Below are 57,671 nucleotides of genomic sequence, written 5' to 3'. Positions count from 1 at the left end.
CATCCTTATTACAAAAATCAATTGAATAGTTTCTGTACGCAATGCGGAAAGTCGCCAATTGAAGTTCAGTTTCAACTTAGCCCATTAATTTCTAAAAATGTAATTGACCAAAAGGAAAGATCAATGTGGCGCTATGCTAAATTGTTGCCTTTGTTGCACACAAGCAATCGAGTGTCGTTAGGCGAGGGTTACACACCAATCTTAAATATGGATCGAATGGCTGATCGTTTAGGATTGGACCAACTGTTGATCAAAGACGAATCGTTTAATCCTACAGGTTCTTTTAAAGCAAGAGGTTTGAGCATGGCCGTATCAAAAGCGAAGGAATTAGGGGTTGAGGCATGTATTGTACCTACCGCTGGTAATGCAGGTGGGGCGCTAAGTGCCTATTGTGCAAAAGCAGGGATGAAATCCATCGTAGTGATGCCCACACATACGCCAGAAGCCTTTAAAAAAGAATGCAAAGCCTTTGGTGCTGAGCTGATTTTGGTTGATGGTTTAATTAACGATTGTGCCAATGTAGTGGCCAATATTAAAAAAGACAACAACTACTTTGATATTTCTACCATGAAGGAGCCTTATCGCTTAGAAGGCAAAAAAACGTTGGGTTATGAAATTGCTGAACAACTGAATTGGGAACTACCAGACGTAATTCTTTATCCTGCTGGTGGTGGCACTGGGCTGATCGGAATTTGGAAAGCCTTTAAAGAAATGCAGCAAATGGGTTGGGTTAAAGAGATTCCTACCAAAATGATTGCCGTACAAGCAGAAAACTGCAGACCATTGGTTGATACCTTTAATGGACTACAGGAAAATTGCACTACCTACCAAGGGGCTCCAAGTATAGCTAATGGTTTAGCAGTTCCACAACCTTTTGCCGAAAAGATGATGTTAGAAGTGCTGGCTCAATCTAATGGACTAGCCTTGGCAATTTCAGAAACAGAAATTAGCGCTTGTGTAAAAGAAATTGCAGCAACAGAAGGAATGCTGGTTGCACCAGAAGGTGCGGCGTTACTGGCAGCTCTAAAATTGTTATTGAAAAATGGACAGATTAACAGTTCGCAAAAGATCCTTTTGCTCAATACGGGCTCTTGTTATAAGTACTTAGACAGTTTCGATTTTTAACAAATCCTGCTAAGTTAGTAGATTGTAAAAAAGAAAGATAGCCCAATAATAAAAGATTGCTTTGTTTACTTTTGTTACAAAGTAGCTCATATGACCTCATTAAACTTATTTAGAAAAGTAGCCGTTGCAGAAGGAATTTCCTATCTTTTATTATTGTTTATTGCCATGCCGCTAAAATATTTGGCAGATATGCCATTGGCAGTAAAATATACCGGTTGGGCTCATGGATTGTTGTTTGTACTGTATGCAGCTTGTTTGGTAATGGCCTGGCAAGAAACAAAATGGAAATTTGGTAAAGCGGTGCTGATCTTTTTAGCTTCTTTATTGCCATTTGCTCCTTTTATTGTCGACAAAAGACTCAAAGCAGAAGAGCCTGCTTAATTGCTATTGAATTAAAATAACCTTTTGCCTAACTCAATTCTGGTCTTTGACTATATTTGATGGCTATGGCTATTTTTCCTACTCAATACTCTACACTTTCTTCTGTTGCTTTAAAAGATTTTTTATCCCTAAAATATGGCTTAAAAGGTACTAATTGTAGGTTGCTCATCCACAATGTGAGTGATACCTATATCTTAGAAAGTGAACAGGAGAAATACATCTTTAAAATTTATCGAGATGCCCACCGTAAACTAGCGGAGATTGAGGCTGAAGTAGAATTGCTGACCATTCTAAATGCCAAGGGAGCAAAAGTTTCTTATCCTATTACAGCGCTAGATGGAGCTCAAATCCAATCGTTTAATGCGGCCGAAGGAACCAGGTATGGTGTATTGTTTACTTTTGCCAAGGGAGAAGTAGTACATGACTTAACTGACGAGCACCTTAAAACCTTAGGTAAGGAAATGGCTCTTGTTCATCAGATCAGCTCCTCAATTGAACTCAAAAACCCTCGAAAAGCATACAACGTTGATACGCTATTGTTGCAACCATTGGCTGTGTTTAAACCTGCATTTGAAGATTTGGAAGAAGAATACGCTTACCTCACAACAGTCATAACAAAAGTAGTGGCCGAAATGGAGCAGCTAGATCTCACCAAGTTTAGCTATGGCTATTGTCACTATGATTTTTTACCAAAGAATTTTCATTTCGAAAGTGCAAATGCACTTACTTTTTTTGATTTCGATTTTGCGGGGCAAGGGCATTTGGTGAACGATATTGCTTCATTCTATGTCCATTATTTTATGGAAGTGATGAATGGTAAAATGACACAACAAGAAGCAGATAGGGCCTTTGCTGTATTTGTAGAAAGCTACAGAACCATCAGGCCGTTGAGTGATGAAGAGCTAAAAGCCATTCCATATTTTGGTTTTGCTTTTTGGATATTCTACCTCGGTTTCCAGTACGAGAACTTTGACGATTGGTCTAGCCTGTTTTTTGGTCCGAAATTTTTGAAACAGCGAGTAGGGGTCATCAAACAATGGATGGATTGGTATATAAATTAGAAGCTAACTTCTCCAATTAAGCCTTTATAGCTGCTATTTAAGCCTATTTTTTATTGATTATTAAATTACAACTAAATTTTTAGTGTTTTATTATTCTACATTTGTAGAATATGTTCTATGTTTGTGTTTATTGAATCAAACAAGAATGAAAACAATTCAACTGATCACACTATTTGGGCTATGTTTAGCCTTTCAATTTTGCAGTAATGCTGCTTACAGCCAAAGCAAAGATTTTTTGATGGGGAAGTATGATTACACCAAAGACACCTCATTTGTTAAAGTGCCAACCCAATTTGCAAGGAGCAATGTTTACCTCAAAAAAGAAACCTATCAAGCATTTCTGCGCATGAGGGCAGCAGCCTTTCAGTCGGGCATTGATCTAAATATTATTTCAGGAACCAGATCATTTAACGACCAAAGGTCTAAATGGGAAAGCAAATGGTTTGCAAGTGAATTTGCTCCTATTAAAGATTCCCAGCAAAAGGTATTGAAACTATTGAGATGGTGGTCTATGCCGGGCACTTCAAGGCACCATTGGGGAACAGACCTTGATCTGAATAACATGAAGCCTGCTTACTATCAAACCACAGCTGGAAAAAAACTCTATAACTGGTTACTAAACAATGCTCCAAAATTTGGCTTTCAACAACCTTTTTGTGCCAATAGAACTAGTGGTTATCAAGAAGAAAAATGGCATTGGAGTTATGTACCCTTATCCAGAAACTATTTAAAAGCTTACATCAAGCAGGTCAGTTATGCCGATATCAATGGTTTTAAAGGTGCCCAAAATGCAAAAGATCTAGCGCTGATCAGCAATTGGGTATTAGGGGTTAATCCACGCTGTAAATAATAAAATAATTTGTAGTTAATTTAGTCTACCTTCACCAGTAGGCGATTTGCCAAATTAATCCATTTGATTGGAAGAAACCTTTAATACCCTCATCGATAGTTTCATTGAAAATAAAGTTGGGATAGCAAATGACTTTTTAAGCGTACAGCTTGCTGCACATTTAAAAAATAACCTCACTAATTTATATCAAGACAAGTTGATGCTTAGTGGCGGAACAGGCAATAAAAACACAATTGTACATGATCAGTTGGTGAGAAATGATGTGATCTATTGGTTAGATCGTAAGCATAACGACCCATACGAAAACACATTTTTCGATTTGATGGATCGTTTCGTTGCCTATTTAAATTTGAGCTGTTATACCGGGATTACAGGTTACGAATTTCATTACACCTTATACGAAAAGGGAAGTTTTTATACCAAGCACATCGATCAGTTTCAGCAAAATGGGAGTAGGGCCTACTCGATGGTGATGTATCTGAATGCAGATTGGAAATTGGCCGATGGTGGTGAGTTATGTATCCACCATGCAAATGGTGAACAACATATTGCTCCAGAAAATGGGAGATCGGTATTTTTTAAAAGTACAGATCTATTGCACGAAGTATTGTTAACCCATGTAACAAGAATGAGCATTACAGGTTGGTTAAAGGTGGGGAATAATTAGTTGGATTTATAGATTTTACCATCCTTCATTACAAATACAACTGCATTCACTTTTTTAATATCAGTTGATGGATCTCCCTTTACCGCAACAAGATCGGCCAATAGGCCTTGGCGTACACTACCTATTTTATCTCCATAACCAAAGGCTATTGCATTAACTGAGGTAGCAGAACGCAATACATCTATAGGTTTCATGCCATAAGCTACCATTAATTCCATTTCGCGGGCATTGGTTCCATGTGTAAACACACCAACATCGCCACCCATTAAAATGGTTACGCCGTTGCGTATGGCGGCTTCAAAGCTTTTCTTTTTGGCTGTTATTCTTGCAGGTTCAGGATCAATACCTTTTTTCCAACCATCGTATTGTAAAATGGCATCGCTTGCAGCCAATGTTGGGCAAAATGCTACGCCTTTTTCTTTCATCAACTTAAAAATTTCATCATCTCCTGCATCACCATGTTCAATAGTAGATACGCCACCCATTATGGCTCTGCGCATGCCTTCTTTGGTAGCTGCATGGGCTACGGTTTGTCTGCCACTACTTTTAGCTATGCTAGTGGCTAAGGTAATGGCCTCCGTATTAAAAGTGGGGGCAGCTACACCACCTAATCCCCAACGGTAATCTGCATAAATTTTAATCAGGTCAGCCCCTTTACCAATCTGGCTATAAACTTCGGTACTCATTTCTTCCAAATTACCCACTTCGGCAGCTCCTTGTGGCAAATCGAGGTCTGCATTTTTATAATTCGGTCCATAACTTCCTTTGGCTACAATTCCTTTGGTGGCGATGATCATTCTTGGTCCTTTAATAATCCCTTTCTCTATGGCTTGTTTTAAGCCCACGTCATCGTATTCCGAACCTTCGGTGCCTAAATCTCTTACAGTAGTAAAGCCTGCCAATAATGTGGCTTGGGCATGCATTACGGCGCCTGCAGTTCGTTCAGCTCTACTTTCTTTTAAAACTTGATCGTTCCACGGTGTTTCGTTATAAGGATGTAAGAATAAGTGCGAATGGCCTTCTATCAAACCAGGTAATAAAGTAGTGCCAGGCATTTCGATCACCTTTGTTTTGGCTGGTAGTTTAAAGGTCATGGCGCCCACTGCCTCAATCTTGTTCCCTTTTATTAAAACAACCCAATTTCGGTGTATATTTTCTCCATCAAAAACCTGATCTGGTTTTAACAAGTACAACGAATCTTGTTGTGCAAAAGCTGTGCTGCCTAACAAGAACAAAAAGAGAGACATTAAAAGTTTCATTCAGGTAAGATAAGAAAAATGAATAAAATCCAATCAAGGTCTGCCCTCTGTTAGGCTGTAACATCTATAATACCATAAACCACCTTTATATTAATTTATAGCTAACATAAAATTTAACGGCCGTCAGGATATTTGACTTCAAAAATAAGTAGGTCTTTTTAGCAATAGGTTAACCAATTAAATACAAACAATGGATTCGAGAAGAGAGTTTTTAAAGAAAGCAGCGTTGTTGTCTGGTAGTGCAGCCATGATGAACATGTTACCCCCAGTTATTCAAAGAGCGTTGGCTATTGATCCGGCTCTGGGTAGCACTTTTTACGATGCAGAGCACATTGTTTTTTTAATGCAGGAAAACCGCTCATTCGACCATCAATTGGGAACTTTACAAGGTGTACGTGGATTTAATGATCCAAGAGCTATTAATCTGCCAGACCAAAATAAGGTTTGGTTGCAGACCAATAAAGAAGGAGATACTTTTGGCCCTTTCCATCTAGATGTAAAGGATACCAAAGTGGCTTGGATGGGTTCTTTGCCACATGGATGGAGCGACCAAACCGATGCCATGAACAATGGCAAATATGATAAATGGCTCGATACCAAAAAAGCACGCAATAAGGCTTATGCCAATATGCCTTTAACCATGGGGTATTGCGACCGTTCGGATTTTCCATTTTACTATTCGCTAGCAGATGCATTTACGGTTTGCGACCATAATTTTTGTTCGAGCATAACGGGTACACACCCAAACCGTCATTATTGGATGACAGGTACCGTACGAGACCGGAATGAAGTTGCCGCAATGGCACACCTTTGGAACGTAACCAATTACGATTATCCAGAATTGGATTGGACTACATACCCAGAGCGCTTAGAAGAAAATGGCGTTTCTTGGAAGGTTTATCAAAACGAGTTGACCATGGGTTATGGTTTAAAAGGAGATGAAAGTGCCTGGTTAAGTAATTTTGGGACCAACATCTTAGAGTATTTTAAACAGTATAATGTGCGTTTGCACGAAGGTGGCATTGCCAATTTGCAAACCAAAAGAGAAAGCATTATTAAACAAATTGCAGATCTTGAAAAACAACCTGTTGACGATAAAACAACACAAAGATTGGCTGCTGCCAAAAAAGTGCTGGCCAATATCGAAACTGCACAAAGCAAATACACTACAGAAAGCTTTGAAAAACTATCAAAAAAAGGGAAAGCATTAAATGACAAGGCATTTGCAACCAATGTGAATGATCCGGCCTACCATGAACTAGATAGTTTGAAATATAATGACAACGGAACAGAGAGAGAATTAAAAGTACCAAAGGGAGATGTATTTCATCAATTTAGAACTGATGTAAAAAATGGAACCTTACCAATGGTTTCGTGGCTAATGCCGCCTGCACACTTTTCAGATCACCCTGGGCAACCTTGGTTTGGCCCTTGGTATGTAAGCGAAGCCATGGAAATTTTATTGCAGAACCCAGAAGTATGGAAAAAGACCATTTTCATTATTACTTACGATGAAAACGATGGCTATTTTGACCATATGCCACCTTATGTAGTACCTAATCCTTATAAAGAAAATACAGGTAAGGTATCTGCCGGAATTGATCCGAAGCTTGATTTTGTAACTAAAGCTCAACAGCACAATCCATCGGCAAACGAAAGCAACATTAGAGAAAGTGCAATCGGTTTAGGTTATCGTGTACCGATGATCATTGCTTCACCTTGGACACGTGGTGGTTTTGTTTGCTCAGAAATATTCGATCATACTTCATCTTTGCAGTTTTTAGAGAACTTTTTAGAAAAGAAACTGAACAAAAAAATTAAGGAAGAAAACATTACGCAATGGCGTCGCACCATTTGTGGCGATTTGAGTTCTGCATTTAGACCCTATAATGGCGAAAAGATAGAAAGTCCTGTGTTTTTGGATAGAAAGGCCTTTATCGAGGAAATCCATCAGGCTCAATTTAAACAAGCCCCTTCAAATTTTAAAAAATTAACAGCAACAGAAGTTGAACAGATCAACAATGACCATACCGCGTCTCCTTATTTTCCACAACAAGAAAAAGGAGTTCGTCCGGCATGTGCCTTACCTTACGAAATGTATGTAAATTCCAGTTTCAATAAAGAAAAGAAACAGGTTGAATTGGCATTTAGAGCCGGAAAGATCGTTTTTGGAGACAAAGCTGCTGGGTCGCCATTTAGAGTGTATGCAACTCGCCCTTATCAAAATGAAAAGCTAAGGGCATGGGATTACAGTGTGGCTGCAGGCGATACGCTTGTAGACAACTGGAACATCAACGACTTCGAAAATGGTCAATACCATTTGAAAGTTTATGGTCCCAATGGTTTCTTTAGAGAATTTAAAGGCAATAGTAATAATCCTTTACTACAAATTACCTGCGATTTAGAAAGAAATAAACTCAACGCAACCAAACCAACAGGAAATGTATTGGTAAGCATTGTAAACAAAGATAAAAGGGCACATGCCATTAGCATTAACGATAACAGTTATCAAACAGGTAGTCAGACAAAAATTATTGCTGCAGGCACAAAAATGAGCGTTGTACTTAATTTGAGTAAAAGCCACAACTGGTACGATTTCAGTGTGAAATTAAAAGACTACAATGATTTTGAAGAAAGATTTGCCGGACATGTTGAAACAGGTGCCATAACCAAAACCGACCCTTTAATGGGAAGAATGGTTTAATTTTTAATCTTAATCACTTTGGTTAGTAAGAACACTAACCAAAGCATTAGTGGACATTAAAACTATGTGGACTATGTTTCTATGTGGTCAAAATAATGAATGAGATACCAACTCATTCCTCCATATCCAATAATTGTTTAATAATTGGTTTGTAGTTTTTGCCAATAGGAACTTGTTGTCCATTCTTCAAAAAAATCATATTGCCTTCTAGGTAATGGACATATTTTTTGTTTAGGATAAAAGACTTATGAATGCGGACAAAAATATCTGGTGGCAGTTGTTCTTCAAAGCTGCTCAGGGTTCGTGGAGTTAGCAAAAATTCATTATCGCCCCAAACCTTTACATAATTACCCAAACTTTCTAGGTACTGTAGGTCATTGAGCTTAACCAGTATATGTTTTTTATCAGCTTTGATAGAAATTTGGTCGCCATCATTGGCCGGAGTAGGAGTGCTATGATTTGCCTTATTTTTGAGATCATAGTTTTCAAGCGCCCTATTTACTGCCTTTAAAAACCGATCAAACCTAAATGGTTTCAATAAATAATCGCAAACCGCTAGGTCAAAACTTTCCAATGCATATTCTTCGTAAGCAGAGGTGATGATGATTAATGGTTTACGTTGTAGGGTTCTTAGAAAATCTAAACCCGAAAGTTTGGGCATTCTGATGTCTAAAAATATCAGATCGATTTCGGTGCTACTTAAAAACTCAAATGCTTCGGTAGCCCTGTAGCACTGCCCACAAATTTGCAAAAAAGGGATGTCCTTACTGTATTCTAAAATTACCTCATGTGCCAAAGGTTCATCATCAATAATTAAACAACGTAAGCTCATGATAATTTGATATGGAGTGTTGCCTTAAAAATAGTGTTATTTGTACTGATATCCAATGTATGGACCTTTGGATATAAGAGATTTAATCTCTTTCTCAGATTGTCGAGTCCAATTCCAGGCTTTTGATTTTTTTCTTCAGGTTCTATCGAATTTTCGCAAATAAAGGTCACTTCGTGGTTTGTACAACTTAAAGATAGCTTTAAAAATGCAGCCTCTTCAGCCGGTTCAATGCCATGCTTAAATGCATTTTCAATTAATACGATAAATAATAAGGGTGCTATTTGTACCTGTTCGTTATCAATATGTTTTTCAAAACTAAGCTGCAATGGTCTTTTTAAACGGATTTGTTGCAGATCGATATAATCTTCTAGGTATTTAAGCTCTTGGGCAATTGTTACCCTTTCTTCTTGCCCCTTATAAATGGTATAACGCATCAATTCCGATAATTGCAAAATGCTTTCTGAAGTCTTTGCAGACTTTTGTAAACTCAAGGCATATAAATTATTCAAGGTATTAAAAAAGAAATGTGGGTTGAGCTGTTGTTTCAATAAATCGAGTTCAGTCTGCGATTTTTCTTTCTCTAAACTCAAGATATGTGTATTCTGTTTGCCCCATTGCAAGGCCAATACAATAGGTAAGCTTAGTGCGATAATGACCATGGCCCCAAAACCATTTTCCAATAAAAAGGGATTGAGTGAAAAGATATCGCGACCAAAAATTTGGTTAATGGGTAATAAGATTAACAATTGTCCGGCAATTGGATACAAGATGGCAATGCTAGCAAATGCACTTAAAATGTACAATACCAATCCTTTTTGTTTCAATATTTTAGATACCAATAACCTGCTGTTCAACAAAAAAAACAAATAGCCCAATAAGTACATCAATAAAAATTGGAAGGTAAACCCTAAAAAAGTCCAAAAATGGGTAACCAATTTAACTGGTGTAAATACAAAACCAATCAAGAGCCTTTCTTTGGTGTCGTACGCCGGATTACCAATACTAGACACAGCCATTGCCGATATAATGATGGAAAGTAGAACAATGCTCACCAACACGGCATTTTCTAAGCCAATTTTTTTAATCCATTTGATATGTTGTACCTTTTTTACATAAAAATAATTGGTTAATAAAAGTAGTTCAAGGAAAAAACTTCCAATGGCGGCTCCTATAAAAAGGCTAGAATCATGGCTAGAAAGGATAAAGATGCTTGCAACAGTAAATAGGGGTAAGCAGATCAGAAATGTACCAATCCATACTACTAAACGTTTATTGCTATTCAAATTGGCTAATTGATTTGGTTTGAACCATGAAAAAATAAGCCCTGAGAGTTGAGTAGGGAGAAGTACAGCCAAAGTAGTTAAATAAGTAATCCAAGAAACTGCACTCTTTTCCTGTACCTGAAAAATAGCTAGCCAGAGCCATAAGCCAACAAAAGCTAAAAAATCAATATACTTAAGTACATACTTGGCTAAACTAAAAGAAGTATTCATGATGTTAAAATAATAAAAGAACAACAAATATGCGAAGTCCTAAAATCTAAATGATGAAAGTAAGCTTATTCGTGATGAAGGGCTCATAAGTAAAAAGTATGAAGTAAAAAGTATAAAGACACAACGTTCATTAGTCATTAGTCAGAAAGTCTGTTGTCCGAAGTTAACGGACTTGAACTTTTAACACACAACCCACAACTTTTAACTTACTTCATTGGTTCATTGTCTTCGACAGGCTCAGACTGTCAAATTTATTTGTTCATTAATGTCATAGGTTCATTAGTTCAATTGTTCATTAAGCTATTTCCATCTTCCATCTTACGCCCTCCATCTATTTATTAGTATAGTAAAATATCCCAATTTTGTGAATACATTCAATCATCATCACATTTTGTGAACATTCATTACTTACAACTTATTACTTATAACGTACAACCCTTAACTTTCAACACCCGCTACCTCTTCCATCTTACCTTTTCCGTCTTCCATCCAATTACAATCTATTCCCTATTTCCCATTCCCCCAAACTTTCAACCTTTAACTTTCAACTTTTAACTCCGAGCCCCTTTCGTCACCATTTTCCTTTCCTTCATCACTTAAATTTATTCAGCTAAAAGCTACAGTCTAATTTGCGCCATTATAATAAAATAGACATGGAAAGACTAATTATACAAAACTTGAGTAAGAGTTATAGCAACGGTGTAAAGGCATTAGATAATGTTTCTTTAACTATTACTAACGGAATGTTTGGCCTACTTGGACCAAATGGAGCAGGTAAATCATCACTGATGCGTACATTGGCCACCCTGCAATTACCAGATACGGGTAAAATACTTTTTGATGGAAACGATATTGTTCAAAACCCACAGTTGATGCGGAGCCAATTGGGTTATTTGCCACAAGACTTTGGCGTGTATCCTAAAATATCAGCAACAGATTTGCTCAACCATATGGCAATTTTAAAAGGATTGCAAAATAAAAACGAACGCAATGAACAAGTAAAAGCGCTGTTGCAACAAACCAATCTTTTTGAAGTAAGAAAAAGATCGGTTAGCACTTTTTCTGGCGGAATGAGGCAACGATTTGGCATAGCACAAGCGCTATTGGGTAACCCGCAACTTATTATTGTGGATGAGCCAACCGCTGGATTAGACCCATTAGAGCGCAATCGCTTTCACGATCTGCTCAACGAAATTGGCGAACAAAGAGTGGTGATGCTCTCTACGCATATTGTAGAAGATGTAAATGATCTTTGTCCAGAAACAGCCATTTTAGCCAACGGAAAATTAATTCTACAAGGTAAACCCGCAGATTTAACCGAAAAATTAAAAGGACAGGTTTGGTGTAAAGAAATAGAAAAAGCTGTACTGAGCAATTACCAATCATCGTTTAATGTCATTTCAACCAGAATAGTAGCGGGTAAGATCCAAGTTTATGTACTGGCAGAAACTGCTCCAGGCGAAGGTTTTAAACCATTTTATCCAGGTTTAGAAGAAGTTTATTTTGCTGCCTTATTTGGTATGCAACAGAGAACGAAGGAGGGAGTGTCATGTTAATCTCTATGTTAAAGTTTGAACTGAAATATCATTTCGATCAGCTTTCTTTTATCATAGCTGGATTGTTGTTTTTGGTATTGGGCTGCTTCTCTGCCGTTCAGGGTGGCTTTGGCGGAAGTGAAATCCATAGAAATGCACCTTATGTAATTACCAACATTGTAGCGCTTTTTTCCTTACTCTCTATTTTTGCAGGTACCTTGTTTGGCGCAAACGTGGTTTTAAGAGATGTCATCTACAAAATGGATTCGGTAATATTTACAACTGCCGTTAAACGTTTCCCATATTTTGTGGTTAGGTTTTTAGGATTGTTGATTGCCGTTTTCTCACTATTGGTATTTGCGGTAATTGGCATTTGGTTTGGAACATTTTTTGTAGACAGTAGCCTGTTAGGTCCATTTGATATCGTTAATTATGTCTATCCATTGCTTGTTTTTGGTTTGCCTAACGTGTTGTTTGCTACAAGTTTGATTTTTTGTACAGCTATTGTCACCAAAAATGTGCGTGCCATTTATGCTGCGGGTGTACTATTATATATTCTCTATATGGTAGCCTCTATTTTGGGTAACTCGCCATTGTTGGCTACTTCAGCAAAAACTAACGACCCTAGTCTCTTGCCCTTTTTAATAGATCCATTTGGGTTAGCTTCTTTCTTTAGCGATACCAGAAGTTGGTCAGATTTACAACGAAACCAGCAGTTGTTTCCAATAAAAGAAGTGTTTTTGGCCAATCGCTTGTTATGGTTGTCTTTTAGTGGCTTGGTGATTACCATCAGCTACAGACTTTTTAACTTTAGGTTGCAGAGCCAAAAACAGCGCAAACAAAAAAACAAGGTTCAGCAACCAATTCAACTTGTGGCGTTTAAACACTTTAATGTTTTTCCATCGGGCTGGAGCTATAATTGTGCAGCCTTTAGGTCTCAATTTAAGTTAGAGGTAATTTCCCTATTTAAGCATATTCCTTTTATGGTAATGCTCTTGTTATGGATTTTCATTTTTACCGTAGAATTAAAAGACTCGATATTGCATGGACCATATGGCATTAAATATTACCCTACAACGGCTGCAATTATAGAAGAAATTCGCTCATTGAAATTTGGGCTGGTATTGCTCATCTTTTATGCTGCAGAATTGATTGCCAGAGAAAGAACAGCAAATATACAGGGCTTGATCTACAGTACCCCAGTAAGAAACACGGTATTGTGGGGCGCTAAATGTTTAACCTTGGGTGTATTGGTGCTTATTTTGGTAACTGCAAATATCGGAATTGGTGTTGCCGTGCAGGTATTTAATGGGTATTTCGATCTCGAGATGCCCAAATACCTCTCTCTTTACTATTACAGTGCATTCCCACTCTTTCTGTTTATCATTTTGATTGTTTTTATACAGAACCTCACCACAAACAAATATGTGGGCATGATGTTAAGCATAATCGTGGTGTTTTTGTTTTTATTTGCACCCAGATTGGGGATAGAGCATTTTCTTTTAAGGTTTGCTGCGGTGCCAGACCTCCAATTTTCGTTCTTTAATAATTTCGGGCATTATACAAAAGCATTTAACTGGTACATGTTATATTGGACAGGTTTTGCAGCTATTCTTTCGGTATTAACCATCGGGATGTGGCAAAGTAGCGTTCAAAGAACATTTTTAGATCGCCTAAAATCAGTGCCAAAATCAATTTGGAAATCGAAATTTGTAGTGCTAATTGGAGCCACTGTTTGGATTGCCTGTGGTGCATTCATTTACCAGCAGACCAATGTAATTGGCAAATATCAGAATAAAAAGACTGCACTAAATTGGAGAATTGATTACGAAAAGAAATACAAACCCTTTGCTGAACTGCCGCAACCCATTGTAAAAACCATTAAAACCCAAGTAGATTTGTTTACAGACGAGGGTAAATACCAGGTAAAAGGAACCTATCAGCTCAAAAATGAAAGTGGAAAACCCATTACCAAATTGTGGATTAGCCTAAACCCAACCGTTACCCATTTTGATATTACCATTGCCAATGCCGAAAAACAGGCAATTGACCAAACCTATAACCAACAATTTATCAATCTGAAAACACCATTGCAACCTGGTGCAGAATTGAAGATGGACTTTTCTTTTGAAGTGGTAAGATCGGGTTTTGTGCCTTTCGATAGCGAAAATTCGGTAGTATCTAATGGTTCCTATATCGAAATGGAGAAATTTGTTCCGCGTTTTGGTTACAACTATGGCTTAGAAATAGATGATGAAAGGGTAAGGAAAATGGCCGGATTGCCTCCATTTACCATCGCAGAGTCGTCAGATCGTGATTACCATTTAATTAATTTAGAGACCACCATTTCTACAGCTCCAGATCAGCAAGTGGTTACTGTTGGTACATTACAAAAATCGTGGACAGCCAATAACCGTCGTTATTTTACCTATCAAACAGCAGAACCGATCAGGTTTATGTTTGCACTGAGCTCGGCACGTTACCAGGTTAAAACCGAAGTTGCTAATGGGGTAACACTGCGGGTTTATTACCTAAAAGGACACGAATATAATGTAAATACCATGTTTAAGGCCATTAAAGATGCCTTGGCCTATGGCAGTGCCAATTTTAGTCCTTATCCATTAAAACAATTCGCCCTTGCAGAAATTCCACAATATAAAGGAGCTGCAACGGCCTATATGGGAGCTGTTTTTAATGCAGAAAAAATCAATTACCTCACCGATTATAGCAATGAAAACTTGGTGAACCAGAGTTACGCAATTACCGCACATGAGGTAGGGCACCAATGGTGGGCAAACAAAATAATGCCAGTTGACGGATCTGGAGCAGGTATGTTGACAGAATCTTTGGCCAAGTATACAGAAGCCATATTGGTAGAAAAGAATTTTGGCAAAATGTATTTGAGCAATTACCTAAAAGACGACAATAATCTTTATTTCGTAAACCGTGATCCTAATCAAAAAGAACTTCCGTTGGCAACAACCTACCAACAAAATCATGTGCATTACCAAAAGGGTGGACTGGCCCTGTATGCAACTAAAGAAATTTTGGGAGAAGCCGCCATGAACCAAACTTTGCGCAATTTGATAGCCCAACATGCAAGCCCACATCAAAAACCCAAAACAGAAGATTTAATCGGAGCGTTTTCTCAATTGGCACCAGCAGATCAGAAAAGTTTTATAGACGATAGCTTTAACAAAGTAGTAACCTACCAAATGAAAGTATTGGTTTTGGACTGCAAAGCAATTGAAAATGGCAAGTTTAAGGTAGATCTACAAGTGAATGTAGGTAAATATCAACAGGGTGTAGACAAACTATTGCCACCAGATATGGATGTTGATCTTGCTTTTTTTGATCAGGTAGCACTAGAATGGAACAAGAATACCAAACCCATCTATTTCAAAAAGATCAGATTTAACCAATTGGAAACCAAGCTGAGCATGGTGTTAGATAAAAAGCCAAAAGCTGTAGCAATTGATCCCTATGGTTATTTGTTAGATGGAAACTTAGCAGACCATATCCAAACCATTAAATAATTTCTTTATCAACTACCTATGAAAAAACAAGCCCTAACATCTTCGCGATGCTAGGGCTTGTTTATTTGTGGTTGATCTATTAGAACCTAAAGATTGGTTTCTGTATATTTTTTAAAATTATTCAAGATCGATTGCCAGCCACCTTGCTGCATTTCAATTGGATTTGTCTCTTCGGCATCAAAAGTTTCTACAATGGCCGTGGTATCACCATTGTCGGTAAAAGAAATTTTTACGGTTCTACCATCAGCCATTACATAGGCAATGAATTGGTGTGTTTCAACAGCGGTATAAACTCCTTCAAAATCAAAACTCATACTCCCATCTTTAGCGGCCATGGTGGTTTTAAATTTCCCATCTTGGCGCAGGTCGTTGTCGGCATAAGGCGCATGCCAATCATCAGATGCGTTTGTCCATTTGGTAATGTGTTCAGGCTTTGTCCAAGCTTCCCAAACTTTTGCTACTGGTGCATTTACAGTGGTCTGTACTGTAATTGCGGTTCTATTTTTTGTTTCCATATTTCAATGTTTAAATGAATAAACTAAAGGTAAGGCAACTTTTTTTAAATATTGAGGGTTAAATGCGTCATTTATCGGGGGCATATTGGAGTTAAATAAATAATTTGAAAATAAATTTGATGAAGATGTCCGGAAAAGATGAACTTTAGCTACTATACCAAAAACAATGATCATGAAAAAATTTTTATTACTGATCCGTGAGGATATTGCCCGTTTACAACAAATGTCTGAAGAAGAAATAGGACAGGACATTGCAGAGATGACCAGTTGGGTAGAAGAGTTGGCCCAACAAGACCTTTTTGTTGCCGGAGAACCGTTAGAAAACGAATCTAAACTGGTAGGCCAAGTAGCAACCGACGGGCCATTTGTAGAAGCTCGTGAAGGCATTAGTGGTTATTTGATGATTATGGCAACAGATTTAGCGCATGCTGCACAATTGGCTAGCCAATGCCCACATGTGCTGCAACAAAAAATAAGTATTGAAGTTCGTCAGATTATGGAAATTGAAAACTAGATGATCATGAAATCTTTGTATCGTTTGAGTTGGGTAGTAGCATTAACTTTGGTATTGGGTTGTGCCGAAAAAAAGAACCCACAAGCAGAAATTGCAGCACAGAATTTAAATAGTGCAAAAGCCTTGTTTGCTGCCTTTAACCAGCACGATTGGAATAAAATGGCCGATTTTTATGCAAAAGACGCCCTGTTTCTAGACCCTGCCTACGGAAAGACTTGGGTAAAGAAAAACCACGAAGAGTTCATGGACAATTATAAGTGGATGCAAAAAAGTGCTCCAGACATTAAAGATGAACTTACAGCAATATTTGCTGCAGATGATAAAGTGAGCATTCAATTTACATCTACCGGAACAACCGAAGGCCAGCAATGGTCAATTCCAATTAGCACCATTTTAACATTTAAAGATGGAAAGATCATCAAGGATGCTACATATTATGATAAGTAAGCTATTTGTGGCTAATGACTGATGAACCTACGTTGATATTGGCCAAGCTGTACCGAAGCTATTTCGGTAAAATGTTAAGTGCCTTAATTTACCATACTGGCATTAAAGACATTGCCGTATGTGAAGATATTGTGCAAGAAGCATTTGTAATAGCCGCCGAAAAGTGGAGCCAAAATTTACCAGACCAGCCAGAAGCTTGGTTGTATAAAACCATTCGTAACATCGCCTATAACACACTAAAAAAAGCAAACAAAAAACAATTGTTTGAAGAAGATTACCAGATACCCATTCAATGTGCAGACAACGAACTACAATTGCTCAAAGTATTGTATGTATGTGCGCAATCAGCGTTTTCGCCAAAAATACAATTGATTGTTGCCCTAAGGTATATCAATGGTCTTCAGGTTAAACGCATAGCTGCCTTGTTGGGTACAGACGAAGACAGTATCTCTAAAGTACTTTACCGTTGGCGTGCAGAAAGCAAAAACCACCAATGGGATTTTGAACAAGAAGTAGATTTTAATAGAGAACCACAACTCAAACGGGTACTCAAAATTGTGTATGTGATGTTTACAGAAGGCTTTAAACTTTCTGTAAAAGGTACATTAACCGATCAAGTCTTGTGCGAAGACGCCTTGAGTATATTGCAAACCCTCATTAAAATGGGAGTAAGTGCAGCCAGAGAAGTTAAAGCCCTGTATGCACTTTTGCTCTACCATTTGGCCAGAAGCTGCTCTAGGTTAAATGCGATAGACGAATTGGTAGAGCTGGCCGAACAAGACCGTTCTTGTTGGAACAAAGAAATGATTGCCGTAGCCAATGGTTATTTATTAGAGTCGAAACGAGAATCTAAAAAGAACAGCAGCTATCAGCTAGAGGCGGCCATTGCTTACTTACACACCTCTGCACTAACATTTAATGCCATTAATTGGCCACAGATTGCCCATCTATATACCAAACTTCAGCAATTGAATCCTTCGCCATTTATTACGCTTAACCATGCGGTGGCTTTATATCTTGGCGGAGCGTACGAAGCAGCTGTGCAGTTGCTTAATGGATTAAGTACCAACAATTTTTTTAAAAACCATCATTTATTGCATTGCTTTTGGGCAAAAATATATCAAGACCAGCAACAATTGATCAAAGCCTTAAGCCATTATCAAGAGGCCCTTCTTTGTCCCATCAATGCCTTAGAAGAGCAGTTTATCAAAAAGAAGATGGCAGCCATCCAGTTGTTAAATTAGTTCAATGGCTTATTTCATCTTGGCTTTAGGCTTTTCACAATCCTATCTACCCATTCATAATCTGGATATAAACTTAAATCTATATCTGGCTGTATTCCCTTTTTGTCAATTGGATTTTCATCTACCCAAAAAGATTTTGTAGTAGGGCGTAGGTATCCATAACCCTTACATGTTAGTTTCTCTGGGCCATATAATTCGCTATAATCTAAAGTGCCGGCGGTATGGCGTCCGTATACTTTAACCTTGCTGCTTGGTTTAACCAACATTAAAAGATATTCTGTACTACTGGCACAGTTTTCATTGGTAATGATACTTACCGTTTCGGGATAGGTATAACTTTCTTTTAATTTTAACCTTAGTGAATCTCTTTGTACAAATCCTCCAGGTTGAGCCATGAGTTTAGGCAATAACGTTTGATGAAGCGTTGAACCTTCTTGGGCAGACTGCTGGTACCTTTTAATCATTTGAGGGCTAGCATACACATAATCTCCAGGTAAGGTGAGGGGTTTGTTGTAGGTAAACCTTGTTAAAAAACCAAAGGAGCTATTTCCACCTTGATTATTCCTCAGGTCGATAATTAAATGTTTGGTTTTGTTGGCCTTAAGTTCTGGTAAAATCTGATGAACGATGAGTGAATCGAATTTTGCTGCTACCATATTAAACTCAGGAATGCCAATGTAATAAATGTCTGAAGAAATAGCTTTGTGTTTAAACTTGTTATTGTAGGCGTACTCAGAAAGTACCAGTGGTTTGTTTTGCTGTTTAGCAATTACTTTTTGCCAAACCCCATTGGGTTCAATGAACAGGTTTTTTAACCTGCGGCCATGAAGCAGATCTGTTGTTAATGCCCCAGTATATTTTCTGATCCTGAATTCGTTGGTATTGCCATACAAATCGAAATAGATATTCCCATTTTGAAGGGTGGTGTCTTTAGTTTGAAAAATATAGGCTCTGTAAATAGGGGTTTTGTTTACTGTTGATGCAATGATTTGAACCGTAAGCGAATCGCTAACTCTACGCCAAGTACCTATCAATTGATCTTGGTTAGGAAGAGATTCTTTACGTTTTAGTAAACCTAAATTGGGGATTTGTTGCGGTTGCGATTTCCAGTCGGTAAAAATAAGGTGGTTATCCTTAAAAAAATCTAAATAGCTTTCTATGATATAAAAACATTTTACCCGATCTGTTGTAGCCAATGCTTTGGTTAAGGTAGCTTGCTTAAGGGCTGTATAGCTGGCCAAGTTTTTACCCTTTACCTTCAGTTGATAACCGGGGTAATTGGTTGCTACATCTGTAATTACCTCTTTCAGTGTGGTAGCGCAATTGCAATCATTCTTTTCTTGCGCAAGTGTGGGCAAATAAAAACTCAACAAAAGAAGTATACAGGTTAATATTTTAGTCATGCGCAATTGGTTTATCACAAGACGATCGAAACCTGAAAATAGTTGCTTTTAAGTAATAAAATGATCACAGGTTTAATGCAATTTGTACCTTAGCAATTATTCAAAATTGTAAACCATGCAGATCCAAAGCCATCACATCAACAACATCGAAATTGCAGAAATAATTTCAGATAAGATCATCATCGAAAATGCCGAAGATGCTCTAGATTTGTTAGGTAATATCTACTATCAAGGTTTCGATAGGATGATTGTTCATGAAAAAAACATTACACCTAATTTTTTTGATTTAAAGAATAAAATGGCTGGAGAAATTCTTCAAAAATTTTCTAATTATCGGGTTCGTTTGGCCATCATTGGCGATTTCTCGAAATTCACCAGCAAAAGCTTGCATGATTTTATTTACGAAAGCAATAACGGAAAACAAGTTAATTTTTTGAGTTCTGTTAATGATGCATTGGCTGCTTTAAAATAGAAAGCCTTAACAGCCCAATTTATAACCCAATTAAACTAAATAGTATGGCCTCCGACCAAAAATTTGTAGATTTTGTTTTAGAACAGATTGAAAATGCAGGAGAAATAACTGCTAAGAAAATGTTTGGCGAATATGGCATTTATGCAGAGGGAAAAATATTTGGCCTAGTTTGCGATAATCAACTATTTATTAAACCCACCACAGCAGGCCGAGCATTTATTGGCAATGTTGTTGAAGCCCCACCATACCCAAGTGCCAAACCAAGTTTTTTAATTGAAGACAAAATTGAAGATAGGCAATGGTTAAGTGAGTTGGTAAGGGTCACTGTAAAAGAGCTGCCAGAGGCTAAAGTGAAGAAGAAGAAGAAAGGGTGATCGGGTGGGGTCTTTTCATAATTAAAATGTTGGTTGTCAATTCAAATCATTTTTTAGACGATTTGAATAGGTTTAGCAAACCTCCTGTTAATTTTGTTAAACCACTGTTAGCAGCTGGCGGGCTTTGTAAAAGATTATATTTCTCCATGCTGTAACTTTTAATTTGTTCAATTACATTGGTTCTGTTTTCAGCACTTTGAATAGTATAAGCACCAGCATTAATCAAAGCCATTGAAACTCTTCTCAATTGGTTAATGATGGCTTCATTTTCATTAAAATTTGGATGATGGATCATTTGCCTAGCATCAAGACACCATCTGTTTAAACAATTATTGCCATAACTGTCTGTAGCATTTGGGTTAGCCCCATTTTTTAACAGAAGTATCAACAGTTCAAATGCCTGCTCAAATTTGTTTTGATCTGCCTGTATGGTTAAGCAATTAAAAACAACGGCTCTTATACAATCATGAAGCATTGGTGCCGTCCATTCGTTAATTACTGAGCTTTCTTTAAAATTAACATCAGCTCCCTTTTTAATTAGAAATTCGCATATCTCGAACTGGCCAGCTCTAAAGGCCACTTGCAATGCCGATTGCCCATCGTCCATTTTTGGAGGAGCAAAATTGGTAACAGCTAAATAAGCATGATCTAGTGCTATGCTTTGCTCAATAGTTTTAAAATCTCCGGCACGTATCGCTTTAAAAAATGCTTTAATGTCTTTTTTAAGCATGGTAATTAAAATGGTTTAAACAAATAAGTAACATGTATTGGCTAAGGTGCAGATGCGCCACTAACACTCAAATATATTAAAGAGATATTAATATAAAAACGATTATTGATGAAGCTTTAGTTACCTTAAATAATCTATAAACCGTAGGAATTAAAGAATGAACAAACTCAATCAACTTTCATTGAGTTAGAAATATTTCATAAAATTTTAACATTAAAAAGCTGAAACACCAAATCGGTTTATTGTATTTTAGCAGTAAATTTAGTCGCCGATTTAGCTATTTATATTGGTAGGTAATGAAGTGTTTACATGAATTATTTTCAATTTAAAATTAACATGCGTTGCCTATCCATTTTTATTATTCTTCTTGGCTGCACTAAGATTGCCGTTGCTCAGTTCTCGATTACAAATTGGGCTGCAGGTGCTTATTATGATACGAAAGGAATTAAACATGCTGGATTGCTGACATGGAAAGCCCCTGACCAAGATACAGAGGTTCCAGAAAGTGCTATTTATTTTAAGGCAAGGGCACAATCAAACGAAATTAAAATTCCTGCCATTGAGGTGTCTCGTTTTGTAGTTGAGCGAGACAAGTTTGATGATCTTGATAGTTTCATTGTATCTAAAAACCTATTGTTTAGCCGTAAACCTATAATAGAAGTAATTGTTTGCCGAAATGCTATAAAGCTTTATAGAAGCATTGTTTTTGTGATGAGTAAAGCCGTAAGATGGTCGGATGGGAGGATAACTCCAGCTTATAAGGTATTGCAGTTCGATTACTATTTTGGCCCCGATGATGAACACCTTACCCAGCTTGATGATCGTAACTTTGAGCAGATGATGCCAATCATCATGTCTGATAATGTAGAGGCAATAACCATGGTTAAAAATAAAGAGGTGGATTTTAAAGATATCACTACACTAATACATGCCTATAAACATAATGGTCTGCCACCAGTATCTGCACCTGCTCCGCTAAAAAAAACTGGACAATAATACTGCCCCATGGTTCATGCCTACACGAACCATAGGGTCATTGTACAAAGTACAGCCGTGAAATTGTCACGCTTTTTAATGATAGGTAATTTGTAGGGTTTTAAAATTTCCACCACTACTGTCGGCGGTAAATAATCCTATTTTACCAACCTTTCGCTTGTTCAATTTTTCTACCGTTAACGACGGTATTACAGCATTGTTAATGTAGACTTTAACAGTGGTGTTGTCAATTACTAATTTCATAGTAAACCAGTGGTTAGGATTGGGTGGGTTGATGATTGATTTCTCAAAAACTGCATTTCTTTCGTTCCTTAATTTTTCCCAAGTAAAATCGGGATGTGAAATATATTGCACCGCATGAACCCTCCGTACAGAGTCTTTAGCAAAAAAATTAAACGGGCGACAGTAAACGGCATCATAGGTAGTATCGTCTATACCGTGAAATGCAAGCCCGATAAAACTTCGTTGAAAAACATCTTTTCCTCTCATTTCAACTTCAATAGTGCCATTTTTAAAGTCTTTTACAGGTAGCCATACAATACCTTCCTTTTTATCCTCAGAAATTTTTAGATAGGCTTCGCCATCATTAGTAACGATGCTGATGTTTTTATTCGTAGCCTTTAACTTTCCCTGTTGATAAAGGTTGGAAAGTTTGAGCGTTTGTTGTTTTTGCCCAAATAAAAAACAGGGCAACAACACTAAAATGATGCAATAAAGAAATTTTGATTTTCTTTTCATAATTAAAATGCACTTTTCTCTTTGGTATCTTTAGGTGGTGCTATGCCTAATAATTTAGAAACGGTTGATGCTATTTGGATAGACAAGACACTTTTCAGTTTTCTTGTGGGTACATTGGGCCCTATGGCATAAAAGATAGATTGGCCTTCGCGAATGCTCGATAAACTTCCATGAACCGCTCTGCCTGTTTCATTCATGGTTCCATTTAAGAGGAAGTTTTTGGTAGCCTGGTTTTGATGTGCAAACATTGCCGGATCAAATGAGTTTTGCACTAAATAATTCACATCAGGCAGATACCTGTCAGAAATGGCATAGCCAACCTTACAGCTTACAAACAAATCTCCAGAATAATCTTTATGATACAAGCCAAGGCGTTTTTGCTCTTGCTGATTGGCCACTATTTCAAAAATTGGTTCGCCGGTAACAGAATCTTTGAGCAATTGAAGGCTTTGGCTCAGGCGCTTGATGTACGAAGGGAGGCTTTGGACTCCAATTTTTTCTTTATTAATGTAAATATGGGCAGAGGTGCCGCTAGAAATGCCTTCCAATTCTGACTTTGAGACATTAAATCCCTGTTTCTCCAAATAATTATTGATCAACAAATTGGTATGGATGGGGATCATGCCATGGTCTGAGAAAATGACAAAGTTCGTTTCGGGTGGGGCAGCATCCATAATCTCTAGCAAATAACGATCAATAGTCTGAAACCATTTTTCGATATAGCCAGCATATCTGGCAGGTCTCTTACCATTTTCTGCAGTATAATCAATTTGCCGAGGGTCGGTTAAAGTATACCTGTGCTGTACATCATCTAATGTAGAAAAATACCCAAATAATAAATCCCAATTCTCCGTTTTCATCCCAGTGATGATTAAATCTCTGTAATATTTTGCCAACCTGTCAATTTGTTCAAACCAAATTTCTTCACTAATCAAACCAGTAGTCTGTTTCCTGTTTTCGGGTTCACCAGGCCAAAAACCAATGGCTGATTGTATCTTTTGCAGAAAACTAGATGGATAACCAAATATTTCTGCTGGCGCCGACATAAACAGACGGTATTTACCTGCTGCTACATCCTTTTTTAATATCTTAAACGAAACGTTGTATTGTTTTCCATTTTTAACCAAAGCTATTACCGTCCATTGATCTGGAACTACAGCAGCAGCATAACCATTATTGAGATCAGCATCTGTATCAACAATAATTTGGGGTAGGGGGCTTAAGGTATTTGTTCCAGAATTTATGGAGTCTGTTAAATAAATATGTAATGGAATTTTTAAGCCACCAGCAACTTCAAATATAGGTTTTGAAGGGCTTTTGAGGTCTGTTTTTAGTTTTCTGAATACTTTATTGTTCTGGCCTTTAAGAACAGTATCTGTGCTATTCAAATCCAACACCAAAGATGGTCCTGAAATGTTTGGGTACATGTACAAATAGTCGGTTTTCCTTTTGATATCACTGTCATCAAGACCCACGCCACCTAAGGCCATCACTTTTTTTCCTTGCCTCATCGCCGCCTGAAAAATTGTTTCGGCAGCTACGGGTTGTCGAAAAGCCGACAGTGCAGGACTATTTTTACTTTGATTCGCATTACGAAAGCTATTGCCCACTATTCCGGTTTGCGCTGGCGTGGCTCCTGTAAATATCGAAGTATGTGATGGTCCAGTTGACCCAACATTTATAGGTAACATGGTTTCTGCGTAAGCACCATATTTTTTCATTTTTGCAAAAGCACCATTTGCGGGTAGCACACCATTTCGTAAAAACTTGTCTATCAAATAATCTGGTGTGCCGTCAATAGAAATCATCACAACTTTTTTTTGCACTGGCTGTGCAAATAATTTGGTGTTTAATGAAAAAGTGACCAGTAAAAAAAGGCCATAGCTCAAATAAAGAGGCCTATTCATGCCTGCTAAAAGGAAAGTGTTTTGGAGGAAGCTTGACGATAGGTTTCTGCTTGTTTTTGATAAAATTATGCTCATGTACAAAAGTATCATACACGAAATGAAGACAATTACCAATTAGATAACAGAACTACCATTTTGATAAGCGTTTCTGAATTCTTTGGGCGAGACCCCAGTTTGGGTTTTGAAAAAACGCGTTAAATGATTGGCTTCAGAGAATTGTAATTGGTACGAAATTTCATTGATGTTGAGCTTGGTATACAATAGCTGCGATTTAATTTCAAAGAGAATAAATTCATTTACCATTTCTGAAACAGTAATGCCAAACTGTTTTTTGATGCATTTATTTAAAGTTATTCTGCTAATGCCTAACCTTTGTGCATAATAATCAATATTCCTTATTTTGGTAACTTCATGTTGTAGCAGCTCCTTAAACATAAATGCAATACCATTATTTTGTGTTTCTGACGATAGCAGATATTGTTCGGCGTAAACTCTATTCAATTTGATTAAAATGAAATAGAGCAAAGCTCTTATCAGATGTTCGCTATCAGATTTAAATGCTTTGATTTCATTTATTAATTCTTGAATGGTGTTTTGTAACTGTATAAATAAACCATCATTAACCTTTATAAAAAGCGGTTTAGTTTTATTGTAGAAAAATTGTAACCGGAACGAGAACAACTTATCAGAAAAAAAATTGGATAGAAAGCTGTCTTGGAAAAATAAGAAATAGGAATCGACGTCTTCTTTGTTTAAAAACCATTTTCTTTTCTGAAATGGAGAAATAAAGATGATGGTGTTGTCACTAATTTCAATTCTTTGCTGATCAAGTTCTAAATAGCCGTTCCCTTTGGCGAAGAATATAAGCTCGTAAAAATCTGTATCGTGAAGTTCACTTTCAAAAAAATAATTGGTGATGTCTTTATAAGTACCTATATCTATCAAGAGCTCTACGCCATACTTGTTTTTTAGGAATTTAAATGTCCTCATTTTTACCCCGTTTATAGTTGATCATTGTGGCTAAAGTTAAAAATTAAAAACAAATCATGTCGCCATCCATTTAGTGATTAATCTCTTAATGTTTACTCTTTTTTTAACATTAAGAAGTTAAGCTTCATGTGTCTCCATTTTAACCATCTTAGACACCTAAGTTAAGCTAAGCGATTGCCTCTTTCTATCTTAATGCCTTCATGTTTAATGTTGTTAACCACAAAGATCACCAAGTTGTTTTTTTACCATCTAAGGTTTTCTTAAGTTACTAAGATGGTGAATAATTAGAGACCTATTTCTTAATGCCTTCATGTTTAATCTTATTAACCGCAAAGACACAAAGCTCACAAAGTTGTTTTTTACCATCTAAACTTTCTTAGATTATTAAGGTGGTGAATAATTGCGTATAAAAGATTTTTTTGATATTCTTTTAGCTAAAATTTATTGAAGGAAAAGGAAAACAGATTCTAATATTGAAGGTAATAAAGCACAGATAAGATTTTATCTCTTAAAAATCTCTTTTGCAAAAATACCATACAAAATAGAAGATAAACCGAATTTCTTTTTTATAAAGCGCCTATATTTTTGCAAGTGATGGTAATTATTTCCGATAGATTATCAAAGCACAATAGAAAATAAGGTAAATGAATTCGCAACTTCCTCAACTATTTAAAGAGAATATATTACAAGGTACAACTATTGTACAGAAGCAAACCTATTTGAAGGATCTTAAGGGGTTTTTCTACCACGAAGCAGAAAGGGAGTTGTTGCTGCAAAACCAGTTGGTGTATGAGGTTGATGCCTACTTTCCCGTTAGTGCTGGAACAGAAGGTGGCCTTTTTTTTGGTGTTACCCGTTTGCAACCAGGTATGGTTGGCAATGAGTATTTTATGACACGTGGCCACTTCCATGCAATTGCTAACCGAGCCGAATATTATTGGACAATAGAAGGGCATGGGCAGTTGATATTAATGAACCATGAACGCGAAATCTGTATAGAAGAAATGCAGCCAGGTTCGCTTCACTATATCCCTGGTCATATGGCACACCGTGTGGCAAATACAGGTAACAGTCTGCTTAGTTTTGGTGCATGCTGGCCTGCCGATGCAGGATATGACTACACAACTATAGAAAGTGAAGGTTTCTCTGCCCGGTTGTGTAAGGTAAATGGATTGCCAGTTTTATTAACAGATGAACAACAAGCGCTATGAGTGTGTTGGGCATAGATTTGGGCGGTACCCGAATTAAGATAGGGTTAGTTAGTGCAGGGTGTATCACTAGAGAAAAAATAATTCAGGTTTTGCCAGAGCAAGGTTTGGTTATGCATCTTCCCGTAATTGCACAAGCTGTACATGAAATAATTAGTCATGCTGCAACTGAAAACATAACAGGTATCGGCATTGCTTTTCCAGGAATAGTGGATTCGCTGAACAATAAAGTAATAGTAAGTACTGGGAAATATGAAGATGCAATCCATGTTGATTTGGTATCATGGGCCGACACAACCTTTGGCCTGCCTTTAAAAATGGAAAATGATGCCCGTATGGCTTGCCTTGGCGAATGGATTTTTGGTGCCGGTAAAAACAGGAAAGATGTAGTAATGTGCACACTGGGAACAGGTTTTGGTAGCTCGGCCATAACAAATGGCCAATTGCTTACCGGAAAAAATTACCAGGCAGGTATTTTGGGAGGGCACTCCATTATAGATTACAAAAACAAAGAACAGATTTGCAGTTGTGGTAGATATGGTTGTGTAGAAAGCATTGCATCGGGTTGGGTAATTAAAGAAGCCATAAAGCGAAGTGGTTTGAAATCTTTAGGTAGCGATGATCAAAGTGAAGTGAATTTGCTCTTTGAACTGGCAGCTTCTGGCAATTCAATAGCAGCACAGTTACTCAAACATTGTGTTGAAGCCTGGGGTGTGGGTATTGTAAACCTTATACATGCCTACGATCCAGAGTTGGTGATTGTTGGTGGAGGCATTTCGCATGCTTGGCCTACGTTAAAACCTTTGTTAGAAACTATTATTTATAAAAAAGTGCTCAGTACTGGAAGCTTACCAGAACTATGTCAAGCAGATTTCCCAGATACAGCTGCGTTGTATGGTGCTTTTTCCTTATTCCAAAAAAGATTTATTCAGAATGAACAGGCAGTATAGACAGGTTTCGAATTACGATAAATTTCCAACCATTAAAATCGACGGTTACCCCAATGCCGGTACAGCTGGGTGGGGGCAAATTAGAGAAATACTCCAAAATAAAATATATGCGGCAGCTACAGGGTCATTGGTGGTGGCCGTAGAATGTTACCCTGGTGTAATTGATGCACACTTGTTGCCAGATCTCATTGATATCTTTCATCCCAGTTTGATTATACAGACAAGTAGCTGCATGAAAGAGGTAAAACAGCTTGATGAGTTACTTTTTTCAGATCTTACTGATGACCGCATATTCGGCTTTATGACACGGCTGGAGCTATCAGATTTTTTTGATGCAGATCTGCTTGCAGCAGCTCGTAAAACGCTTGTGCAACAAGCCACAGGTGTTGTGTTGCTATATGGTGTGGGAGCCACCCTTATGGCAAACCCAGATATTTGTATCTATGCCGATATGCCCCGATGGGAAGCACAACTGCGCTTTAGGCGAAATGAAGTGTCTAATCTGGGGGTAGATAATCTGCGGGAAGATCCAGTAAGGCAATACAAACGTGCCTTTTTTATAGATTGGCGGGTATGCGACCGATGGAAACGTAAAATATTTGAAAAGATTGATTTTTTTCTAGATACCACAAAACCCAATCAAGTAAAGCTGATTGATGGAAATGCCATGCGTATCGGCCTGAAGCAGCTTACCCAACAACCATTTAGGGTAATGCCTTTTTTTGATCCCGGCCCTTGGGGCGGGCAATGGATGAAAGAGGTGTGCGGTTTGGATGAAACCAGCCCAAATTATGCCTGGTGTTTTGATTGTGTGCCCGAAGAAAATAGCCTCTCGTTGCAATTTGGTAACGTAACCACAGAAATACCCGCCATAAATTTGGTGTTTTACCAACCAGAATTATTATTGGGTGCTGCGGTTTATGGGCGTTTTGGTGCAGAATTCCCAATTCGCTTCGATTTTCTAGATACAATGCAGGGTGGAAACCTAAGCCTTCAGGTTCATCCTTTAACCGAATACATCCGCGAAAAGTTTGGCATGTTTTATACGCAGGATGAAAGTTATTATATCCTCGATGCTGGCCCCGAAGCCATAGTTTACCTTGGGTTAAAAAACAATGTGGCTGCCGAGCAGTTGGAACAAGAACTGATCACCTCAGAAACAAGCGGCAAATTTGATGCTGAAAAATTTGTAAAAACATGGCCGGTTCAAAAACATGATCATTTTCTGATTCCTGCGGGTACCATACACTGTTCTGGTGCCAATAGCATGGTACTTGAAGTGAGTGCCACGCCCTATATTTTTACCTTCAAGCTCTGGGATTGGAACAGACTTGGCCTTGATGGTTTGCCACGCCCCATTAATACCCGGCACGGTCTTGCAAATATCCAATGGAACCGCAGTGAAGATTGGGTAGAAAAGAATCTTATAAATCGTATTGAAAAAATTGCTGAGGGCAATGGCTGGTTTGAAGAACGTACCGGCCTACACGAAACCGAATTTATTGAAACCCGCCGTCATTGGTTTACTGAACCGGTTGAACATGATACAGCAGGTACAGTAAATGTGCTTAACCTTATTGAGGGCGAAGAAGTATTGGTAGAAAGCCCAGATGGACATTTCCAACCCTTTACTGTACACTATGCAGAAACCTTTATTGTTCCGGCCAGTGTAGGTCGCTATCGAATTAGCCCACATAGAAGTTGCTCAGAAAAATATGCCACATTAAAAGCATTTGTACGTACAAAAGCATATGTTTTCAAACATTAGCAAACTAAGAAATAAACCAAATCATAAATAAAAGCCTGTAAAATATCTATTATGTTAAACTATGTAACTAAACCTATTCCAGCACAAAAACCTAAATCGGCCTTTGTATCAAGACCATGGGGAAGCTTTGATCAATATGCCTACAATGAAGATTGCACTGTTAGCCTAATGACTGTTCTCCCCGGTCAACGTTTAAGCCTTCAATCGCATACCGGACGGGCTGAGTTATGGATAGTGATTGATGATGGAGCCATTGTACAAGTTGGCACCGATATAAAAGAATATCAAGCTGGTGATGAAGTATGGATACCAGTAAACCAACAACACCGCTTAAGCAATAATAGCAATAAGCCCATACGTGTACTTGAAGTGGCTTTTGGTAACTGGCAACAGGAAGATATACAGCGCTTTGAAGATGATTACGTTCGGTAATTAAATTGATTTTGAACCTTTGTTTTACTAAAAATTGTTTAGCTGATGAAAAACGATCCCTTATCATTTCGACTTAATTTTATCACCCTTACCGTTGCCCTAGGCGGGTTGCTCTTTGGCTTTGATACTGCCGTTATCTCTGGCATTATTGGCCAGGTAAGAGCGCAGTTTTCGCTTAACGTAGTACTTGAAGGTTGGCTGGTAAGCAGTGGTTTGCTAGGATGTATTATAGGTGTAATCATTACCGGATTCATTAGTGATCGTATCGGACGTAAAAAAAGTATTCTTTTTGCAGGTGTGATGTTTTTATTGTCTGCACTTGGTTGTGCCTTTGCCAATAACTTTAATTTTTTGGTGCTGGCTAGACTAGCAGGGGGAATTGGCGTAGGTATGGCCTCAGTCCTTTCGCCTATGTATATCGCAGAATTTGCGCCTGCAAAAAGTCGTGGACGAATGATTGCTTACTACCAACTTGCCATTACAGTAGGTATCTTATTGGCCTATTTTTCAAATGCTTTTTTGGTTTCCATAGCTCACAACAATTTTCAGTCTGAGTGGTTACAGTGGTTCTTTACACAAGAAACATGGCGGCCTATGTTTTTGATGATGGCTATTCCGTCAATCATATTTTTGATTTTGCTATTAAAAATACCCGAAAGCCCACGATGGTTGGTTTTGGTAAACAGAAAAGATGAAGCCCATAAAGTTTTGCATCAAATCCGTACAATTGAAGAGGCTTCTAAAGAAATCGATGATATTAAAAACGACATACACAAAGTTAAAAAACGTATCTCTTTGTTAAATCCAGCTGTAAGACTGCCCTTGCTCATTGGTATGGTTTTGGCCATATTGCAACAGTTTTCTGGTATTAACGCCATCATCTATTATGGGCCAAGTATTTTTGAAACAGCTGGCATTGCCTCCGATAACGCTTTGGCATTTCAGGTAATTATTGGGACAGTAAATTTGCTGTTTACATTTGTGGCCATACGCTATGCCGATAAATTTGGCAGAAAATTTTTACTAAAAACAGGGCTCACCGGTATTGTATTATCTCTTGCCTTATGCGGCCTGTTATTTTATTTAGGGCAAACGAGTGGCTTTCTATTATTGATACTAATGCTGGTGTATATAGCCTGCTTTGCCTTTTCGCTTGGGCCTGTAACCTGGATCATCATCAACGAGGTTTTTAGAACAGAAGTTCGGTTAAAAGGTGTGGCTATCTGTACGTTGGCTTTATGGGTTGCCGTATGGCTGGTAGGGCAGTTTTTCCCCTGGTTACTCCAAAAAGCTGGACCTGCAGTTACTTTCTGGTTGTTTGCTTTTTTCAGTTTAATCAATCTCTTTTTCAGTTGGAGGGTGGTTAAGGAAACCAAAAATAAAACCCTTGAAGAAATGGAGTCGGTTTTTATGTCGCCACACTGAAATTTTTTTACTGTAAAAATGATGAGCCTATAAAATTGCCATTCTTTGTCTTTTTATACTGAAATGGTGTACAACCGACAATTTTTTTAAACTGCTCATAAAAATTTGAAGTATTTTGAAAACCAGATGCATAGCATACCAAACTAATGTTATGATCTACCTCTGTAAGTAATTTTTGGGCATAACTGATACGTAGCTCATTAATAAATTGGACAACAGTTTTATTGGTATGGGCCTTAAAATACCTGCAAAAAGAAGAAGGCGTCATGTAAGCCTTATCGGCAATATCTTTTAGTGCAATAGTGTTGCGGTAATTGTTCAGGATATAGTTCATTACATCGCTCAACCTTCTTTGGTCGCTCTCAGAATAATCCATTTTATACTGCAAGCTTGTTAAATAATAAAAATCCGTAGATTTTGAAAGATCATCAAGTATATCCATAAAAGCCATAAAACGGTTAATGTCTTTTAACCCATATGCTTTTATCAGCTTATCTCCAATACGGGAGGCGGTTTTTCCGGTAAAGCGAATGCCCCTTTGTGCTCTCTGAATTAGTTCGCCAATTTTTTTGAATTCTGTTAGCTCGAAAAATGACTTACCAAAGCTATCTTCCCTAAACAATGCTACCTTGGCAATAGCTTGAAGTTTCGTTTCACTATCATAATGTTTCGGACCACTTTTCCAACAATGGGGAAGATTAGCACCCACCAGAACCACATCTCCAGCCTCATACTGCTCTATGCTATCGCCAACAAATCTTGTTCCTTCTCCCTTCACAATATGCATCAGTTCAATTTCTGGATGGGTATGCCATGGAACTATAAAATAAGGTCTATAAACTTTTAAAATGCTGTAAGACTGCTCGTTGTGTGCATATATATGCTGAAAAATAGGTTGTGTCATTTTTTAAATTATTATCTTAAATATACTAAATGGAAGCTATTTCTGATAAAAAAGCATATAAATTGGTAAAGAAAATATACATATAGTTTAAGTTTCCCTAATACTTTTGAATTAAACTTGTTTAAGGCCATTGTTAGGTCTTGGGTCTGGTTTCAAAAGAATATTGCTTTAACACCTTGTTGGGTTTAAGATATTTAACATACTTGAGAGGATGTTTTTGCACAAACAGTTACAAATGAATTTTTAGCGTTTTCTGCTGTATTGCCTTAATTAATTTAGTGATCAAAAACTACCAAATGATGAAAAACAAACTACTACCTAATTGCTTATTTGGCTTGATACTGCTATTAAGCTCTCTTCATGGATCGTCCCAACAAACCTTAAAAAATAAGTATTGGGATGTTCAAATTAATGAAAATGGAGAGTTGAAATCACTAGCACAATTTGACCAGCAAACTTGGTTAAAAATACCTGTACAAGAGCAAAACCACAAAGGCTTTTCCTTCTATTATGTTGAAAATAACGGAAATATAAAGAAGGGTAAACCCATCATATTAATCCACAAATCCAATAATATATATGAAGGAAAAATCAATGAAGTAATGCTCTCATTAAAATATGAATTAAGAGGAGATAATTTAGTGGTTACAGCAACCGCTGAAAATAAGGGGAATTTGCCCTTTGCGCCACAAACACTAGGGCTTAAAATGGGTGTCTCTAATTACATGGTTAACTATCCCCAATGGAATAGTATTTATTTTCCTACAATGTTACGTTGTGAAAAGACACATTTTACCGGGTATCTTCAAACTCCTGAAGGTAATACACTTGCCGTAGCTTCTCCAAATGCCATAGCTTCCTACAGTTTAGATTATAACTCTGGTGGCCATCGTATTTATACATTTAATCTGGATCTGATTAACACAGAGCCATTACCGAAAAGACATGCGAAAGAATTATCTTCTTTGGCTCCAGGTGAAAAAAAGAACTGGACTATATATTTAAAAAAGACTAATATCAATAATCTTGCAAAAACGTTATATACTTTAACCAATGCACCATCTTTCGATATCCCTGTAACTGCCTTAACCGAGGGTGAAGATTTTAAATTTACCATTTACGGCAACAAGTTAAACTTATCGGTGCAAACCCCCGATGGGAAAACATTGCCTGTAGTTTTTAAAAACATTGCCGAAAACAAATATGCTGTCAAATATGTGGCCAATCACGGGCCTGGTGTATATACTTTCGAGGCTAAAAATACTTCAGGAAAAATAACCCAGGCAAAAATATCCGTATTAAAGCCCATGAGTTGGTACATGAAACAGGCACGCTTAGCCGTGCTTAAAGATACCCAAAAAGCGAGTTGGAACTGCGAAAACTGGTACGGCTTGTATACCAGTTATCTGGCAGAACAATACTTTCCAGATGCAGCACTGAACCGTGCAGCAAATGAGCGTTTTAATATCGTAATGCCACTTATGTATGATACTGCACATAATTGGAAGCCCATAAAAAATGCAAGCCGCATACAAAACCACACTACAACTATCGGAATTTTGGTAGATAAGTATCTGGCCGAAAAAAATATCAAAGACCTCGAAACAGCTCGATATTTAACAGATTGGATCATTCAAAATGCACAAACCCCTGATGGCGCTTACCGCAATGGGAAAATACATTATACCAGTGTCATCTACATTGCCAAAAGTATAATGGAATTGATGGAGGTAGAAAAAACTTTATCGCACGACAATAATGAATGGGCAAAGGCCTATGAGCGACATTACAATTCGGTAAAAAGAGCCATAGATCAGTTAACTTTAGGTTTTGCTGGTATAGATACCGAAGGAGAACTTACGTTTGAAGATGGGATGATTTCTTGCTCTGCATTGCAAATAGCACAGTTTGCTTTATTACAAAAGGACGAGAAGGCAAAAAATTTTTATATTCAAAAAGCCAAAACCTACCTCGATGCCCACGAGTGTCTCCAACAATTGTTTATCAACGATTCACGAATGCGTAGTGGTACCATGCGTTTTTGGGAAGCGCAATATGATGTACTGATAGGAGCTAATTTGATGAGTTCGCCACATGGGTGGAGCGCTTGGGCAACCTATGCCAACTACTATTTATACCTGCTTACCGGAGAGGAAAAATACTTGGTAAGAACAATAAATGCACTTGGAAGTGGCATGCAATTGGTCGATTTTAAAACAGGAGAACTTAACTGGGCATTTGCCGCCGATCCTTATATCAATAGTATCCAAGCCGAAGATTATCCTGGTACTGGTCCTAATATTTATCATAATAATCAATTTAGCCCTTATGCAATTAAAAACAAACCTATTGTTGTTGGCGAACAATATATACCCATGATTGCAGAAAAGTTCAATGCCAATAGTTCTGACAATGATGTACATGAACAATTCAAGTGTATGGAAGAAGTAGCACTCACTTCGGCATACATCATGGAAAGAAAAGACGGAAGTCTGATCAACTATAATTGTAAAGTAAGCAGAAAGGGGAATACGTTAACAATAGAACCAAATGAAAAAATAATTTCAAAAATTCATTTTAACCTGACTAAAAATACAGAAGTAAAAGTGTTATGGGCTGGAAATAAAACAAAAGTTGACAAAGTTAGCAAAGGAATGAGCTGGTTGAAACGATAAAGAAAGGTAATTCATTACCTTGGATACTGGAAACGAAGATATTACAACCTGTAAGGTTTTGAAGAACTGAAGACAAAACGCTTGGTGTTGTATCTTGTAGAAACAGAAAATGTAAGTGGCAACTTGATCATCTATTCGCAACGATTGATCTGCAATAAATAGGTAGAGTTTTTAGACCAATTAACTCCCCTTGTCATTTCTATTTGGATTCTGAAATCAGTCGTTGGAGTGCTGTTGCTAAGGAGTTAAATACCATTTGATCACAATCGTTGTTCATTAAGATAACTAGGCCGCTATTCAACTCTGGGTAAAGTGTAATATTAGAACGAAAGGCGATTCCACCTCCATTATGCTGGATGTCCCGTTTGCCGTTTATGGTTCTGGTTCCCCAACCTAGCCCCATGTTATTAGAGCTGGGTTTATGGGAGAGTTTAATAGCTGGATTAATTTCGTTGATCTGGGCATGTAAGAATTTTAACATGTCTGACATAGTTGATGAAATTCCACCAGCTGGTTGATCAATGTCGTTTCCCCATAAAGAAACAATGTTTCCATTGTTGGAATAGGGTATAGCCATACGTTGTTTTTGTTTTTTATTGAGAACGACCGAAGTGTTTTTCATTTTCAAGGGACCAGTAAGATATTGGCTGAGTAAGTGGTCGTAGTCTTTTTGATAGACCCTTTGAAGGATCAAACCAACAAGAGACATCCCCATGTTCGAATAGTTGAAGCTTGTACCGGGCTCTTGCTGCAATTTTAACTTGTGCAGGGCTTGGTACATTAGCTCTTCGGTGTAGTGAAGCGATGGACTGAGTGGATCAAAGTCTTGTTGTGCACTCAAGTTTGGCGGAATTGCAGGTAGTAAAGCGGTGTGGTTAGCAAGGTTCATTAATGTGATAGGTTTACCATTGAATTCCAAATTAGGATAACTTCCAGGTAGATACTGTCTAATGTCATCATCTAGTTTTACCTTGTTATCTAACACAGCTTGGGCTAGAAGAGTTGCAGTAAAGGTTTTGCTAACCGAGGCAAGTTGGTAGCCTGTTTTATTATTGGGCAGCGCTTTTTTTCTTTTATTAGGCTGCCCGTAATGATATGTGAGCTCTTTTCCATCTTTAATAATGCCAATAGAAAGTGCCGCTGCATTTGTAAAAGTGAAATAAGCCTTTGCGATACTATCAACATTAAGGTCAAATTTTGTTCTTTTCGGATTATTGCTTTGGATGTGAGAAATGGGCCTAAATACGCTTGGCAGGTTTTTTAAACCAAAGTTATTCAACTCACCTTTGCTGTTTAATCCGATGACCATGATTACATCCCTTGCCTGTCCACGTAAAATGTATTCTTTGTTTTCACCAGTTTCTTTTGCAAGAGTTACCGAAATAAATCTTCCAGTAGAGAAATTGCCAGCGAGAAAGTTCTCAAGTTTTTGCTGGCTTATCTTTGCTTTAAAAGAGCTATCGGCAAGGTTGTAGATGCCTGTGTAGTCTTGGCGGTTATAGCGAGCTATGATCGAGTCTCTTATAACTTCAAATCTTTTTGCATCCTGTGCGCTAACATAGTTGATATTGACCAACAATGAAATCAGAATAATAGATAAGAAGATTTTCATAATAACAATTATACGAGTTTACTCGTAGATTAAAAATAATCAGAATTCAAAATGAATTGGAAATATCGAATACAAATTTTGAAATAATTAATTCTTAAGTGGAAATTTAAAGAAATCTTTTAATAAAGTGGTGGGTGGGTTTTGGATATTTAAATTGTTGACTATCAATATAAAGCGATAATCGTCTAGTTAAAAGTTTATAAAAAACAAAAGGCTAACAATCAATTTGTTAGCCTTTTAAAGAGCATTGAAGCTCTTCGAGTACTGAAGGCGGGAATCGAACCCGCACGCCTGTTGAGGGCACAGGATTTTAAGTCCTGCGTGTCTACCAGTTCCACCACTTCAGCATTAAAAGCCCATGAGCTTTTAAAATTAAATGCCTCCTGGTAGGAAGGCATTTAGAGCGAAAGACGAGATTCGAACTCGCGACCCCGACCTTGGCAAGGTCGTGCTCTACCAACTGAGCTACTTTCGCATTGTTAACATCATCCGATGTATTCCCTTTCGGTGATGTTTTTTAAAGAACGTCTTTCCGTTTGGGTTTGCAAATATACACAGATTTATATTTCTGCCAAGAAAAATTTAATAAATAATTAAGGTTTTAACTTAAGTTATTGGCTTTCAGTACAAGAAAAATTAAATCATTTTCAAAACCTTTGCTTTGAAGGTAGGTAATGAGCTTATATTTTCTTTTTACAGGATCTTTCTCACTCAAAACTGCCGATTTTTTTTCGGCCGTTGCCAATAGATTTGCCAAATATTGATCTCCATCAATACTATTTAGTGCTTTTTGGATCAATTTCTCTGGTACTTTTTTAAGTTTCAGTCCTTGTTTGATTTTTATTTTGCCCCATTTCTTGATATTTGCCTTGCCAGAAACATAGGCTAGGGCAAAACGTTCTTCATTTAAAAAATTGGTGGTGATCAGTTCTGTAATGAGTTCTTCAACTTCATCAGGTTTCAAATTCCACTCGTAAAGTTTGTTCCTCACCTCATGTTGCGAGCGCTCTTGGTAGGCACACCAACTCTCTGCTTTAACAAGTGCTATTTTTTTATCTAAAATTAATGGGGGTTTTGTCTGCTGCATCTCTTTGTCTTGGTACTTAGTACTTGATACTTCGTACTTATTGCTAAATTCGTAAAAAATTAGCAGCTATCCTGTATTTTTCTTTTACCATGAATCAAGAACGCTATTCCATCCAGCACATTGCCCAGGTTTTAAATGCAAAAGCTTTTCTGCCATCGCCAGGAGCTGTTGTTAGAAAATTGTTGACCGATAGTAGAACAGTAATTGATCCGGAAGGTTCCTTGTTTTTTGCAGTGAAGGCCAAAAGAGATGGACATGAGTTTATTGAAGATGCCTATGCACATGGGGTTCGGAACTTTGTAATTTCAGAGTCGGCCTATGCCACAACATACCCAAAAGCTAATTTTATTTTAGTTGATGATGTATTGCAGGCCTTACAGGCTTTGGCAGGTTATAACCGCCAAACAAACGAATTGAAAGTGATTGGTATTACTGGAAGCAACGGAAAAACAATTGTGAAAGAATGGTTGTATCAATTGTTGGCTGCAGATTTTAATATCATCAGAAGCCCAAAAAGCTTCAACTCGCAAATAGGGGTGCCCTTATCTGTTTGGCAAATTACCACAGACCATACTCTAGGTATTTTTGAGGCCGGAATTTCTACCAAAGGAGAAATGGAAGCCTTAGCAAACATCATTTTACCAACCATTGGGATATTGACCAATATTGGAGAAGCACATGCTGAAGGTTTTGAAAGTAAAAAGGAAAAACTAGAAGAGAAATTAAAGCTGTTCAAAGAAGCTGAGTTATTGGTATACTCGCCAACTTATGTGGCAGGAATAGCTATTGCCGATTTACCTGGAAAACAAAAATTCTCTTGGAGCACCACCGAACCAGCAGATTTACAAATCACTTTTATAGAGCCTATTGAAGGCCGGAACTACATTCGTGGTATCTATCAGCACAAAGAAATAGAGTGTTTAATTCCTTTTAGCGACAAAGCAGCAGTAGAAAATGGAATTATCTGTTGGGCAACCTTGTTGGCCATGGGCTACTCGCCAGAAGAGGCAGACTTACGTTTAGAAAGATTGACGCAGGTAAGTATGCGTTTGGAACTGATCAATGGTATAGAGAATTGTTCAATTATTGACGACTCTTACAGTGCAGACATTTCTTCGCTAGCCATTGCTTTAGACTTTTTGAACCAGCAAAACCAACATCCTAAAAAAACACTCATCTTATCAGATATTTATGAGACGGGCAAATCCAATGAGGTATTGTATCAAGAAATTGCCGCCTTATTGGAGCAAAAGAACCTGAATCGTTTAATTGGGATTGGACCAAATATTTCTGCATTTGCCAATTTGTTTAAAATTGAGACCTCATTTTATGATAGTACACAAGCTTTTATAGAACAATTACCCGCTATCCATTTTGCCAACGAAACCATTTTAGTCAAAGGTGCCCGTAGGTTTGAATTTGGAAGGATCAGCAAATTGTTGACCCAAAAAATACACGATACCATTTTAGAGATCAATTTGAATGCCTTAGCAGCCAATTTGCAGTTTTACCGTGCCAAGCTCAATCCAGGAGTTAAAACCATGGCCATGGTAAAGGCTTTTTCTTATGGAAGTGGAAGTTTCGAAATAGCTAATCTATTACAATACCATAAAGTAGATTATTTAGCTGTGGCTTATGCCGATGAAGGGATCGCCTTGCGTAAAGCTGGGATAAGTTTGCCAATTATGGTGATGAGTCCAGAGCCATCGGCCTTTGATGCCATGGTAAAGCACCAATTGGAACCAGAAATTTACAGTGTACAAGTGCTGAAAAGCTTTTTGAATTTCTTGCCAAATGATCAAACTGGTTATCCAATCCACCTCAAAATGGATACAGGTATGCATCGATTAGGTTTTGAAGGTGCAGACCTGCCAGAATTGTTGGCAGTTTTAAAGGCGACGGATCAATTAAAGGTGATGTCTATATTTACCCATTTGGTAGCTACCGATAGCCATGAACATGATGACTTTACCACACAACAGCTTCAGAAATTCGTTATTTTATATGATGAGTTGGTAGCGCAGTTAACCTATCGACCAATTCAGCACGCTCTGAACACCTCAGGCATTACCAGATGGCCAAATGCACAAATGGATATGGTAAGGCTTGGTATTGGCTTGTACGGCTTTGATGGGGCCTTAAACGGCAACAAGGGATTACAAACGGTAGCTGTGCTCAAAACAACCGTTACACAGGTGAAGAATCTTACAGCTGGCGAAACTGTAGGTTACAGTCGCAAAGGTGTTTTGCCAGAAGGTGGTAAAATTGCAACTGTAAAAATTGGCTATGCCGATGGTTACAGCCGAAGATTTGGCAATGGGGTAGGGAAGATGTTGATCAATGGACAATTGGTGCCTACCATTGGCTCTATTTGTATGGACATGTGTATGCTCAACGTTACGGGCTTAAATGTAAAAACTGGCGACGAGGTAATTGTATTTAATGGCCAATATACCATTGTTGATCTAGCAGCGCAGATAGATACCATTCCCTATGAAATTTTAACCAATGTTTCGCAAAGGGTAAAACGAATTTATTTTTACGAATAAATACCATGCTGCTCAGGTCTTTTATCTTAACTGGTGCCATACACGGGTTATTCTTTATTTTCTTGTTGAATACAAAGGTGAAAAAATCGTCTTCCGATCAATGGTTAATGCTGTGGATGGGAGTTGTTGCTTTACAATTGCTGTTTTACTATGATAACCTTGCTTTTGCGCCTGTTTTTCCAAGTTATTTACAGTTATTGGGTTTTTCCCTGCCCTTATTAAGTTCGCCAATTTTATATGGTTATATCCGTAGTTTATCTTTCGGATATAATACAGATTGGAAAAATACAGGTATTCATTTACTCCCCTATCTCATCTTTAATCTCACCACGTTTTTTCTTTATTATGGCACAAGTCATTCATTTGTATTGAAAGATGGCTATCCCCATTTTGATGCTGCACTCCCTATAGGCTTTGTTTATTTCTTAACTGCATTATTGGCTCTTGTTCCGGGTTATTATGCGGTAATGGGTCTTATTTCCCTATTAAAGTATCAAAAATCACTACCTGATAATTACTCCTATACAGAAAAGATCAACCTGAATTGGTTAAAATGGATTGTGATATCTCTAGTGGTTTTGTTTATTGGATTGTTTTTATTGATCAAGTATGGTGTAGCCTTTCATTTGGTTGATTACAGTAATCTTTTTGCAGTTGTAGGTGTTATACTTGGCATTTATGTCTTTTTTATAGGATTTTGTGGCCTAAAGCAAAATACCATATTAAATAACATTACAGTTGAAGGAGAGCTTATAAAAGAAGAAGTTGAATCTGTTAGTTATAGAAACTCTGGTTTAACCAATGAAAGAATAACGCAACTTTTTGTTCAATTGCAACAACATATGCAGGAGCGCAAACCTTTTTTGCAAGAAAATTTAAGTTTAAGCATGTTGGCGGCTCAATTGGCCATTACCCCCAATCAACTTTCGCAAGTTATTAATCAAAAAACAGAGTCTAACTTCTTTAATTTTGTGAATGGTTATAGAGTAGCGGTTGTAAAAGAAAAGTTGAAAGACCCAACCTTAGCTCATTATTCCATCTTAGGTATTGCTTACGAAAGTGGCTTTAGTTCGAAGTCTTCGTTCAATAAAATTTTTAAAGCAACAACTGGTCAAACACCATTGCAGTATCAAAAATCAACAAATTAAGGTTTAAGAGGTCTTTCCCTACCTTTTAAGACTTTTTGTTGCGCCTTAAAATCTTCCTTTGCCACATCAAAATTATCAAAGGAAATTTTTATGAATTTACACCACATCAATATTGCAATGCATGTGCTTGCAGGCTCTTCGGCATTAATTGTGGGCTTAGTTGCCTTGATTGCCACTAAAGGGAAAAAGACACACCGCTTAATGGGACGAATATTTTTATATTTAATAGCGCTAGTGATCTTAACCGGACTAATTGGGGTGTTTGTATTTGCAAGAAATACCTTTTTGTTAGTGATAACAGTATTGGTCGGTTATGAAGCTTTTTCAGGATTCCGTATCTTAAAAACAAAGTCGAATAAGGTGAAGTTGATCGATGTTATGGTTGCGTTCATCGCCTTAATTTCAGTAACCTATTTTCTCTACTATTTTAAGTCTATTGGCATGATATGGTCGCTAGTCATCATTTACAGTACTGTGGGTTACTTGGTGCTACTGATCGTTTATGATTTAATAAGATATCTGATTCCTGCTAGATTATATGCCAATTTATGGCTGTACGAGCATATTTTAAAAATGGTGAGTGCACTTACTGGACTGTTCTCTGCTTTTTCCGGTACAGTTTTTCCACAATATCAGCCTTATAGCCAATTTATTCCTTCAATTTTAGGAACCTTGGTTGCGGTTATGTTTATGGTAACCGTTCGTCCAAAAAAGTTCCAAGGCATTGCCAAATGAGCGGAGAAATACAAGACAAGATTTAACAAATGAGCTATTGAATAATATTTTGTCTAATTTTGCGGCATGAATAGGATAGGAAGAGCAATATTAAATTACCTGATCAAAGGATTATTGATTGTAGTGCCAATTGCCCTAAGCATTTTTATTGTGGTGTGGGCGGTAACTACTGTAGACAGTTGGTTAAATATCAATAACATTTTAGGCGTTGATCCTTTTACGGGGGCCAATCGCAATATTCCTGGTTTAGGTTTAGGCTTGGTCATTGCCATTATTTTGGTAGCAGGAATTATTGTAACCAATTTTGTTACTGAACCTATGTATAACTGGTTTCAACGCACCATGAACAGGTTACCGCTACTTAATTTCATTTTCTCTTCTATTAAAGATCTAACAGAGGCATTTGTAGGCGATGAAAAGAAATTTAATAATCCTGTTTTGGTTGAGGTTGAAGGCAACCTGAAAAGAATTGGCTTTTTAACACAAAACGACCTATCTAAAATAGATCTGCCAGGCGACGTGATTGTCTATTTCCCTTTTTCTTATTCTTTTGCAGGTCAGGTATATGTAGTAAGCAAAGAAAAGATCAAACCGTTGAATATGAGTGCTGCCGATGCCATGAAATTAGTGGTAAGTGGAGGAGTAAGTCATTTTTAAAACCCACTGCCACAAATCACAGTAACGAATAAAATAAATAGTACTAAATAAATAACTTTATGATAGTGCTCTTTGATGTACAAACCTGTTAAAAGCATAATTTCATCATCCGTATTGGCCATAATTGCTCCAGAAGAAAGGTCAGCATCATAATTGATTTGTTTCGTTTTCGAATCGGTAATCATCCATTTTGAATACCAGCTATTCGTGAAAGTCCAATGGTATGCCTCGCCAGACGTTAAGGTAAAAATAGCCTTGTTCTGCCAAGTGTGGTATTGGATCATCCCAATTAAGTTATTTTGATTGTCAAATACTTGGGTAGTTGAATTTAAAAAGCCATTGCCTTTAAAGAGATAGGTGCTTTGTTGACTGATGGCTCTGGCTTGATTATTCCAAATGTCAAAAAATAAGGTGTGTCTAATTTCACCACCTTCAAAAAGCTGATAACTGCTATCGAGAAGACCTTTAGTCCAATTTAAATGACGTTCCATGGCTGTGCTTATTTATTAAAATATAGACTAAGCAATAACCACTTCGTTACAGTGCTAATGTCATTTTAAATCAACAAAAGCTCTTTTTTGAACATTTGCTTGAAATGTTAATGAAAAAAAATAGCTAACCTATGGCTAGCTATTTTGATATTTTAAGTTCTCTAAACTTAGATTAGAAGTTTGGTTTCAATACATACTTGTCGTAGAACCTAAAAATGTGTTCTGCAGCATCTTCTGCCGTATCTACCAATCTAAATAGATTAAGATCTTCTGCATGGATATTGTGCTCTTTTTCTAACATGGTCGATTTGATCCAATCTACCAAGCCACCCCAGTAAGATTTACCCACCAAAACAATTGGGAAACGGGCAATTTTACCAGTTTGGATCAAGGTAATGGCTTCAAATAATTCGTCCATTGTGCCCATCCCGCCAGGTAATACCACAAAACCTTGAGAGTATTTCATAAACATTACCTTTCTGATAAAGAAATAATCAAACTCTAACAATTTGTTGTGGTCGATATATTTGTTGTGGAACTGCTCAAAAGGGAGGTCGATGTTTAAACCTACAGATTTACCACCATTCATGTGTGCTCCCTTGTTACCAGCTTCCATAATACCTGGGCCACCACCTGTAATTACACCATAGCCACGTTCGGTTAACAAACGGCCACATTCTACTGCAATTTCATAATATGGATTAGTTTCTGCAGTACGTGCAGAACCAAAAATACTTACACAGGGTCCAATTTTAGCAAGTTTCTCAAAACCATCAACAAATTCTGCCATGATTTTAAAAATCTGCCAGCTATCGGTAACTTTAATTTCTTGCCAATCTTTATTCGCAAAAGCGCTTCTTATCTTTTCTTCACTTGTCATGTACAATAATATTATTTAAAACTTAGTTTGTTGATCTGTCTTTTTGCTGATCAGTAATAAGCCTACAAAGGTAATCAATCCATTTACCAAAATCAGTTCTACACTAAATACGTATCCTCCCAATAAGGTTGTAGAATACATATTTAAGAAATAACAAACTGCCGGAGAGAGTAAACAAACAATTGGTACCAGTTTATCGTGCAGGCCACGATTTTTTACAAATAAACCAAAACTATATAACCCCAAAAGTGGCCCATAAGTATACGATGCTACTTTAAATATGCCTTTTACTACCGATTCGTCATTTACAGCATTAAATAGCACAATTACAAAAAACATCAATAACGAGAAGCCAACATGTACCATGTGTCTTTTTTTAACGGCATTTTCCTTGTTTAGGTTTTCTTTTTTATCCATGCCTAAAAAGTCGACACAAAAAGAAGTAGTTAAAGCAGTTAGGGCACTATCTGTAGTAGCAAAAGTGGCGGCGGTTAAACCAAGCATAAACACAATTGCGGGGATGGTTGATAAATGGTTGAGGGCAATTTCTGGGAATAGAAAATCTGTACGTGGTTTGCCAGTAACATGGTCTAGTGGAATTTCGATACCATTTTTAGTAGCAAAAACATACAATAAAGCACCTACACTTAAAAAGAAGATATTCAATATGACAAATACTCCGGTAAAAGTGAACATATTTTTTTGTGCTTCGCCAATGGTTTTCATACTCAGGTTTTTTTGCATCAAATCCTGATCTAAACCTGTCATGGCAATGGTTACAAAAATACCACCCAATAAAGCTTTACTTACGTGGAAGCCATTGGTTAGAAAATCTTCGTAGAAAAATACTTTAGAGTAACCACTGTTTTTAATGGTTTCAAATGCTTGAGGAATACTTAAATCAAGGCTATTACAAATAAAATAGATGGTTAAAAACACAGACAATACCAAGAAGAACGTTTGCAAGGTATCGGTAATAATGATGGTTTTTAAACCACCCTTAAAGGTATAAGACCATATTAAGCCTAAAGAGATCAATACGGTTACCCAAAAAGGAACGCCATACGAGTCGAAAATAAAACGCTGTAAAACAATTACTACTAGATACAATCTAAAAGCAGAACCAATGGTACGGCTAATTAAAAAGATAGAAGCTGCAGTTTTATAACTATAATAACCAAGTCTTTTTTCAATATAACTATAAATAGAGGTCAGCTGCATCCGATAATACAATGGAAGCAATACAGTGGCAATAATGATAAAACCGATGGCATTACCAATCACAAACTGAAAATACTGAAACTGATTACCAGCGGGGGCACCAACTTCTCCGGGAACCGAGATAAAGGTAACACCAGAAAGGGCGGTTCCGATCATACCAAAGGCTACCAAATACCATTTAGAATTTCTATTGGCCAAAAAGAAGGTAGAGTTGTCAGATGATTTTTTAGAGGTTGCAAATGCGATGATGATCAGCAGCAGAAAGTATCCGATTAAAAACGAAAGTAGTATGGTTGGGCTCATAATTTATATTTAGCTTCTAAATGTAAGGATTTCCAATTTTAAATCAATTGCCCCGTTCGATTTTTTTTGAAAAGGAGTGGGGGTGGGTTGCAGGTTGCGAGTTATATGTTGCAGGTTTGCATGCCTAAAGATAGTGGGTTGCGAGTTGTGAGTTACATGTTGTGGGCTAGGATCCCTAAACGTAAAGAATAACTGTACCACTAGTTGGTTTTTTGGAAGTGGGTTGCGAGTTGTGAGTTACATGTTGTGAGCTAGGGCGTCTAAACTTTTAACCTGGAACTCACAACCTGTAACTTATTACTTAGAACTTATCACTTTCAACTTATAACTTATATGCTCTTGTGCTTTTTTTATTAAATTTGTCAAATGAATTTTTCTTCTCAACTGCTTGAAGATGCAGTAAACGAATTTGCAAAATTACCAGGCGTTGGGCAAAAAACTGCGCTACGTTTGGTTTTGCATCTATTAAACAAAGAGCAAGAAGAAGTTTCTCATTTTGGGCATACCCTGATCAGGTTAAAAGCAGAAATTAAACACTGTAATATTTGCCATAATATTTCCGATCATTCTACCTGTAGCATTTGTACAGCCGCAAAACGCGATAAAGAAACCATTTGTGTGGTAGAAGATACTCGTGATGTAATGGCCATAGAAAACACCAATCAATATTTTGGGGTTTACCATGTATTGGGTGGTTTAATTTCTCCAATGGATGGTATCGGCCCTTCAGATTTGTTTATTGATAGCTTGGTACAACGGGTAGCTACCACACCCGTAAAAGAAATTATTTTGGCGTTGAGTGCAAATATGGAAGGAGATACGACACTTTTTTACCTGCACAAGCGCTTAAAAGAATTTCAGATCCCTATTACCGCTATTGCCAGAGGTATTGCCTTTGGGGGCGAACTGGAATATGCAGACGAAATTACCCTAGGCCGCTCTATCCTTACCAGGGTTCCATACGAGGGCTCATTCATTAGATAAAATGAAGAAACTAATAGGCCTTGTTTTATTCTTATCGATAACTGTTTCGAGCTTTGCTCAAGTTAAAATTCATTCGCATAACGATTATAACCAAGCCAAACCTTTATTGGAAGCTTATGCCTATCAAATTGATGAAATTGAAGTGGATGTTTTTCTGATAGGCGATTCGCTGATTGTTGCCCACAGTAAAAAAGATAAAAACCTATCTAGAACTTTGGATTCTATGTATTTGGCACCTTTAGCTTCATGGACTAAAGAAGACGTAAAAAGAGGTGTTAAAACCAATTACGGTTTGCAACTGATGATAGATGTAAAGGAGAATTGGGATTTGGTGTATCCTGTATTGCGAAAAGAGATCGAAAAATATGGTGACCTATTTAACAAAGCAACCAATAAAGATGGTATCCAAATTGTAATTAGCGGCAATAGACCAAACGAATCTACTTTTCATACTTATCCGCAATGGCTATTTTTTGATGGATTGCCAAATGTTAACTATGTCAAAGCAGATTTGAGCAGAATAACCATGATCAGTGATAATTTTAAAAACTACAGTAAATGGACAGGTGTTGGAGAAATTCCAGTAGCTGATCAAGCGAAGCTGAAAAAGACAATAGAACAAGCCCACCAGCTTAAAAAACCAATTAGGTTTTGGGGTGCACCAGATACAGTAGCTTGTTGGAAACAATTACATGAATTGGGTGTAGATATCATAAATACAGACAAGGTAAAAGAGTGTAAGGCTTATTTTTATTATAAATAAAACATAAATGGACTTTCAAAATAAAGTAGTTGTTATTACAGGAGCCTCTTCAGGCATTGGTAAAGCATTGGCCGAAGAATTAGCTAAAAGAGGAGCGAACTTGGTTTTAGGTGCCCGTCAGTACGTAACGCTTTGCGAAATTACGGCAGAACTGGAAGCCAAATATCAGGTTAAAGCCCTTGCAGTGCAGGCCGATGTAAGCAAAGAAGAAGATTGTGAACAACTGATCAAACAAACGCTGGTTACTTTTGGGCAAATAGACGTATTAATCAATAACGCTGGTCTCTCTATGCGTGCTTTATTTAATGACCTAGACTTGGCAGTGATCAGAAACCTGATGGATGTTAACTTTTGGGGTACGGTTTATTGTACCAAATATGCTTTGCCAGCAATTTTAAAAACCAAAGGCAGTATAATTGGCGTATCTTCTATTGCAGGTTACAGAGGTTTACCTGGTAGAACAGGATATTCTTCTTCTAAGTTTGCGATGAATGGTTTTATGGAATCATTACGTACCGAGTTGCTTAAAACTGGTGTACATGTAATGGTGGCTTGTCCTGGTTTTACCACCTCAAATATCCGTGTTGCGGCTTTAGCGAAAGATGGAGCCGCCCATGGAGAAACCAGTATGGAAGAAGGGAAAATGATGAGTGCAGAGGAAGTAGCGGTTCGCATTAGCGATGGTATTTTGAAAAGAAAACGCACTTTGGTTATGACAGGGCAAGGTAAATTGGCCGTTTGGATGAATAAATTGTTTCCTGCATTTACAGACAAAAAAGTGTTTGAACTGTTTGCTAAAGAGAAAAATCCTTTGATTAAGTAGTTAGTAGTGAATAGAAAAGAGGGAATAGGAAATGGTGAATAGAAATAAAAAAGAGTTTAATCATCAGTCTTTGTACTTTGGTCTTCGTACTTGATACTCAAAACCCACAACTCGTATGCGTTTCAAAACTATCTTTATGATTTTTGCTTTTTTAGGACAGATTTTCTCTGGCTCGGCTCAGGTTAGGGTAGAGAAAAATATCAATTATGCGGGGAATACCGAAATCAACAATACCTTAAATATTTACCATAAAAAAGGCGATCAGCAAAACCAAGATGTAATTGTTTTTATCCATGGTGGTTCTTGGAGCAGTGGTAAAAAAGAAACTTATTGGTGGTTGGGCAGAAATTTAGCCAAGAAAAACATCGTTACCGCAGTAATTAATTATCCGTTGGCCCCTAATGCCAGTTACAAAGAAATGGCAATGGCAAGTGCAATGGCTGTGAAATGGGTCGTAGCCAATATTACAAGTTATGGTGGTAATCCGAAGCGGGTCTTTTTAATGGGGCATTCGGCAGGGGGGCATTTATGCGAACTGATCAATGCAGATCCACAATATTTTCAATCGTTAAAGATGGAAAACCCAGTAAAGGGTGTGATATTAGACGATGCTTTTGGGTTAGATATGGACGAATACCTCACCAAAGCAGAAAAAGACGACAACTATACCGATTTTTTGAGAACTTTTAGTACAGAACAAAAAAACTGGCAATTGGGCTCACCATTATATTACGTTAAGAACATAAGCAACCCACATTTGATTTTTTATGGAAGCAAGACTTATCAGGCCATACAAATCCAATCAGAACGAATCTATCAAACCTTACAAGCTCAAAATGTTCCAGTAAAATTGGAAATCATTAAGGGTAAAAAACATGTAGGTATGATCAGTCAAATGATTTTTGGAGGGAATAGACTTTATAAAAGTATTATAGAGTTTTTAAAACAAACCAATTAAGATTACCTAGTTTCTAAAGCAACTAATTTGATCGAACCATTGGCATTAAGTGTAAACTTGCCTATAACATGCTCATAATTTTTTAATGCCGATTCAAGCTCACTACAAAGATTACCACAATCAATTTTTACTTGATTTGCCAACATAAATCCAGTATTTAGATCTCCATTAACAAAGCTATATGGAATAGCACTATAAGGATAACCAAATTTTAGTACTGTAGTAAATGTATCATTACTGTTTGCTCTTCTTTTACTTTTAATTTTCTTGAGTTTATAACCATATGCCGGTCCGTCTGCAGCCTGAGAAAGCGGTACTTTTTCTAATAAAAGATCATATAAATAACCCGGTTCGTAGTTAAAACCTGTAATTTCTTGAGATAGTGCATACCAAGTATCTGTGCCTATGGTTTCTTCTACCTGTACAGAAAGATGAAATCCTTTGTTGAATGAATAATTGGTTTGCTTAAAAATATTCACTCTCATTTTTACCGTATCTTCCGTATCCTTTTTACAAGAGAGTACAATAATAGAAATACAAAATAAGATGGCTATACTTTTAAGCCAATTGAAAATGCTAGTGTTCATAAAAATAGAATTTCGGTTACCTTACTCAAATATAATTGAATAGTATATTTGAAACAACTAATTTTTTAATAATGAGTATATTATAAGAGTTACTTAACCTTTAGGCCTTTTAATAGGTAACTTCCATCCGTATTTCTTACAAATTCGCCAATAATGTTCCGATTTGTAGAGGCTATCAATTGCGCAAACTCCGTACATAAGTTACCACAATCAAATTTGATTTTATTTAAGATGATATAATCGCCAATACCTGTATTTCCAGTAAATAGATTTGCCCCGTTTAACCTTAGATTTACTTCAAAGCTAGTCTGCTCTGGCACCTTGCTTTTTATAATTTTTCTCACCTTTAAACCACTACTCAACGCAGCATCACGTTGGTATAAATTCATTACTTCAATGTCGTAAACATAACCGGGTTCATAAGTGAAATCATCAATATACAGGTCCTTATTTTCCCAAGTATCGCCACCAATGGCTGTTTTTTCTTGAACTACATAGATAAATCTACTGTTGATGGCCTGTTTATAATGGTTAATTCTAATACGATAATAGGTGAATTCTTCGTTGTTATGATCTTTTTTACAAGAAAGCACAGTGCAAAGCAGGACAAAAAGTAAAAGGAATTTGGGTAACTGTTTTTTCATAGATGAGGATAGGTAGCACAAATGTAGAAATGCTAATCTATACGATCAAATTGCTTCTATAGCACTTAATTTCGACAGATCTAAAATGGTAGCACCCTCTTCATCATGGAAAAAAGCGGGAACAAATTTGGCATTGTAGATAATGTTTTCATCCAGATAAGAAGCTCTGCTGTGTACAGTTTGCGAAAAAGTGTCGTCAAATGCCTGTAATAAGACAATAACCTCGGCTTCTCCATTAATGAGTTCTTCGCTGGTTATTCCAAATAATGGACTATCCTCATCAATAGGATGTACCACTGTCCAGCTTAAACTTAATAAGCCAATTTTACTTCTTTCTAAATTTAAAGGCATAAATGTTCGCTTTTTTAAGCCATCTACCAATTCGTTAATGGTCAGTACTACCTGTATAGAGATTTCAATCAATTGGTTGTTTCGCCCGTTGGCTAACCTAAACATTAAAGCAGTAGCGTCTTTATATGGAGCTACGACCATGTTTTTACTGTAAAAAACCTTGGCATTTGGTCTAGAAAAACGTCCATACAATAATCCTGTAGCCAGAGCAAAAGCCAAAAGACCCAGCATAGACTCGAATGCAGCGATGCAGCTGGTTATAAAACCACTCGGGCTGATATGTCCATAGCCAACCGTAGAAATGGTTTGTGCAGAAAAGAAAAATGCGCTAAAAAATTGGTCACGAAAAGTTTCTCCTTCGGCTCCCTTTAAATTTTCAATGCCCACACCTACATAAATGGTGGCAAATAGGATGTTTACAATAAGGTAGGCAATCACAATGATAGACATAAACTTTGTCCACGACATAGAAATTAACCAATTATAGGTGTCTGCAGAACGAAAAAAGGGTAATCCAATTCGTTTGATATTCGATGTGCCATCAGCATTCATCATCCTTTGATCTTTGCCCATTGGGCGATTACCAAAGCCTAAATCGTCGCCATGATGCCCTTTTCGTTTGATAAATGCCATAATCCAAAATTATTTTTGAGAAACATTTTGCAAATAATAAAAAAGTATTCCATATTTGTTGCAGAATGATACAAGTAAACGTAAATAAAAACTGGTGGTGGCATAACGCAATAGCGTGATGTAATCCTTTTGTATACGTTTATTTTTTTATAAAAATATTTTAGAGGGTTGCTTGATAAAGCAGCCCTTTTTTGTTTTAAAGCCATGAAGAAAATACTAAACCACCTTTTTGAAAATAAGACCTTTAGCAGAGAAGAAGCACAGAAAATTCTCACTTCAATCTCTTTGGGCGAATTTAACAGCTCACAGATTGCTGCTTTTATTACAGCTTATGGCATGCGAAACATTACGGTAGAAGAACTGCAAGGTTTTAGAGATTCGATGCTTGAACTTTGTTTAAAGGTTGATTTTACAGACTTTGAACTGGTAGATCTTTGTGGTACCGGAGGCGATGGTAAGGATACTTTTAACATTTCTACTCTGGCTTCTTTTGTAGTGGCAGGCGCTGGGCATAAAGTTGCCAAACATGGTAATTATGGGGTTTCTTCTGGTTGCGGCTCATCCAATGTGATGGAATACTTGGGGTATACCTTTACCAATGATGAAAATAAGTTGAAACGAAGTTTAGATCAAGCCGGTATCTGTTTTTTACATGCGCCTTTGTTTAATCCTGCCATGAAAACTGTAGCGCCTATCCGTAAAGAATTGGGTGTTAAAACCTTCTTTAACATGTTAGGGCCAATGGTGAACCCAGCACAACCTAAAAATCAAATTGTAGGTGTTTTTAGTTTAGAATTGGCCCGTTTATATGCGTATTTATATCAGCAGACAGATAAAAACTATACCATTATCCATGCGGTTGATGGTTTTGATGAAGTTTCGTTGACCTGCGATTTTAAAACCTTTAGCAAAAAAGGAGAAGCACTACATCGCATTGCTGATTTGGGCTTTGAAGAAATTGCAGAAAAAGAAATCCAAGGGGGCGATACGGTAGAATCTTCTGCAGAGATTTTTACCAATATTTTAAGTGGGGCAGGTACAGATGCGCAAACCAATGTGGTGCTTTGCAATGCCGCTTTGGCCATTCAGACCATTAAACAAGACGTTTCTTTTGCAGATTGTTTTTATGAGGCAGAAGAATCATTAATGAGTAAAAAAGCATTGACAAGTTTTACCAAACTAATTAGTGCTTAAGCTAAAGAAAGTATAAACATTAAGGCATTAAGAATTGGTAATTGCTTAGTTTAACTTAGGTGTCTAAGATGGTAAAAACTGACACACCGCGCAACTTAACTTCTTAATGTTAAAAAAGAAGAGTAAACATTAAGGCATTAAGAAAGATAATGGGATAATTGCTTAGATTAACTTAGGTGTCTAAGATGGTAAAAATAGATATAACATCAAGCTTAATTTCTTAATGTTAAAACAATAAAAGAAAAATGAAACTGAAAATCTGTGGAATGAAACATGCCTCTAATATTGCAGCAGTAGCGGCTTTAGCACCTGACTATTTAGGCTTTATTTTCTATCCGAAATCGCCACGTTTCATCAGCGAAATTTCAGCAGAATTGATTAAGTATGTGCCACCTTCAATTAAAACTACTGGTGTTTTTGTAGATGAAGAATTAGAGACAGTTAAGGCATATGTCCTTAAATATAACTTAAAAGCGGTGCAACTGCATGGTCAAGAAAGTGTTGACTTTTGTGTAGCCATTAAAGCAATGGGAGTAGAAGTGATCAAAGCTTTTGGTATAGGACAGGACTTTGATTTTAAACAATTGGCACCTTATTTAGCTGTAGTAGATGCCTTTTTGTTCGATACCCAAACCCCAGCACATGGTGGTTCTGGTAAGATCTTCGACTGGACGCTGCTAGCAAGATACCCTTATGATAAACCTTATTTTTTGAGTGGAGGAATAGATTTGGTACATACTACAGCTATTAAAAGCATCAATGATCCTAGACTCTACGCTATAGATGTCAATAGCAGATTTGAGCTAGAACCTGGACTAAAAGATGTAGAAAAACTAAAAGAATTAATCGCAGCATTGAATTAGCACACCAACCATACTGATTTGGAGATATCTTAATCAAATGGTGAAACAATATAAACTATGGAATATTTTGTAAATGAAAGAGGTTATTACGGAGATTTTGGAGGAGCTTACATCCCCGAAATGTTATACCCAAATGTAGAAGAGTTAAGACAGCAATATCTTGCTATTATACACGATGAAAGCTTTCAACAAGAATTTAAGGCTTTACTTAAAGATTATGTTGGTCGTCCGTCGCCTTTGTACCTGGCCAAGCGTTTATCCCAAAAATATGGGGCAAATATCTTTCTCAAACGAGAAGATTTAAACCATACAGGAGCGCATAAAATTAACAACACCATTGGACAGATTTTATTGGCAGAGCGATTAGGGAAAAAACGGATCATTGCCGAAACAGGAGCAGGACAGCATGGTGTGGCCACAGCTACTGTATGTGCTTTGCGTGGTTTAGAGTGTGTGGTGTACATGGGCGAGGTAGATATCAAACGTCAGGCACCAAATGTAGCTCGAATGAAAATGCTAGGTGCTAAAGTTGTTCCGGCTACATCGGGTAGTAAAACTTTAAAAGATGCCACCAATGAAGCCATGAGAGATTGGATCAACAATCCGGTAGATACCCATTACATTATCGGATCAGTGGTTGGCCCACATCCTTATCCAGATATGGTAGCGATATTTCAGTCGATTATTTCGGAAGAAACCAAAAAACAGTTAATAGCACAAACTGGTAAATCAGAACCAGATTATGTGTTGGCTTGTGTAGGTGGAGGCAGTAATGCCATGGGCATGTTTTATCACTTCATTAACGATGAAAATGTAAAACTGATTGCTGTTGAAGCAGCAGGAAAAGGTGTAAACTCGGGTTTTTCGGCCGCCACTACCTTATTGGGTAAAGAAGGGGTTTTGCATGGCAGCAGAAGTATTTTAATGCAAACACCAGACGGACAGGTGGTAGAACCACATTCGGTTTCGGCAGGTTTAGATTACCCTGGCATTGGCCCACAACATGCGCACTTGTTTAAAACTGGTCGTGGACAATATGTTTCCATCACAGATGACGAATCGCTAAATGCTGGCTTATTGCTAACCCAATTAGAAGGTATTATTCCTGCTATAGAAAGCGCCCACGCCCTAGCTTATTTAGAATATATGAAATTTAATGGAGACGAAAATGTAGTGGTGTGTTTATCGGGCAGGGGAGATAAAGACATGGAAACTTATATGAAACACTTTGGATTGTAGTTGTGGGTGGTGGGTTATGAGTTGCGTGTTAGCGAGCTTATCAAACCATTTTCCATTTTAACTTCTTCCATTTTACCTTATTAATATGAACCGATTACAACAACTCTTCCAAAATAAAAAGAAAGACATTCTTTCTATCTATTATACCGCAGGTTATCCAAACCTAAATAATACCATGCAAATTGCTCAAGCTTTAGAAAAAGCAGGTGCAGATTTCTTGGAAATAGGCTTCCCTTATTCAGATCCTGTTGCAGATGGACCAATTATCCAAGCCAGCAGTAAACAGGCATTAGATAACGGCATGACTTTGCATTTGCTTTTTGAGCATTTAAAAGAACTCCGCCATATGGTAAAAATTCCGATTTTATTAATGGGTTATGTAAATCCAGTACTGCAATTTGGCGTTGAAAACTTTTGTAAAGCCTGCAAGGAAGTGGGTATAGATGGCTGTATCATTCCAGATCTACCGATGTACGAATATGAAGAGTTATACCAACCTGTATTTGAAGCGAATGGAATTAGTAATATCTTTTTGGTTACTCCGCAAACTTCTGAAGAACGGATTCGCAAGATAGATAGCCTGAGCAATGCCTTTATCTATTTGTTGTCATCTGCAGCCACTACAGGGAAAAATTTAGATGTTTCTGCCAATGCAAGAGCTTATTTTAGCCGTATCCAAAGCATGAAATTGAACAATCCATTAATGATTGGTTTTGGAATTTCAGATAAGCAGACTTTTGATTCGGCCAATGAATATGCCAGTGGAGCCATTATTGGAAGTGCTTTTGTAAAATGTTTAGCCCAAGGTGACCTGGAAGAAAATGTAAAAACATTTATGAAAGCATTTAGGGATTAATTACGATAGGTACTCGAAATATTAAATAATCCCAAGATAACCTTACGGGGTTTTATGTGCTATGTTCCTATATGTTTAGAAACCGTTCCTGTAGTAAGATTACAAAATTAAACCTAAGCTTGTTCCTGGCCTAATTTCTTTTGGCCAATACTTTTTAAATAAACAAAGCCGATTAATCCAGAAATCACAGAGGCACAAAGAATAGCAAATTTGGCTTCAAGAATATAGTCTGCATTGCTAAAAGAGAGCAAGGCGATAAATATCGACATGGTAAATCCAATTCCTGCCAACATACCAACCCCAATAATGTGTTTCCAGTTGGCCCCCGAAGGCAATTTGGCCAATTTTATTTTTACGGCAAACCAAGAAAAAAGGGTAACACCTAAAGTTTTACCCAAAAATAGACCTAATATAATACCCAAAGCAAGTGGCGAAGTTAACCCATCAACCATTTCTCGTTGAAAGGTAATATTGGTATTGGCCAAGGCAAAAATAGGCATGATGAGGTAATTTACGGGGAAAGTTAAAGCATGCTCTAATTTTTCTAATGGCGATTCGACAACACTGGTATTGGTAGGGATAGTGAATGCCAATAAAACCCCAGCAATGGTAGCATGAATGCCCGAGTGGTGTACAAAATACCATAGAAAAATACCTGGGATTAGATAGAACCATAAAGACTTTGCCTTAAAATAGTTCAATGCCAATAGCAAGACAAATATCCCACCAGCCATTAACAGGTAACTCCAATGGATCTGGTCAGTGTAAAATATCGCAATAACTAAAATAGCTCCTAGATCATCGGCAATGGCAAGAGCAGCCAAAAATATTTTTAAAGAAGCTGGTACGCTTTTGCCTAACATGGCAATAATGGCCAAAGCAAAAGCAATATCTGTAGCCATTGGAATACCCCAGCCAGAAGCAGTATCTTCACCTTTGTTAAAAAAGAAAAAGATCAAAGAAGGAACAATCATCCCTCCAAATGCAGCTAAAACAGGTAAAGAAGCTTTTTTTACACTAGATAGCTCGCCCTCTAACAACTCCCGTTTAATCTCTAAGCCTACCAACAAGAAAAAGACAGCCATTAAGCCGTCATTTATCCAAGCCGAAATACTGTATTTAACGGCTACCGTACCCACGTTAAAACCTAGTTCTTGAGCTAAAAAATGAGAAAAACCAGTTGCGCTTCCAGAATTGGCAATGAGTAAAGATATCACCACGCAAATGAGCAGCAGTAGGCCACCAATTTTTCCAGATTGGAAGAACTTTTTAAAAACAGTGAGGTTTATTTTGTTCGCCATGCCCTAAAAATAGGGAAATATGTGGTGGTAGCCAATTTTTATAGGTTTAACTTCTTTTCAATCCTTTAAAGAAAATATAAAATGAGGTATTTTGACAGGATAGAGGCTATAAAAAATCTTCTAAATTTCCTTTACCCTCACGAATAACTTCAAAGTCGCCAGAGGTACAATCAATAACTGTTGAAGCCTCGTTATCGCCATAACCACCATCAACTACTACATCAACCAGTTCTTGATATTTCTCGTAGATCAATTCAGGATCAGTAGAATATTCTACCAGTTCGTCTTCATCTTTGATTGAGGTAGAAATGATCGGATTACCCAAAGCTTCAACAATACTTCGAGCAATTACATTATCGGGTACACGAATACCAACGGTTTTTTTATTAGAGCTCAATAACTTTGGTACGTTATTGTTTGCATTAAAGATAAAGGTAAATGGGCCTGGTAAAGCCTTCTTTAAAATTCTAAAAACAGTAGTGTCAATAGGCTTGATAAAATCAGAAATGTGTCTTAGGTCAGAGCAGATAAAAGAAAAATTGGCTTTTTCTGGCTTAATGCCACGAATGCGACAAATTTTCTCAATTGCTTTTTGATTGGTAATGTCGCAGCCCAATCCATAAACAGTATCGGTAGGGTAAATGATTAAACCACCTT

General features: G+C 37.3%; 52 protein-coding genes and 2 tRNA genes (2 of these 54 only partly in view). 32 read left to right on the top strand and 22 right to left on the bottom strand.

Annotated elements, in window-relative coordinates:
• The 5 genes from AQF98_RS01135 to AQF98_RS01115 all read left to right on the top strand — a co-directional run.
• On the top strand, positions 1 to 1,125 hold the 3' portion of the coding sequence (locus AQF98_RS01135) for a threonine synthase (RefSeq protein ID WP_082434865.1). It extends 75 nt beyond the left edge of the window; 1,125 of the gene's 1,200 nt are visible here — the last part of the coding sequence; the start codon falls outside the window, past its left edge; its stop codon occupies positions 1,123 to 1,125.
• A gap of 90 nt (positions 1,126 to 1,215) precedes the next feature.
• Positions 1,216 to 1,506 carry a DUF3817 domain-containing protein gene (locus tag AQF98_RS01130; RefSeq protein WP_055130077.1) on the top strand — a complete coding sequence of 97 codons (291 nt, stop codon included), beginning with the start codon at positions 1,216 to 1,218 and terminating at the stop codon, positions 1,504 to 1,506.
• Between the two features lie 65 nt (positions 1,507 to 1,571).
• Positions 1,572 to 2,567: a phosphotransferase enzyme family protein gene (locus tag AQF98_RS01125; protein WP_161805837.1), complete on the top strand. Its 996-nt coding sequence runs from the start codon at positions 1,572 to 1,574 to the stop codon at positions 2,565 to 2,567.
• Between the two features lie 145 nt (positions 2,568 to 2,712).
• Complete coding sequence (locus AQF98_RS01120; RefSeq protein WP_055130075.1) at positions 2,713 to 3,417, top strand: M15 family metallopeptidase; 705 nt, start codon at positions 2,713 to 2,715, stop codon at positions 3,415 to 3,417.
• 67 nt (positions 3,418 to 3,484) lie between these two features.
• Positions 3,485 to 4,084 carry a 2OG-Fe(II) oxygenase gene (locus tag AQF98_RS01115; protein WP_055130074.1) on the top strand — a complete coding sequence of 200 codons (600 nt, stop codon included), beginning with the start codon at positions 3,485 to 3,487 and terminating at the stop codon, positions 4,082 to 4,084.
• On the opposite strand, the gene AQF98_RS01110 is transcribed toward AQF98_RS01115, so the two are convergent.
• Positions 4,081 to 5,343, bottom strand: coding sequence for an amidohydrolase family protein (locus AQF98_RS01110; protein ID WP_055130073.1), 1,263 nt, complete (start codon positions 5,341 to 5,343; stop codon positions 4,081 to 4,083). The genes AQF98_RS01115 and AQF98_RS01110 overlap by 4 nt on opposite strands.
• Before the next feature lie 190 nt (positions 5,344 to 5,533).
• Between AQF98_RS01110 and AQF98_RS01105 the strand changes: the two genes are divergently transcribed.
• A complete protein-coding gene (locus AQF98_RS01105; protein WP_055130072.1) occupies positions 5,534 to 8,047 on the top strand; it encodes a phosphocholine-specific phospholipase C in 2,514 nt (837 codons plus the stop codon).
• Positions 8,048 to 8,159: 112 nt separating this feature from the next.
• On the opposite strand, the gene AQF98_RS01100 is transcribed toward AQF98_RS01105, so the two are convergent.
• Together AQF98_RS01100 and AQF98_RS01095 are read right to left on the bottom strand one after the other, a co-directional pair.
• A complete protein-coding gene (locus tag AQF98_RS01100; protein ID WP_055130071.1) occupies positions 8,160 to 8,879 on the bottom strand; it encodes a LytTR family DNA-binding domain-containing protein in 720 nt (239 codons plus the stop codon).
• Positions 8,876 to 10,372 carry a sensor histidine kinase gene (locus AQF98_RS01095; RefSeq protein ID WP_055130070.1) on the bottom strand — a complete coding sequence of 499 codons (1,497 nt, stop codon included), beginning with the start codon at positions 10,370 to 10,372 and terminating at the stop codon, positions 8,876 to 8,878. The genes AQF98_RS01100 and AQF98_RS01095 overlap by 4 nt, the downstream gene beginning before the upstream one ends.
• Positions 10,373 to 11,025: 653 nt before the next feature.
• On the opposite strand from AQF98_RS01095, the gene AQF98_RS01090 reads away from it, so the two are divergent.
• Positions 11,026 to 11,928: an ABC transporter ATP-binding protein gene (locus tag AQF98_RS01090; protein WP_055130069.1), complete on the top strand. Its 903-nt coding sequence runs from the start codon at positions 11,026 to 11,028 to the stop codon at positions 11,926 to 11,928.
• Between the two features lie 5 nt (positions 11,929 to 11,933).
• Positions 11,934 to 15,443 carry a M1 family aminopeptidase gene (locus tag AQF98_RS01085; RefSeq protein WP_161805836.1) on the top strand — a complete coding sequence of 1,170 codons (3,510 nt, stop codon included), beginning with the start codon at positions 11,934 to 11,936 and terminating at the stop codon, positions 15,441 to 15,443.
• An 86-nt stretch (positions 15,444 to 15,529) separates the two neighbouring features.
• Here AQF98_RS01085 and AQF98_RS01080 read toward each other — a convergent pair whose 3' ends face one another.
• The gene (locus AQF98_RS01080; protein WP_055130067.1) at positions 15,530 to 15,958 is read right to left on the bottom strand and encodes an SRPBCC family protein; all 429 of its coding nucleotides are present in this window, start codon (positions 15,956 to 15,958) and stop codon (positions 15,530 to 15,532) included.
• Positions 15,959 to 16,130: 172 nt separating this feature from the next.
• Here AQF98_RS01080 and AQF98_RS01075 point away from each other — a divergent pair, with 172 nt between their 5' ends.
• Genes AQF98_RS01075 through AQF98_RS01065 form a run of 3 tightly spaced genes read left to right on the top strand, consistent with a single transcriptional unit; the run spans position 16,131 to position 18,163 of the window.
• Positions 16,131 to 16,472, top strand: coding sequence for a YciI family protein (locus AQF98_RS01075; RefSeq protein ID WP_161805835.1), 342 nt, complete (start codon positions 16,131 to 16,133; stop codon positions 16,470 to 16,472).
• A gap of 6 nt (positions 16,473 to 16,478) precedes the next feature.
• A complete protein-coding gene (locus tag AQF98_RS01070) occupies positions 16,479 to 16,919 on the top strand; it encodes a nuclear transport factor 2 family protein (protein ID WP_161805834.1) in 441 nt (146 codons plus the stop codon).
• A 14-nt stretch (positions 16,920 to 16,933) separates the two neighbouring features.
• A complete protein-coding gene (locus AQF98_RS01065; protein ID WP_055130064.1) occupies positions 16,934 to 18,163 on the top strand; it encodes a DUF6596 domain-containing protein in 1,230 nt (409 codons plus the stop codon).
• A gap of 14 nt (positions 18,164 to 18,177) precedes the next feature.
• Here AQF98_RS01065 and AQF98_RS01060 read toward each other — a convergent pair whose 3' ends face one another.
• Positions 18,178 to 19,566, bottom strand: coding sequence for a S41 family peptidase (locus AQF98_RS01060; RefSeq protein WP_082434864.1), 1,389 nt, complete (start codon positions 19,564 to 19,566; stop codon positions 18,178 to 18,180).
• Between the two features lie 115 nt (positions 19,567 to 19,681).
• Between AQF98_RS01060 and AQF98_RS01055 the strand changes: the two genes are divergently transcribed.
• Both AQF98_RS01055 and AQF98_RS01050 read left to right on the top strand, forming a co-directional pair.
• Positions 19,682 to 20,038: a DUF4180 domain-containing protein gene (locus AQF98_RS01055; RefSeq protein WP_055130062.1), complete on the top strand. Its 357-nt coding sequence runs from the start codon at positions 19,682 to 19,684 to the stop codon at positions 20,036 to 20,038.
• Positions 20,039 to 20,082: 44 nt separating this feature from the next.
• The gene (locus AQF98_RS01050; protein WP_055130061.1) at positions 20,083 to 20,412 is read left to right on the top strand and encodes a TfoX/Sxy family protein; all 330 of its coding nucleotides are present in this window, start codon (positions 20,083 to 20,085) and stop codon (positions 20,410 to 20,412) included.
• A 46-nt stretch (positions 20,413 to 20,458) separates the two neighbouring features.
• On the opposite strand, the gene AQF98_RS01045 is transcribed toward AQF98_RS01050, so the two are convergent.
• Positions 20,459 to 21,142, bottom strand: coding sequence for an ankyrin repeat domain-containing protein (locus AQF98_RS01045; RefSeq protein ID WP_055130060.1), 684 nt, complete (start codon positions 21,140 to 21,142; stop codon positions 20,459 to 20,461).
• Positions 21,143 to 21,451: 309 nt separating this feature from the next.
• Between AQF98_RS01045 and AQF98_RS01040 the strand changes: the two genes are divergently transcribed.
• The gene (locus AQF98_RS01040; protein ID WP_055130059.1) at positions 21,452 to 22,138 is read left to right on the top strand and encodes a hypothetical protein; all 687 of its coding nucleotides are present in this window, start codon (positions 21,452 to 21,454) and stop codon (positions 22,136 to 22,138) included.
• Positions 22,139 to 22,213: 75 nt separating this feature from the next.
• Here AQF98_RS01040 and AQF98_RS01035 read toward each other — a convergent pair whose 3' ends face one another.
• Genes AQF98_RS01035 through AQF98_RS01025 form a run of 3 tightly spaced genes read right to left on the bottom strand, consistent with a single transcriptional unit; the run spans position 22,214 to position 25,773 of the window.
• Positions 22,214 to 22,876 carry a family 16 glycoside hydrolase gene (locus AQF98_RS01035; protein WP_055130058.1) on the bottom strand — a complete coding sequence of 221 codons (663 nt, stop codon included), beginning with the start codon at positions 22,874 to 22,876 and terminating at the stop codon, positions 22,214 to 22,216.
• A gap of 2 nt (positions 22,877 to 22,878) precedes the next feature.
• Positions 22,879 to 24,858, bottom strand: a complete 1,980-nt coding sequence (locus AQF98_RS01030) for an alkaline phosphatase family protein (protein WP_161805833.1) — start codon at positions 24,856 to 24,858, stop codon at positions 22,879 to 22,881.
• Positions 24,859 to 24,897: 39 nt separating this feature from the next.
• On the bottom strand, positions 24,898 to 25,773 hold the full coding sequence (locus tag AQF98_RS01025; protein WP_055130056.1) for an AraC family transcriptional regulator: 876 nt from the start codon (positions 25,771 to 25,773) through the stop codon (positions 24,898 to 24,900).
• 644 nt (positions 25,774 to 26,417) lie between these two features.
• Between AQF98_RS01025 and AQF98_RS01020 the strand changes: the two genes are divergently transcribed.
• Genes AQF98_RS01020 through AQF98_RS01000 form a run of 5 tightly spaced genes read left to right on the top strand, consistent with a single transcriptional unit; the run spans position 26,418 to position 31,556 of the window.
• Entirely contained in the window at positions 26,418 to 26,984 is a 567-nt protein-coding gene (locus AQF98_RS01020; RefSeq protein ID WP_055130055.1) for a glucose-6-phosphate isomerase family protein, read from the top strand.
• Positions 26,981 to 27,931, top strand: coding sequence for an ROK family protein (locus AQF98_RS01015; RefSeq protein ID WP_055130054.1), 951 nt, complete (start codon positions 26,981 to 26,983; stop codon positions 27,929 to 27,931). Before AQF98_RS01020 ends, AQF98_RS01015 begins: the two co-directional genes overlap by 4 nt.
• Entirely contained in the window at positions 27,915 to 29,699 is a 1,785-nt protein-coding gene (locus AQF98_RS01010; RefSeq protein ID WP_055130053.1) for a class I mannose-6-phosphate isomerase, read from the top strand. Before AQF98_RS01015 ends, AQF98_RS01010 begins: the two co-directional genes overlap by 17 nt.
• A gap of 51 nt (positions 29,700 to 29,750) precedes the next feature.
• Positions 29,751 to 30,131: a phosphomannose isomerase type II C-terminal cupin domain gene (locus tag AQF98_RS01005; RefSeq protein ID WP_055130052.1), complete on the top strand. Its 381-nt coding sequence runs from the start codon at positions 29,751 to 29,753 to the stop codon at positions 30,129 to 30,131.
• 45 nt (positions 30,132 to 30,176) lie between these two features.
• Positions 30,177 to 31,556: a sugar porter family MFS transporter gene (locus AQF98_RS01000; RefSeq protein ID WP_235524155.1), complete on the top strand. Its 1,380-nt coding sequence runs from the start codon at positions 30,177 to 30,179 to the stop codon at positions 31,554 to 31,556.
• A gap of 7 nt (positions 31,557 to 31,563) precedes the next feature.
• Here the strand turns inward: AQF98_RS01000 and AQF98_RS00995 are convergent, their stop codons facing one another.
• Complete coding sequence (locus tag AQF98_RS00995; protein ID WP_055130050.1) at positions 31,564 to 32,460, bottom strand: AraC family transcriptional regulator; 897 nt, start codon at positions 32,458 to 32,460, stop codon at positions 31,564 to 31,566.
• Between the two features lie 296 nt (positions 32,461 to 32,756).
• Between AQF98_RS00995 and AQF98_RS00990 the strand changes: the two genes are divergently transcribed.
• The gene (locus AQF98_RS00990; RefSeq protein WP_152969602.1) at positions 32,757 to 35,135 is read left to right on the top strand and encodes a hypothetical protein; all 2,379 of its coding nucleotides are present in this window, start codon (positions 32,757 to 32,759) and stop codon (positions 35,133 to 35,135) included.
• Positions 35,136 to 35,334: 199 nt separating this feature from the next.
• On the opposite strand, the gene AQF98_RS00985 is transcribed toward AQF98_RS00990, so the two are convergent.
• The 4 genes from AQF98_RS00985 to AQF98_RS00970 form a co-directional block, all read right to left on the bottom strand.
• The gene (locus tag AQF98_RS00985) at positions 35,335 to 36,747 is read right to left on the bottom strand and encodes a serine hydrolase (RefSeq protein ID WP_055130048.1); all 1,413 of its coding nucleotides are present in this window, start codon (positions 36,745 to 36,747) and stop codon (positions 35,335 to 35,337) included.
• Between the two features lie 262 nt (positions 36,748 to 37,009).
• Positions 37,010 to 37,094: transfer RNA gene (locus AQF98_RS00980), tRNA-Leu, on the bottom strand.
• A 55-nt stretch (positions 37,095 to 37,149) separates the two neighbouring features.
• Positions 37,150 to 37,222: transfer RNA gene (locus tag AQF98_RS00975), tRNA-Gly, on the bottom strand.
• 126 nt (positions 37,223 to 37,348) lie between these two features.
• On the bottom strand, positions 37,349 to 37,834 hold the full coding sequence (locus AQF98_RS00970; protein ID WP_055130047.1) for a regulatory protein RecX: 486 nt from the start codon (positions 37,832 to 37,834) through the stop codon (positions 37,349 to 37,351).
• Between the two features lie 89 nt (positions 37,835 to 37,923).
• Between AQF98_RS00970 and AQF98_RS00965 the strand changes: the two genes are divergently transcribed.
• The 4 genes from AQF98_RS00965 to AQF98_RS00950 all read left to right on the top strand — a co-directional run bounded on the left by AQF98_RS00965 (position 37,924) and on the right by AQF98_RS00950 (position 42,923).
• Entirely contained in the window at positions 37,924 to 40,383 is a 2,460-nt protein-coding gene (locus tag AQF98_RS00965) for a bifunctional UDP-N-acetylmuramoyl-tripeptide:D-alanyl-D-alanine ligase/alanine racemase (RefSeq protein ID WP_055130046.1), read from the top strand.
• Positions 40,384 to 40,388: 5 nt separating this feature from the next.
• Positions 40,389 to 41,531, top strand: coding sequence for an AraC family transcriptional regulator (locus tag AQF98_RS00960; RefSeq protein ID WP_055130045.1), 1,143 nt, complete (start codon positions 40,389 to 40,391; stop codon positions 41,529 to 41,531).
• Positions 41,532 to 41,621: 90 nt separating this feature from the next.
• Entirely contained in the window at positions 41,622 to 42,266 is a 645-nt protein-coding gene (locus AQF98_RS00955) for a hypothetical protein (protein ID WP_055130044.1), read from the top strand.
• 66 nt (positions 42,267 to 42,332) lie between these two features.
• Positions 42,333 to 42,923: a DUF502 domain-containing protein gene (locus tag AQF98_RS00950; RefSeq protein ID WP_055130043.1), complete on the top strand. Its 591-nt coding sequence runs from the start codon at positions 42,333 to 42,335 to the stop codon at positions 42,921 to 42,923.
• Here AQF98_RS00950 and AQF98_RS00945 read toward each other — a convergent pair.
• The 3 genes from AQF98_RS00945 to AQF98_RS00935 all read right to left on the bottom strand — a co-directional run bounded on the left by AQF98_RS00945 (position 42,920) and on the right by AQF98_RS00935 (position 45,818).
• Positions 42,920 to 43,414 (bottom strand): hypothetical protein, encoded by a 495-nt coding sequence (locus AQF98_RS00945; RefSeq protein ID WP_055130042.1) that lies wholly within the window; start codon positions 43,412 to 43,414, stop codon positions 42,920 to 42,922. The genes AQF98_RS00950 and AQF98_RS00945 overlap by 4 nt on opposite strands.
• Before the next feature lie 172 nt (positions 43,415 to 43,586).
• Positions 43,587 to 44,294: a TIGR00730 family Rossman fold protein gene (locus AQF98_RS00940; protein WP_055130041.1), complete on the bottom strand. Its 708-nt coding sequence runs from the start codon at positions 44,292 to 44,294 to the stop codon at positions 43,587 to 43,589.
• A gap of 15 nt (positions 44,295 to 44,309) precedes the next feature.
• A complete protein-coding gene (locus AQF98_RS00935; RefSeq protein WP_055130040.1) occupies positions 44,310 to 45,818 on the bottom strand; it encodes a sodium:solute symporter in 1,509 nt (502 codons plus the stop codon).
• Between the two features lie 366 nt (positions 45,819 to 46,184).
• On the opposite strand from AQF98_RS00935, the gene recR reads away from it, so the two are divergent.
• The 4 genes from recR to AQF98_RS00915 all read left to right on the top strand — a co-directional run bounded on the left by recR (position 46,185) and on the right by AQF98_RS00915 (position 49,346).
• Entirely contained in the window at positions 46,185 to 46,802 is a 618-nt protein-coding gene (gene recR, locus AQF98_RS00930) for a recombination mediator RecR (RefSeq protein ID WP_055130039.1), read from the top strand.
• Between the two features lies 1 nt (position 46,803).
• On the top strand, positions 46,804 to 47,565 hold the full coding sequence (locus AQF98_RS00925) for a phosphatidylinositol-specific phospholipase C/glycerophosphodiester phosphodiesterase family protein (RefSeq protein ID WP_055130038.1): 762 nt from the start codon (positions 46,804 to 46,806) through the stop codon (positions 47,563 to 47,565).
• 7 nt (positions 47,566 to 47,572) lie between these two features.
• Positions 47,573 to 48,388 (top strand): SDR family oxidoreductase, encoded by an 816-nt coding sequence (locus AQF98_RS00920; protein ID WP_055130037.1) that lies wholly within the window; start codon positions 47,573 to 47,575, stop codon positions 48,386 to 48,388.
• 115 nt (positions 48,389 to 48,503) lie between these two features.
• Positions 48,504 to 49,346 (top strand): alpha/beta hydrolase, encoded by an 843-nt coding sequence (locus tag AQF98_RS00915; RefSeq protein ID WP_055130036.1) that lies wholly within the window; start codon positions 48,504 to 48,506, stop codon positions 49,344 to 49,346.
• 2 nt (positions 49,347 to 49,348) lie between these two features.
• Here the strand turns inward: AQF98_RS00915 and AQF98_RS00910 are convergent, their stop codons facing one another.
• The 3 genes from AQF98_RS00910 to AQF98_RS00900 all read right to left on the bottom strand — a co-directional run bounded on the left by AQF98_RS00910 (position 49,349) and on the right by AQF98_RS00900 (position 51,561).
• Positions 49,349 to 49,933, bottom strand: a complete 585-nt coding sequence (locus AQF98_RS00910) for a DUF4377 domain-containing protein (protein WP_055130035.1) — start codon at positions 49,931 to 49,933, stop codon at positions 49,349 to 49,351.
• A gap of 89 nt (positions 49,934 to 50,022) precedes the next feature.
• Complete coding sequence (locus AQF98_RS00905) at positions 50,023 to 50,577, bottom strand: hypothetical protein (protein ID WP_055130034.1); 555 nt, start codon at positions 50,575 to 50,577, stop codon at positions 50,023 to 50,025.
• A gap of 45 nt (positions 50,578 to 50,622) precedes the next feature.
• Positions 50,623 to 51,561 (bottom strand): ion channel, encoded by a 939-nt coding sequence (locus AQF98_RS00900; RefSeq protein ID WP_055130033.1) that lies wholly within the window; start codon positions 51,559 to 51,561, stop codon positions 50,623 to 50,625.
• 204 nt (positions 51,562 to 51,765) lie between these two features.
• On the opposite strand from AQF98_RS00900, the gene trpD reads away from it, so the two are divergent.
• The 4 genes from trpD to trpA all read left to right on the top strand — a co-directional run bounded on the left by trpD (position 51,766) and on the right by trpA (position 55,713).
• Positions 51,766 to 52,755 carry an anthranilate phosphoribosyltransferase gene (gene trpD / locus AQF98_RS00895; RefSeq protein WP_055130681.1) on the top strand — a complete coding sequence of 330 codons (990 nt, stop codon included), beginning with the start codon at positions 51,766 to 51,768 and terminating at the stop codon, positions 52,753 to 52,755.
• Positions 52,756 to 53,000: 245 nt separating this feature from the next.
• The gene (locus tag AQF98_RS00890; RefSeq protein ID WP_055130032.1) at positions 53,001 to 53,618 is read left to right on the top strand and encodes a phosphoribosylanthranilate isomerase; all 618 of its coding nucleotides are present in this window, start codon (positions 53,001 to 53,003) and stop codon (positions 53,616 to 53,618) included.
• Between the two features lie 57 nt (positions 53,619 to 53,675).
• Positions 53,676 to 54,857: a tryptophan synthase subunit beta gene (gene trpB / locus AQF98_RS00885; RefSeq protein WP_055130031.1), complete on the top strand. Its 1,182-nt coding sequence runs from the start codon at positions 53,676 to 53,678 to the stop codon at positions 54,855 to 54,857.
• An 85-nt stretch (positions 54,858 to 54,942) separates the two neighbouring features.
• Positions 54,943 to 55,713 (top strand): tryptophan synthase subunit alpha, encoded by a 771-nt coding sequence (trpA, locus tag AQF98_RS00880; protein WP_055130030.1) that lies wholly within the window; start codon positions 54,943 to 54,945, stop codon positions 55,711 to 55,713.
• 113 nt (positions 55,714 to 55,826) lie between these two features.
• On the opposite strand, the gene nhaA is transcribed toward trpA, so the two are convergent.
• Entirely contained in the window at positions 55,827 to 57,014 is a 1,188-nt protein-coding gene (gene nhaA / locus AQF98_RS00875) for a Na+/H+ antiporter NhaA (protein ID WP_055130029.1), read from the bottom strand.
• Positions 57,015 to 57,120: 106 nt separating this feature from the next.
• Positions 57,121 to 57,671, bottom strand: partial view of an L-threonylcarbamoyladenylate synthase gene (locus AQF98_RS00870; RefSeq protein WP_055130028.1) — the 3' portion only. It continues 70 nt past the right edge of the window; only the last 551 of its 621 coding nucleotides appear in the window; its start codon lies beyond the right edge, outside the window; its stop codon occupies positions 57,121 to 57,123.

It is taken from the genome of Pedobacter sp. Hv1, from assembly GCF_001412215.1.
Lineage (GTDB): Bacteria > Bacteroidota > Bacteroidia > Sphingobacteriales > Sphingobacteriaceae > Pedobacter.
Note: the sequence above shows the minus strand (reverse complement) of the source record. Positions and strands in the feature narration are given on the sequence as shown.

Excerpts from the sequence above, each read along its gene's own strand:
- AQF98_RS01130 (WP_055130077.1), top strand. The coding sequence starts at position 1,216 with ATGACCTCATTAAACTTATTTAGAAAAGTAGCCGTTGCAGAAGGAATT.
- AQF98_RS01125 (WP_161805837.1), top strand. The coding sequence starts at position 1,572 with ATGGCTATTTTTCCTACTCAATACTCTACACTTTCTTCTGTTGCTTTA.
- AQF98_RS01120 (WP_055130075.1), top strand. The coding sequence starts at position 2,713 with ATGAAAACAATTCAACTGATCACACTATTTGGGCTATGTTTAGCCTTT.
- AQF98_RS01110 (WP_055130073.1), bottom strand. The coding sequence starts at position 5,343 with ATGAAACTTTTAATGTCTCTCTTTTTGTTCTTGTTAGGCAGCACAGCT.
- AQF98_RS01105 (WP_055130072.1), top strand. The coding sequence starts at position 5,534 with ATGGATTCGAGAAGAGAGTTTTTAAAGAAAGCAGCGTTGTTGTCTGGT.
- AQF98_RS01100 (WP_055130071.1), bottom strand. The coding sequence starts at position 8,879 with ATGAGCTTACGTTGTTTAATTATTGATGATGAACCTTTGGCACATGAG.
- AQF98_RS01095 (WP_055130070.1), bottom strand. The coding sequence starts at position 10,372 with ATGAATACTTCTTTTAGTTTAGCCAAGTATGTACTTAAGTATATTGAT.
- AQF98_RS01090 (WP_055130069.1), top strand. The coding sequence starts at position 11,026 with ATGGAAAGACTAATTATACAAAACTTGAGTAAGAGTTATAGCAACGGT.
- AQF98_RS01085 (WP_161805836.1), top strand. The coding sequence starts at position 11,934 with ATGTTAAAGTTTGAACTGAAATATCATTTCGATCAGCTTTCTTTTATC.
- AQF98_RS01080 (WP_055130067.1), bottom strand. The coding sequence starts at position 15,958 with ATGGAAACAAAAAATAGAACCGCAATTACAGTACAGACCACTGTAAAT.
- AQF98_RS01075 (WP_161805835.1), top strand. The coding sequence starts at position 16,131 with ATGAAAAAATTTTTATTACTGATCCGTGAGGATATTGCCCGTTTACAA.
- AQF98_RS01070 (WP_161805834.1), top strand. The coding sequence starts at position 16,479 with ATGAAATCTTTGTATCGTTTGAGTTGGGTAGTAGCATTAACTTTGGTA.
- AQF98_RS01065 (WP_055130064.1), top strand. The coding sequence starts at position 16,934 with ATGACTGATGAACCTACGTTGATATTGGCCAAGCTGTACCGAAGCTAT.
- AQF98_RS01060 (WP_082434864.1), bottom strand. The coding sequence starts at position 19,566 with ATGACTAAAATATTAACCTGTATACTTCTTTTGTTGAGTTTTTATTTG.
- AQF98_RS01055 (WP_055130062.1), top strand. The coding sequence starts at position 19,682 with ATGCAGATCCAAAGCCATCACATCAACAACATCGAAATTGCAGAAATA.
- AQF98_RS01050 (WP_055130061.1), top strand. The coding sequence starts at position 20,083 with ATGGCCTCCGACCAAAAATTTGTAGATTTTGTTTTAGAACAGATTGAA.
- AQF98_RS01045 (WP_055130060.1), bottom strand. The coding sequence starts at position 21,142 with ATGCTTAAAAAAGACATTAAAGCATTTTTTAAAGCGATACGTGCCGGA.
- AQF98_RS01040 (WP_055130059.1), top strand. The coding sequence starts at position 21,452 with ATGAATTATTTTCAATTTAAAATTAACATGCGTTGCCTATCCATTTTT.
- AQF98_RS01035 (WP_055130058.1), bottom strand. The coding sequence starts at position 22,876 with ATGAAAAGAAAATCAAAATTTCTTTATTGCATCATTTTAGTGTTGTTG.
- AQF98_RS01030 (WP_161805833.1), bottom strand. The coding sequence starts at position 24,858 with ATGAGCATAATTTTATCAAAAACAAGCAGAAACCTATCGTCAAGCTTC.
- AQF98_RS01025 (WP_055130056.1), bottom strand. The coding sequence starts at position 25,773 with ATGAGGACATTTAAATTCCTAAAAAACAAGTATGGCGTAGAGCTCTTG.
- AQF98_RS01020 (WP_055130055.1), top strand. The coding sequence starts at position 26,418 with ATGAATTCGCAACTTCCTCAACTATTTAAAGAGAATATATTACAAGGT.
- AQF98_RS01015 (WP_055130054.1), top strand. The coding sequence starts at position 26,981 with ATGAGTGTGTTGGGCATAGATTTGGGCGGTACCCGAATTAAGATAGGG.
- AQF98_RS01010 (WP_055130053.1), top strand. The coding sequence starts at position 27,915 with ATGAACAGGCAGTATAGACAGGTTTCGAATTACGATAAATTTCCAACC.
- AQF98_RS01005 (WP_055130052.1), top strand. The coding sequence starts at position 29,751 with ATGTTAAACTATGTAACTAAACCTATTCCAGCACAAAAACCTAAATCG.
- AQF98_RS01000 (WP_235524155.1), top strand. The coding sequence starts at position 30,177 with ATGAAAAACGATCCCTTATCATTTCGACTTAATTTTATCACCCTTACC.
- AQF98_RS00995 (WP_055130050.1), bottom strand. The coding sequence starts at position 32,460 with ATGACACAACCTATTTTTCAGCATATATATGCACACAACGAGCAGTCT.
- AQF98_RS00990 (WP_152969602.1), top strand. The coding sequence starts at position 32,757 with ATGATGAAAAACAAACTACTACCTAATTGCTTATTTGGCTTGATACTG.
- AQF98_RS00985 (WP_055130048.1), bottom strand. The coding sequence starts at position 36,747 with ATGAAAATCTTCTTATCTATTATTCTGATTTCATTGTTGGTCAATATC.
- AQF98_RS00970 (WP_055130047.1), bottom strand. The coding sequence starts at position 37,834 with ATGCAGCAGACAAAACCCCCATTAATTTTAGATAAAAAAATAGCACTT.
- AQF98_RS00965 (WP_055130046.1), top strand. The coding sequence starts at position 37,924 with ATGAATCAAGAACGCTATTCCATCCAGCACATTGCCCAGGTTTTAAAT.
- AQF98_RS00960 (WP_055130045.1), top strand. The coding sequence starts at position 40,389 with ATGCTGCTCAGGTCTTTTATCTTAACTGGTGCCATACACGGGTTATTC.
- AQF98_RS00955 (WP_055130044.1), top strand. The coding sequence starts at position 41,622 with ATGAATTTACACCACATCAATATTGCAATGCATGTGCTTGCAGGCTCT.
- AQF98_RS00950 (WP_055130043.1), top strand. The coding sequence starts at position 42,333 with ATGAATAGGATAGGAAGAGCAATATTAAATTACCTGATCAAAGGATTA.
- AQF98_RS00945 (WP_055130042.1), bottom strand. The coding sequence starts at position 43,414 with ATGGAACGTCATTTAAATTGGACTAAAGGTCTTCTCGATAGCAGTTAT.
- AQF98_RS00940 (WP_055130041.1), bottom strand. The coding sequence starts at position 44,294 with ATGACAAGTGAAGAAAAGATAAGAAGCGCTTTTGCGAATAAAGATTGG.
- AQF98_RS00935 (WP_055130040.1), bottom strand. The coding sequence starts at position 45,818 with ATGAGCCCAACCATACTACTTTCGTTTTTAATCGGATACTTTCTGCTG.
- recR (WP_055130039.1), top strand. The coding sequence starts at position 46,185 with ATGAATTTTTCTTCTCAACTGCTTGAAGATGCAGTAAACGAATTTGCA.
- AQF98_RS00925 (WP_055130038.1), top strand. The coding sequence starts at position 46,804 with ATGAAGAAACTAATAGGCCTTGTTTTATTCTTATCGATAACTGTTTCG.
- AQF98_RS00920 (WP_055130037.1), top strand. The coding sequence starts at position 47,573 with ATGGACTTTCAAAATAAAGTAGTTGTTATTACAGGAGCCTCTTCAGGC.
- AQF98_RS00915 (WP_055130036.1), top strand. The coding sequence starts at position 48,504 with ATGCGTTTCAAAACTATCTTTATGATTTTTGCTTTTTTAGGACAGATT.
- AQF98_RS00910 (WP_055130035.1), bottom strand. The coding sequence starts at position 49,933 with ATGAACACTAGCATTTTCAATTGGCTTAAAAGTATAGCCATCTTATTT.
- AQF98_RS00905 (WP_055130034.1), bottom strand. The coding sequence starts at position 50,577 with ATGAAAAAACAGTTACCCAAATTCCTTTTACTTTTTGTCCTGCTTTGC.
- AQF98_RS00900 (WP_055130033.1), bottom strand. The coding sequence starts at position 51,561 with ATGGCATTTATCAAACGAAAAGGGCATCATGGCGACGATTTAGGCTTT.
- trpD (WP_055130681.1), top strand. The coding sequence starts at position 51,766 with ATGAAGAAAATACTAAACCACCTTTTTGAAAATAAGACCTTTAGCAGA.
- AQF98_RS00890 (WP_055130032.1), top strand. The coding sequence starts at position 53,001 with ATGAAACTGAAAATCTGTGGAATGAAACATGCCTCTAATATTGCAGCA.
- trpB (WP_055130031.1), top strand. The coding sequence starts at position 53,676 with ATGGAATATTTTGTAAATGAAAGAGGTTATTACGGAGATTTTGGAGGA.
- trpA (WP_055130030.1), top strand. The coding sequence starts at position 54,943 with ATGAACCGATTACAACAACTCTTCCAAAATAAAAAGAAAGACATTCTT.
- nhaA (WP_055130029.1), bottom strand. The coding sequence starts at position 57,014 with ATGGCGAACAAAATAAACCTCACTGTTTTTAAAAAGTTCTTCCAATCT.